The 57,671-nt window shown below is 68.2% G+C and carries 44 protein-coding genes and 2 tRNA genes (1 of these 46 running past the window's edge); 15 read left to right on the top strand and 31 right to left on the bottom strand.

Annotation, left to right across the window (positions count from 1 at the left end):
* The 4 genes from HWX07_RS17740 to glnA all read right to left on the bottom strand — a co-directional run.
* A protein-coding gene (locus tag HWX07_RS17740; RefSeq protein WP_175877155.1) for a prolyl oligopeptidase family serine peptidase crosses the window boundary here: on the bottom strand, nucleotides 1-1,252 show its 5' portion. It extends 857 nt beyond the left edge of the window; the window shows 1,252 of its 2,109 coding nt (coding positions 1-1,252); the start codon lies at nucleotides 1,250-1,252; its stop codon lies beyond the left edge, outside the window.
* An 88-nt stretch (nucleotides 1,253-1,340) separates the two neighbouring features.
* The gene (gene ntrC / locus HWX07_RS17735; protein ID WP_175877154.1) at nucleotides 1,341-2,852 is read right to left on the bottom strand and encodes a nitrogen regulation protein NR(I); all 1,512 of its coding nucleotides are present in this window, start codon (nucleotides 2,850-2,852) and stop codon (nucleotides 1,341-1,343) included.
* Nucleotides 2,853-2,889: 37 nt separating this feature from the next.
* A complete protein-coding gene (gene glnL, locus HWX07_RS17730; protein WP_006478366.1) occupies nucleotides 2,890-4,032 on the bottom strand; it encodes a nitrogen regulation protein NR(II) in 1,143 nt (380 codons plus the stop codon).
* A gap of 161 nt (nucleotides 4,033-4,193) precedes the next feature.
* Entirely contained in the window at nucleotides 4,194-5,609 is a 1,416-nt protein-coding gene (gene glnA, locus HWX07_RS17725) for a type I glutamate--ammonia ligase (RefSeq protein ID WP_011549441.1), read from the bottom strand.
* A 407-nt stretch (nucleotides 5,610-6,016) separates the two neighbouring features.
* On the opposite strand from glnA, the gene HWX07_RS17720 reads away from it, so the two are divergent.
* Nucleotides 6,017-6,481 carry a rhodanese-like domain-containing protein gene (locus HWX07_RS17720; RefSeq protein ID WP_006478364.1) on the top strand — a complete coding sequence of 155 codons (465 nt, stop codon included), beginning with the start codon at nucleotides 6,017-6,019 and terminating at the stop codon, nucleotides 6,479-6,481.
* Between the two features lie 118 nt (nucleotides 6,482-6,599).
* Here the strand turns inward: HWX07_RS17720 and HWX07_RS17715 are convergent, their stop codons facing one another.
* From HWX07_RS17715 to hrpA, 5 genes are all read right to left on the bottom strand, one after another.
* On the bottom strand, nucleotides 6,600-7,415 hold the full coding sequence (locus HWX07_RS17715) for a molybdopterin-binding protein (protein WP_175877153.1): 816 nt from the start codon (nucleotides 7,413-7,415) through the stop codon (nucleotides 6,600-6,602).
* A complete protein-coding gene (locus tag HWX07_RS17710; RefSeq protein WP_175877152.1) occupies nucleotides 7,412-8,239 on the bottom strand; it encodes an EI24 domain-containing protein in 828 nt (275 codons plus the stop codon). The genes HWX07_RS17715 and HWX07_RS17710 overlap by 4 nt, the downstream gene beginning before the upstream one ends.
* A 126-nt stretch (nucleotides 8,240-8,365) precedes the next feature.
* Nucleotides 8,366-9,340 (bottom strand): sterol desaturase family protein, encoded by a 975-nt coding sequence (locus tag HWX07_RS17705; protein ID WP_023477463.1) that lies wholly within the window; start codon nucleotides 9,338-9,340, stop codon nucleotides 8,366-8,368.
* 16 nt (nucleotides 9,341-9,356) lie between these two features.
* Nucleotides 9,357-10,346 carry a beta-propeller fold lactonase family protein gene (locus HWX07_RS17700; protein ID WP_006478360.1) on the bottom strand — a complete coding sequence of 330 codons (990 nt, stop codon included), beginning with the start codon at nucleotides 10,344-10,346 and terminating at the stop codon, nucleotides 9,357-9,359.
* Between the two features lie 192 nt (nucleotides 10,347-10,538).
* Nucleotides 10,539-14,747, bottom strand: coding sequence for an ATP-dependent RNA helicase HrpA (hrpA, locus tag HWX07_RS17695; RefSeq protein WP_175877151.1), 4,209 nt, complete (start codon nucleotides 14,745-14,747; stop codon nucleotides 10,539-10,541).
* Between the two features lie 23 nt (nucleotides 14,748-14,770).
* On the opposite strand from hrpA, the gene argA reads away from it, so the two are divergent.
* Both argA and HWX07_RS17685 read left to right on the top strand, forming a co-directional pair.
* Entirely contained in the window at nucleotides 14,771-16,150 is a 1,380-nt protein-coding gene (gene argA, locus HWX07_RS17690; protein ID WP_006497806.1) for an amino-acid N-acetyltransferase, read from the top strand.
* 53 nt (nucleotides 16,151-16,203) lie between these two features.
* On the top strand, nucleotides 16,204-16,479 hold the full coding sequence (locus HWX07_RS17685; RefSeq protein ID WP_006478357.1) for an oxidative damage protection protein: 276 nt from the start codon (nucleotides 16,204-16,206) through the stop codon (nucleotides 16,477-16,479).
* Between the two features lie 228 nt (nucleotides 16,480-16,707).
* On the opposite strand, the gene HWX07_RS17680 is transcribed toward HWX07_RS17685, so the two are convergent.
* The 3 genes from HWX07_RS17680 to HWX07_RS17670 form a co-directional block, all read right to left on the bottom strand.
* Nucleotides 16,708-18,120: an MFS transporter gene (locus tag HWX07_RS17680; RefSeq protein ID WP_175877150.1), complete on the bottom strand. Its 1,413-nt coding sequence runs from the start codon at nucleotides 18,118-18,120 to the stop codon at nucleotides 16,708-16,710.
* A gap of 169 nt (nucleotides 18,121-18,289) precedes the next feature.
* Complete coding sequence (locus tag HWX07_RS17675) at nucleotides 18,290-19,507, bottom strand: CoA transferase (protein WP_175877149.1); 1,218 nt, start codon at nucleotides 19,505-19,507, stop codon at nucleotides 18,290-18,292.
* Entirely contained in the window at nucleotides 19,504-21,255 is a 1,752-nt protein-coding gene (locus tag HWX07_RS17670; RefSeq protein ID WP_175877148.1) for an acyl-CoA dehydrogenase family protein, read from the bottom strand. Before HWX07_RS17670 ends, HWX07_RS17675 begins: the two co-directional genes overlap by 4 nt.
* A gap of 173 nt (nucleotides 21,256-21,428) precedes the next feature.
* Here HWX07_RS17670 and HWX07_RS17665 point away from each other — a divergent pair, with 173 nt between their 5' ends.
* Both HWX07_RS17665 and HWX07_RS17660 read left to right on the top strand, forming a co-directional pair.
* Entirely contained in the window at nucleotides 21,429-22,331 is a 903-nt protein-coding gene (locus HWX07_RS17665; RefSeq protein ID WP_175877147.1) for a LysR family transcriptional regulator, read from the top strand.
* 98 nt (nucleotides 22,332-22,429) lie between these two features.
* Nucleotides 22,430-22,504, top strand: a tRNA-Val gene (locus tag HWX07_RS17660).
* A gap of 117 nt (nucleotides 22,505-22,621) precedes the next feature.
* Here the strand turns inward: HWX07_RS17660 and HWX07_RS17655 are convergent.
* The 10 genes from HWX07_RS17655 to hutH all read right to left on the bottom strand — a co-directional run bounded on the left by HWX07_RS17655 (nucleotide 22,622) and on the right by hutH (nucleotide 35,177).
* A complete protein-coding gene (locus HWX07_RS17655; RefSeq protein ID WP_175877146.1) occupies nucleotides 22,622-24,016 on the bottom strand; it encodes an aspartate aminotransferase family protein in 1,395 nt (464 codons plus the stop codon).
* Nucleotides 24,017-24,044: 28 nt separating this feature from the next.
* On the bottom strand, nucleotides 24,045-25,382 hold the full coding sequence (locus tag HWX07_RS17650; protein ID WP_175877145.1) for a glutamine synthetase family protein: 1,338 nt from the start codon (nucleotides 25,380-25,382) through the stop codon (nucleotides 24,045-24,047).
* Nucleotides 25,367-26,206 (bottom strand): gamma-glutamyl-gamma-aminobutyrate hydrolase family protein, encoded by an 840-nt coding sequence (locus HWX07_RS17645; RefSeq protein WP_175877144.1) that lies wholly within the window; start codon nucleotides 26,204-26,206, stop codon nucleotides 25,367-25,369. The genes HWX07_RS17650 and HWX07_RS17645 overlap by 16 nt, the downstream gene beginning before the upstream one ends.
* A gap of 733 nt (nucleotides 26,207-26,939) precedes the next feature.
* Nucleotides 26,940-27,737 carry an N-formylglutamate deformylase gene (gene hutG, locus HWX07_RS17640; RefSeq protein ID WP_124482218.1) on the bottom strand — a complete coding sequence of 266 codons (798 nt, stop codon included), beginning with the start codon at nucleotides 27,735-27,737 and terminating at the stop codon, nucleotides 26,940-26,942.
* A 60-nt stretch (nucleotides 27,738-27,797) separates the two neighbouring features.
* Nucleotides 27,798-29,174 (bottom strand): formimidoylglutamate deiminase, encoded by a 1,377-nt coding sequence (locus HWX07_RS17635; RefSeq protein WP_175877143.1) that lies wholly within the window; start codon nucleotides 29,172-29,174, stop codon nucleotides 27,798-27,800.
* A 197-nt stretch (nucleotides 29,175-29,371) separates the two neighbouring features.
* Nucleotides 29,372-30,595 carry an imidazolonepropionase gene (gene hutI, locus HWX07_RS17630; RefSeq protein ID WP_175877142.1) on the bottom strand — a complete coding sequence of 408 codons (1,224 nt, stop codon included), beginning with the start codon at nucleotides 30,593-30,595 and terminating at the stop codon, nucleotides 29,372-29,374.
* Nucleotides 30,596-30,599: 4 nt separating this feature from the next.
* Nucleotides 30,600-31,223: a HutD family protein gene (locus tag HWX07_RS17625; RefSeq protein ID WP_175877141.1), complete on the bottom strand. Its 624-nt coding sequence runs from the start codon at nucleotides 31,221-31,223 to the stop codon at nucleotides 30,600-30,602.
* Nucleotides 31,224-31,225: 2 nt separating this feature from the next.
* A complete protein-coding gene (gene hutU / locus HWX07_RS17620) occupies nucleotides 31,226-32,914 on the bottom strand; it encodes a urocanate hydratase (RefSeq protein ID WP_011549425.1) in 1,689 nt (562 codons plus the stop codon).
* 39 nt (nucleotides 32,915-32,953) lie between these two features.
* Nucleotides 32,954-33,649: a histidine utilization repressor gene (gene hutC / locus HWX07_RS17615; protein WP_006478342.1), complete on the bottom strand. Its 696-nt coding sequence runs from the start codon at nucleotides 33,647-33,649 to the stop codon at nucleotides 32,954-32,956.
* Between the two features lie 4 nt (nucleotides 33,650-33,653).
* Nucleotides 33,654-35,177: a histidine ammonia-lyase gene (hutH, locus tag HWX07_RS17610; protein WP_175877140.1), complete on the bottom strand. Its 1,524-nt coding sequence runs from the start codon at nucleotides 35,175-35,177 to the stop codon at nucleotides 33,654-33,656.
* A 213-nt stretch (nucleotides 35,178-35,390) separates the two neighbouring features.
* Here hutH and HWX07_RS17605 point away from each other — a divergent pair, with 213 nt between their 5' ends.
* The gene (locus tag HWX07_RS17605; RefSeq protein ID WP_175877139.1) at nucleotides 35,391-36,311 is read left to right on the top strand and encodes a glutamate/aspartate ABC transporter substrate-binding protein; all 921 of its coding nucleotides are present in this window, start codon (nucleotides 35,391-35,393) and stop codon (nucleotides 36,309-36,311) included.
* 21 nt (nucleotides 36,312-36,332) lie between these two features.
* Here the strand turns inward: HWX07_RS17605 and HWX07_RS17600 are convergent, their stop codons facing one another.
* Both HWX07_RS17600 and HWX07_RS17595 read right to left on the bottom strand, forming a co-directional pair.
* Entirely contained in the window at nucleotides 36,333-37,088 is a 756-nt protein-coding gene (locus HWX07_RS17600; protein ID WP_175877138.1) for a 4'-phosphopantetheinyl transferase superfamily protein, read from the bottom strand.
* Between the two features lie 124 nt (nucleotides 37,089-37,212).
* The gene (locus HWX07_RS17595; protein ID WP_175877137.1) at nucleotides 37,213-38,250 is read right to left on the bottom strand and encodes an alpha/beta fold hydrolase; all 1,038 of its coding nucleotides are present in this window, start codon (nucleotides 38,248-38,250) and stop codon (nucleotides 37,213-37,215) included.
* Nucleotides 38,251-38,530: 280 nt separating this feature from the next.
* On the opposite strand from HWX07_RS17595, the gene HWX07_RS17590 reads away from it, so the two are divergent.
* From HWX07_RS17590 to HWX07_RS37185, 3 genes are all read left to right on the top strand, one after another.
* Entirely contained in the window at nucleotides 38,531-39,472 is a 942-nt protein-coding gene (locus HWX07_RS17590) for a LysR substrate-binding domain-containing protein (protein WP_175877136.1), read from the top strand.
* Between the two features lie 163 nt (nucleotides 39,473-39,635).
* Nucleotides 39,636-40,868: an MFS transporter gene (locus HWX07_RS17585; RefSeq protein WP_175877135.1), complete on the top strand. Its 1,233-nt coding sequence runs from the start codon at nucleotides 39,636-39,638 to the stop codon at nucleotides 40,866-40,868.
* Nucleotides 40,859-40,981, top strand: a complete 123-nt coding sequence (locus HWX07_RS37185) for a hypothetical protein (RefSeq protein WP_027807194.1) — start codon at nucleotides 40,859-40,861, stop codon at nucleotides 40,979-40,981. The genes HWX07_RS17585 and HWX07_RS37185 overlap by 10 nt, the downstream gene beginning before the upstream one ends.
* A 22-nt stretch (nucleotides 40,982-41,003) precedes the next feature.
* Here the strand turns inward: HWX07_RS37185 and HWX07_RS17580 are convergent, their stop codons facing one another.
* Complete coding sequence (locus HWX07_RS17580) at nucleotides 41,004-42,482, bottom strand: deoxyribodipyrimidine photo-lyase (protein ID WP_175877134.1); 1,479 nt, start codon at nucleotides 42,480-42,482, stop codon at nucleotides 41,004-41,006.
* 321 nt (nucleotides 42,483-42,803) lie between these two features.
* Nucleotides 42,804-43,784 carry an acetyltransferase gene (locus tag HWX07_RS17575; RefSeq protein WP_175877133.1) on the bottom strand — a complete coding sequence of 327 codons (981 nt, stop codon included), beginning with the start codon at nucleotides 43,782-43,784 and terminating at the stop codon, nucleotides 42,804-42,806.
* Between the two features lie 581 nt (nucleotides 43,785-44,365).
* Here HWX07_RS17575 and HWX07_RS17570 point away from each other — a divergent pair.
* Together HWX07_RS17570 and HWX07_RS17565 are read left to right on the top strand one after the other, a co-directional pair.
* Nucleotides 44,366-45,733, top strand: a complete 1,368-nt coding sequence (locus HWX07_RS17570) for an MFS transporter (RefSeq protein ID WP_175877132.1) — start codon at nucleotides 44,366-44,368, stop codon at nucleotides 45,731-45,733.
* Nucleotides 45,720-46,766, top strand: a complete 1,047-nt coding sequence (locus HWX07_RS17565; protein ID WP_175877131.1) for a beta-propeller fold lactonase family protein — start codon at nucleotides 45,720-45,722, stop codon at nucleotides 46,764-46,766. Before HWX07_RS17570 ends, HWX07_RS17565 begins: the two co-directional genes overlap by 14 nt.
* Nucleotides 46,767-46,843: 77 nt before the next feature.
* On the opposite strand, the gene HWX07_RS17560 is transcribed toward HWX07_RS17565, so the two are convergent.
* The gene (locus HWX07_RS17560; RefSeq protein ID WP_175877130.1) at nucleotides 46,844-47,881 is read right to left on the bottom strand and encodes an AraC family transcriptional regulator; all 1,038 of its coding nucleotides are present in this window, start codon (nucleotides 47,879-47,881) and stop codon (nucleotides 46,844-46,846) included.
* A 226-nt stretch (nucleotides 47,882-48,107) separates the two neighbouring features.
* Between HWX07_RS17560 and HWX07_RS17555 the strand changes: the two genes are divergently transcribed.
* The gene (locus tag HWX07_RS17555) at nucleotides 48,108-49,217 is read left to right on the top strand and encodes a fatty acid desaturase (RefSeq protein ID WP_175877129.1); all 1,110 of its coding nucleotides are present in this window, start codon (nucleotides 48,108-48,110) and stop codon (nucleotides 49,215-49,217) included.
* A gap of 29 nt (nucleotides 49,218-49,246) precedes the next feature.
* On the opposite strand, the gene HWX07_RS17550 is transcribed toward HWX07_RS17555, so the two are convergent.
* Nucleotides 49,247-49,867, bottom strand: coding sequence for an HAD family hydrolase (locus tag HWX07_RS17550; RefSeq protein WP_175877128.1), 621 nt, complete (start codon nucleotides 49,865-49,867; stop codon nucleotides 49,247-49,249).
* 294 nt (nucleotides 49,868-50,161) lie between these two features.
* On the opposite strand from HWX07_RS17550, the gene HWX07_RS17545 reads away from it, so the two are divergent.
* From HWX07_RS17545 to HWX07_RS17535, 3 genes are all read left to right on the top strand, one after another.
* Nucleotides 50,162-52,351: a TonB-dependent siderophore receptor gene (locus tag HWX07_RS17545; protein ID WP_175877127.1), complete on the top strand. Its 2,190-nt coding sequence runs from the start codon at nucleotides 50,162-50,164 to the stop codon at nucleotides 52,349-52,351.
* Between the two features lie 57 nt (nucleotides 52,352-52,408).
* Nucleotides 52,409-52,499: transfer RNA gene (locus HWX07_RS17540), tRNA-Ser, on the top strand.
* A 563-nt stretch (nucleotides 52,500-53,062) separates the two neighbouring features.
* A complete protein-coding gene (locus tag HWX07_RS17535; protein WP_244130008.1) occupies nucleotides 53,063-53,827 on the top strand; it encodes a hypothetical protein in 765 nt (254 codons plus the stop codon).
* Nucleotides 53,828-53,955: 128 nt separating this feature from the next.
* On the opposite strand, the gene HWX07_RS17530 is transcribed toward HWX07_RS17535, so the two are convergent.
* The 3 genes from HWX07_RS17530 to HWX07_RS17520 all read right to left on the bottom strand — a co-directional run.
* Nucleotides 53,956-55,971, bottom strand: coding sequence for a sodium:solute symporter family protein (locus HWX07_RS17530; protein WP_027813692.1), 2,016 nt, complete (start codon nucleotides 55,969-55,971; stop codon nucleotides 53,956-53,958).
* 3 nt (nucleotides 55,972-55,974) lie between these two features.
* Complete coding sequence (locus HWX07_RS17525) at nucleotides 55,975-56,319, bottom strand: DUF4212 domain-containing protein (RefSeq protein ID WP_023477496.1); 345 nt, start codon at nucleotides 56,317-56,319, stop codon at nucleotides 55,975-55,977.
* A gap of 85 nt (nucleotides 56,320-56,404) precedes the next feature.
* A partial coding sequence (locus HWX07_RS17520; protein ID WP_175877126.1) for an acetate--CoA ligase occupies nucleotides 56,405-57,671 on the bottom strand: 1,267 nt, incomplete at its 5' end.

Below are 57,671 nucleotides of genomic sequence, written 5' to 3'. Positions count from 1 at the left end.
GCACGCGGCGCGACGGCGCATCGTCCGCGCGATCGGCCAGATCGGCCAGCCAGCATTCGGGCGGGTCGAGATAGGTATCGACGTCGACGTACACCTCGTCGTTCAGCGTCGACTCGACGGGCTCGACGTCGATCTGCGCGTCGCCGGGCCAGTCGAATGGTCGCGCATCCCACGTCCATGACCCGTCGTCGGCCTGCTTCGGCTGCCACAGCATCGTGCGGTTGTGCACGTCGTCGAGCCAGCTCGCGATCAGCGTCGTGCGCGTGTGCGTCCACGTACAGGCGGACGTCGTCGGCCTCGGGGCGAACAGCGTCGTGAATTCGCGCGCGCCGGCGAGGAACGCCTCTTCGCGGATCGCGAGCAGCGAGCCGCCCGCGTGGCGCACGCCGTCGCAATCCCAGTCGAGGCGCGGCTCCAGCACGAGCCAGCCCTCCCAGAACCCGACCTCGACATGCGTCGGCACGTCGTAGCGCGCCCATTCGCCCGCGTCGTTTAACCAGTACGCGTGCGCGTCGAAGAAATCGACGCTGCGCCACGCGACATGGCGGCGGTCGATCGGGTCGTACCACGCGCCCGCGCTGATGTCGTCCGGTTCGCCGCTGAACACGACGGGCGCGTCGGCAAGCGCCGTGCCGCGCACCCAGCGCCGCGCTTCATACGGATAACCGGCGGCGGTCGCATGCGCTTCGCCGCGATCCCAGCTCACGTACACGGTATCGCGGTCGATCCAGCCGACCGTGTGATGGCCCGGCGCGTCGATCGTGAAACCGCCGTCGACGAACCGGCGCTCGACGAGATCGAATTCGCGCACGACGACCGCATCGGCGCCGCCCGGCGACAGCGACAGCAGCACGCGATCGCCGTCCGGATACAGGATCGCCTCCTGCTCGAACACCCACGACTCGCCCTCCTCCGCGCCGAGCGCGTCGATGTCGAGCAGCGTTTCCCAGGCCGGCTGGCCAGCCCGCCAGTCGGCCCAGCGCGTGCGGCGCCAGAGTCCCTTCGGATGGAGATCGTCCTGCCACAGGTCGTACGCCCAGTCGCGCCAGCGGGTCGGAATCACCGGGCGTTCACGCGGCAGATACGCTTTCGCGAGACGCGCGGTCAGCGCGCGATAGGCATCGTCGTCGCGCAGCGCGGCGCGGGTGCGCGCATTCTGCTCGTCGACCCACGTGCGGGCGCGCTTGCTGTCGAGTGCTTCGAGGAAACGGAACGGGTCGGCCCCGGCGGGCCAGCGGAAGGATTCGGACATTGATGATCGGCGGAATGGCAAACGGCGTGCAAACCGCGATTATGTCCGATCGCGGCATGCGCGGGCCCGCGCATGCCGCGAATCGTGCTCAGGGCTCCAGATGGAGTTCCTGGATCTTGCGCGTGATCGTGTTGCGGCCGATGCCGAGCCGCTCCGCGGCCTCGACCTTGCGACCGCGCGTGAAGTCGAGCGCCTCGCGGATCACGGCGGCCTCGAAGCGGCGTGCGAGTTCGTCCATCACGTCGGCCGAGTTCTCCCGCAACAGCCGCGCGACTTCGGTGCGCAGCCCGTGCTCCCACAGCGGGTAGCCGGCCGGCGCGCTGCCGTTCGCCGCGCTCGCGACGGGCGCGGCCGTCGGCGCTGCACCGATCGCGGCAGGCACCGCGGCCACGTGGCCGCCGCTGCCGTGCGCGTCCGCGCCTTCGCCCGTCGCCACGGGCGCACCGGCCGGCACGAGGTCGGGCGGCAGATCCTTGATCTCGACCGTCTGCGCGGGCGCCATCACGGTCAGCCAGTTGGCGAGATTCTCGAGCTGCCGCACGTTGCCAGGAAACGGCAGCGACGTGAGGTACGCGAGCGCGTCGTCCGACACGCGCTTCGGCTCGACGCCGAGATCGCGCGCGCTCTTCTGCAGGAAGTGGCGCGTGAGCAGCGCGATGTCCTCGCTGCGTTCGCGCAGCGGCGGCAGACGCAGCCGGATCACGTTGAGCCGGTGATAAAGATCCTCGCGGAACAGCCCCTGCCGCACGCGCGACTCGAGATTCTGGTGCGTCGCGGCGATCACGCGCACGTTCGCGCGCAGCGGGTTGTGCCCGCCGACGCGGTAGAACTGCCCGTCCGACAGCACGCGCAACAGGCGCGTCTGCAGATCGAACGGCATGTCACCGATTTCGTCGAGGAACAGCGTGCCGTTCTCGGCTTGCTCGAAGCGGCCCTGCCGCGTCGTCTGCGCGCCGGTGAACGCGCCGCGCTCGTGGCCGAACAGTTCGGATTCGAGCAGATCCTTCGGAATCGCCGCCGTGTTCAGCGCGATGAACGGCCCGTTCGCGCGCGGACTGTGACGGTGCAGCGCCCGTGCGACGAGCTCCTTGCCGGTGCCCGACTCGCCGGTGATTAGCACGGTCGCGGCCGAATGCGACAGCCGGCCGATCGCGCGGAACATGTCCTGCATCGCGGGCGCCTGGCCGAGCATCTCGGGCGCCTCGGCCACGCGCTCGTCCTGCGGCGCGCCGCCGCGCAGGCTTTCTTCCACCGCGCGGCGGATCAGCTCGACCGCCTTGTCGACGTCGAACGGCTTCGCGAGGTATTCGAACGCACCGCCCTGAAACGCCGCGACGGCGCTGTCGAGATCGGAGAACGCCGTCATGATGATGACGGGCAGGCCCGGCAGCCGCTCGTGCATCGCCTGCAGCAACTCGAGGCCCGAGCCGCCCGGCATCCGGATGTCGGACACGAGCACCTGCGGCGTCTCGTGGTCGAGCGCGGCCAGCGCATCGCGCACGTTCGCGAAGCTCTTCGTCGCGAAGCTGTCCCGGGCGAGTGCCTTTTCAAGCACCCAGCGGATCGATTGGTCGTCGTCTACTATCCAGATCGGCTTCATAGGTCGGTCAGGTATGGGTGAATCGCACTGTCGCCGCTCAATGGTCGAGCGGCAGCAGAATCTGAAATTCGGTACGTCCGGGCCGGCTTTCGACCTCGATCATTCCGTCGTGCTGCTGCACGAACGTCTGTGCGAGCGTGAGGCCGAGGCCGCTGCCGTCGTCGCGTCCGGACACGAGCGGGTAGAAGATCCGGTCGCGGATCTCTTCCGGAATGCCGGGCCCGTTATCGACCACGTGCAAGTCCAGTGCCAGCTTGTACAGACGCTTCGCGATCGTGATCTTGCGCGCGATGCGCGTGCGCAGCTCGATCTTCGCGTCGCCCTGCGCGATCCGTTCGCGCAGCGCCTGCGCGGCGTTGCGCACGATGTTGAGCAGCGCCTGGATCAACTGCTCCTTGTCGCCGCGCAGGTCCGGCACGCTCACGTCGTAATCGCGCTCGATCGTGAGCCCGCGCGGGAATTCCGCGAGCATCACCGCGCGCACGCGTTCGCACACTTCATGAATGTTCACGTCGCCGACGATGTGCGGATGCCGGTGCGGCTCCAGCAGCCGGTCGACGAGCGTCTGCAGGCGATCGGACTCCTTGATGATCACCTGCGTGTATTCGCGCAACTCGCCGCGCTCGCGCTCGCCCAGTTCGAATTCGAGCAGCTGGGCTGCGCCGCGAATGCCGCCGAGCGGATTCTTGATCTCGTGCGCGAGGTTGCGGATCAGTTGCTTGTTGACCGCGGTCAGGTCGTGGATGCGCTCTTCCCGATCGGTGCGCGACTGCCGTTCGTTCTCGAACAGCTCGACGAGCACGAAATCGGGCGCGCTCTCGAGGAAGCCGACGATCGCATGCACGTGCAGCGGTTCGCGGCCGGGCCGGTCGAGCACGGTATCGAGGTGCGTCGCGTGAAAGCGTTCCTGGCCGATCGCGGTGATCGTCGACGCGAGCTCGTTCGCGTTCGGGAAAATCTCGCCCCACGGCCGCTGTGCGAGTTGCCGCCGCGAGATGTCGAGCATCGCCTCCGCGGACGGGTTCGCGAACGCGACCCGCAGCGTCTTGCGGTCGAGCACGATCACGACCGTCGGCAGCGCTTCGAGCCCCGCCAGCAGACCCGAACGCGCGAGCCGCTCGTCGTCCGTCAGTCGTTCGGGCTGCCCCGTTTTCGCCTTGATCAGATTCTTCAGAACCATCTGCGTGCTTGTCGCGCCTCACCGGGCCAGAAAATGAAAATCGTCGGAACAAAAAAGGGACGGCCGGACGCCGTCCCCTTTCAGACTCCGCCGTTCCCGCCGCCAGCCGCGCGACGGGAACGAACCGGCATGACGGCGCTGAATCGAAGCGCCATCGCCGATTAGAGCGAGTAGTACATCTCGAACTCGATCGGGTGCGTCGTCATGCGGAACTTCGCCAGCTCCTGCTCCTTCAGCGCGAGGTACGCGTCGAGCATGCTGTCCGTGAACACGCCGCCACGGGTCAGGAACTCGCGATCCTTGTCGAGCGCTTCCAGTGCCTGGTCGAGGCCCGCGCAGACGGTCGGGATCTTTGCATCCTCTTCCGGCGGCAGGTCGTACAGGTTCTTGTCGGCTGCCTCGCCCGGATGGATCTTGTTCTGGATCCCGTCGAGGCCGGCCATCATCAGCGCCGAGAACAGCAGGTACGGGTTCGCCATCGGATCCGGGAAGCGCGTTTCGATACGGCGGCCCTTCGGGTTCGACACGTGCGGAATGCGGATCGATGCCGAACGGTTGCGTGCCGAGTAGGCGAGCTTGACCGGTGCTTCGAAGTGCGGGACCAGACGCTTGTACGAGTTCGTCGTCGGGTTCGTGATCGCGTTCAGCGCACGGGCGTGCTTGATGATGCCGCCGATGTAGAACAGCGCCAGTTCCGACAGGCCGGCGTAGCCGTTGCCCGCGAACAGGTTCTGGCCGTCCTTCCAGATCGACTGGTGAACGTGCATGCCCGAACCGTTGTCGCCGACGACCGGCTTCGGCATGAACGTCGCCGTCTTGCCGTACGAGTGCGCGACGTTATGGATGATGTACTTCGACCATTGCGTCCAGTCGGCGCGCTGAACCAGCGTCGAGAACTTCGTGCCGATTTCGTTCTGGCCCTGGCCCGCCACTTCGTGGTGGTGCACTTCGACCGGGATGCCGAGCTGTTCGAGCAGCAGGCACATTTCCGAACGCATGTCCTGGAACGTGTCGACCGGCGCGACCGGGAAGTAGCCGCCCTTCGTGCCCGGACGGTGGCCGGTGTTGCCGCCTTCGAATTCCTTGCCGGCCGACCACGGTGCTTCTTCCGAGTTGATCTTCACGAAGCAGCCCGACATGTCCGTGTTCCACTGGACCGAGTCGAAAATGAAGAATTCCGGTTCCGGACCGAAGTACGCCGTGTCGCCGATGCCCGTGCTCTTCAGGTAGGCTTCCGCGCGCTTCGCGAGCGAACGCGGGTCGCGCTCGTAGCCCTTGCCGTCGGCCGGCTCGACCACGTCGCAGGTCAGCACGAGGGTCGACTCTTCGTAGAACGGGTCGACGAAGGCTGCGGTCGGGTCCGGCATGAGCAGCATGTCCGACGCCTCGATGCCCTTCCAGCCCGCGATCGACGAACCGTCGAATGCATGACCGCTTTCGAACTTGTCTTCGTCAAACGCCGAAACCGGCACCGACACGTGCTGTTCCTTGCCGCGCGTATCCGTGAAGCGGAAATCGACAAACTTGACGTCCTCGTCCTTCACGAGCTGCATGACGTCGGCGACGGTTTTACTCATAACCTCTTCTCCTGATTGAACAATTCCGGCGGACTGGGAAACCGCCTCGTTTATCGAGCTGACCGGGGTCTTGCTTTGGCGCAGCGCGCCCCGATTCGACCGAATTCTATATAGCAGCTTCCGTGCCACCTTCACGCAGGATCGGCGCGAATCGCGTCAGAGCTCGCCACGACAGGGCTGCGCTGCGCGATTCCGGGGCTTCACGCGCCATCGGTCCCGCCCCGATAGCACCGACGTGGTGCAATCATCGAACCCTGTCGCTTCCAGCGAATCAACTTGGTGCATTCGCGCCATTCTGCACTCTTTTGGTGAGCGCGTGTACGACCCGTGCACCGCGTCGCCTGCGGACGTCCGTGCCGCGACGTCGCGCTAGAATGATCGTTTGACCGATACGGAGACCCCCTGCCATGAGTACGCTGGACCAGCTTTACGCGAAGGCCGACGAACGCCGCGCACAAGGCGCGCTCAACTATGCCGGCGCGCTGCTGCCGGTCGAAGCATTCGAACTGCTGCAGCTCGACCCGTCGGCGCGCCTCGTCGACGTGCGCACACGCGCCGAGCTCGACTGGATCGGCCGCCCCCTCGTCGGCGACGGCCAGTACCTGCACCTCGAATGGACGCGTTACCCGGGCGGCGTGCCGAACGCCGAATTCGTCAACGAACTGAAGGCGGCCCTCCCGGCCGATACGCCCATCCTGTTCCTGTGCCGCAGCGCCGCGCGCTCGAAGCTCGCCGCGGTCGCGTCCGCGCAGGCCGGCTTCACGAAGGCGTTCGACCTGCTCGAAGGCTTCGAAGGCGCGAAGGACGCCGAAGGCCACCGCAAGACGGTCGACGGCTGGTGCTTCCGCAAACTGCCGTGGATCGGCGCCTGAGCGCGCGCCGCTCACGCCGGCTGCGACGACCTCATCGTCGAGCCGGGCGATGACATGCCGATGACGGGCCGCGTTGCGCGGCCCGTTGCTTTTGACAAGGCGCGGCGTTGCAGGCCGCTCAGGCGCGCGGCGTATCGGGCTCGACGACGTCGCCGCCGAGCAGGTGCACGCCTTCGCGCAGCTTCACGAACGCGGCCGCGACCGCTTCCGGCTCGCCCTTCACGCCGAGATCGATGTGACGGCGCGCATAGATGCCGCCGCGCTCCGCGTCGCCGACGCTCGGCAGGCTGAACACGCGCACGCCGGGGAAATCGCGCTCGATCTTCTCCATCAACGGCGTGAGCGTCGATTCCGGCAGTTCGAACACGTACAGCGAGCGCTCGGCATGCGGCGTCGCGTGATGCAGGTGCGCGTACTTCGTATCGAGCACCCATTCGATCATCGGCCACGCCATTACCGGGAAGCCCGGCACGAAGTGGAGATCGCCGACCGAGAAGCCGGGAATCCGGTTGTAGCCGTTCGGGATGATCGTCGCGCCGGCCGGGAACACGCCCATGTTGAAGCGATGCTGGTTTTCCGGCGACTCGAAGTCGACCGGCGTGGCCGGATCGGCATGCGTTTCGCGAATGCGTTCCGAAATCAGCGCCTTCGCTTCCGGATGCAGCTCGAGCGGCACGCCGAGCGCGGCGGCCGCGCACTGGCGCGTATGATCGTCCGGCGTCGCGCCGATCCCGCCCGTCGAGAACACGATGTCGCCCGATGCGATCGCGCGCGCGAGCGTCGCGGTGATGCGGGCCGGATCGTCGCCGACGTATTCGGCCCAGTCGAGCGCGAGGCCGCGCGCGCCGAGCAGCTCGATGACCTTCGCCAGATGCTTGTCCTGCCGGCGGCCCGAAAGGATTTCGTCGCCGATGATGATGATGCCGATGCTCATGCCTGCCCCATGTCGATTGCGGTGGCGCGCGCACTCGCGCGCAGGTCTTCCAGCGCGCGCAGGCAGTAGTGCCCGAACCACAGCGCCGAGAAGACGAGGATGAAAGCGTAAACCCAGATCATGGCGGCCGCGACGAACGGGAACAGCACCATCATCCAGACCGACGAGACCCACACGAAGGTCGGCACGGTGCCGAGCAGCCCGGTCGCGACGCCGATGCCGATCAGCGGCCAGCGGTGCCGGCGCACCAGCGCGCGGCGCTCGTCGCGGCTCGCATGCAGCGCGAGCGCGTCGTAGGTCATCACGCGGTACGTGAGCCAGCCCCAGATCACCGGCGGCAGCAGCGCGAAGAACGGCGGGATCAGCCACAGCGGGATCGTGACGACGAGCAGCACGACGCCGACGATCGCCGCGCCGAGCGAATTGACCACGCTGCCGAAGAAGGTGCCGCCCCGTTTCGCCTCGAGCGCCGCGAACTGGCGATTCGACAGGTGCTTGATCACGACCGGCATCGAGATCGTCGCGATCAGCAGCAGCACGGTCAGCACGATCAGCGGGATCGCGAGCGACACAACCACGAACGGCGCGACGACCGCATGCAGCTGCGACATGCCGATCGCATCGAACGCGCGATACAGCATGGTCGTCAGCACGAAGCCGTCGAGCGCGCCGCGCGCGAGATCCAGCAGCGTCTGCCACGAGAACCACAGCACGGCGCCCCACAGCAGCGCCGACACGACGAACGGCATCAGGGTGAGCCACAGCATGCGCGGGTGCAGCGCGCTGACGAGCGCCCGGACGAAGGAACGCAGCAAGTCGTTCATGCGAGCCTATGGAATCTGGATTGACGGAGAAAAACGGGGAAAGGATAAACCACGCGGCCCGCATGCGCCAAAGCGCATGCGGGCCGCGTGGAAAGGTCGTTCAACGGGAGAACGGCCGGATCGGGATCAGGCCGACGCCGCGCCGCGCTTGGCGGGGAACAGGCGCCGGAAGATCCGCACGAACGCCAGGCCGTGCTGCGACCAGAAGCCGTCGCCATAGGACACGCCCTCGACCTGCTCGCGGATGCCGGTCGGCTCGACCGTGCGGCTCCACGACGCGGTGCCGAACATCATGTCCCACCACGGGAACAGCACGCCGAAGTTGCAGCCGTACTTGGTGCCTTCGTGGCCATAGCCGACCGCATGGTGGCGGCGGTGGAAGATCGGGCTGACGAGCAGGCGCTCGCCGAGCCAGCCGAACGACAGCCGCGCATTCGTATGCTGGATGCTCTGCACGAAGTTCGTGACCGCGGTGAGCACGACGAACTGCGACGGCGTCACGCCGATCACGAGCGCGATCGCCGCGAAGAAGCACGACTGGAGCACGTCGTCGAGCAGATGGTTGCGGTCGTCGCACCACAGCGACATCTGGCGCTGGCTGTGATGGACCGCGTGCAGCTCCCACCAGACGCCGAACTTGTGTTGCCAGCGGTGATACCAGTAGCCGGCGAAATCGAGCACGACGAGGTAGATCGCGAACGCGACGATCGGCTGCGAGGTCACGCCCGGCCACAGATAGTCGAGGTTGACGTTCGCGACGCCGTGCAGGCGCAGCCACGCCTGGAAGTTGTCGAACACCGGCTGCAGCGCGAAGAAGAAGAACAGCGTGTAGATGCCGAGCTTCGAGATCGCCGTGTAGATCACGTCGACCCGCACCGCGCGGCGGTTCTTCCAGCGCTCGACCGGCAGCAGCGCCTCGAGCGGGCGCAGCAGCGCGAACATGAGCACCATCTGCAGCGCGCCGATGATCACCCAGTACAGCGCGTCGTAGGTGTCCTCGTCATAGTCCATCAGGTTGAACTTGAAGAGGAGCGGCTGCACGACGTCGACGTACAGCCAGGTCTGGATGTCCGACACGAACGCATCGATCAGGTGCAGCATCGTTCGCCTCCGCCCGTCACGCGCCGTTCGCCGCTCTCCACGGCGCGCGGTCGTAGAAGTAGATGCCGTGCGGCGAGCGGCCGACGGCGATCGTCTGCACCAGCTTGCGCGAGGCCAGGTCGATGATCCCGACCTTCTTCGCGAAACGGAACGTCACCCACAGCGTCTTCTTGTCGGCGGACAGCTCCATGTCGTCGGGGCCCGGCAGCAGGCCCGTGATGTCGCCGACGTTGGTGAGCGTGTTCTCGTCGATGATGCTGATCGTGTTCGCGACGCGGTTCGTCACGGCGACGTGCGTGCCGTCGGCGAGCGAGCGGAAGTTGTGCGCGCCCTTGCCCGTGTAGATCTGCTTGACGACCTTCTGGTTGCGCCAGTCGACGACCGCGACGTAATCCGCGCCGGTCATCCCGACGAGCAGGAATTTGTCGTCCGGCGTGAGCCACAGGCCGGCCGGCACCTTGCCGACCTTCATCTTCCATTTGACCGTCTGCGTGGGCAGGTCGATCGCCGCGATCTCGCCGGACACCTGCAGCGACACGAGCAGCGTCTTGCTGTCCTTCGTGAACGCGAGATGGCTCGGCATCACCGCGAGCGGCACGCGTTTCACGAGCTTCAGGTCGCGGCCGTCGTAGCCGTAGATGTCGACGCGGTCGAGCCGCAGGCCGGCCGCCGCGAACCACTTGCGGTCGGGCGAGAAACCGAGCTGGTAAGGATCGTCGATCCCTTCGACGGTGCGTTGCAGCTTGCCCGTCTTCGGATCGAGGAACATCAGGCTGTTCGAGACCGAATTTGCGACGATCAGCGACGCATTGTCGGGCGTCGCCATCAAATGGTGCGGTTCCTTGCCGGTCGGCATCGTGGAAACGACTTCGCGGGTCTGCTGGTCGATCAGGGAAAGCGTCGCTTCGGCCGAATTGAGGACGATCACGTTATTCGCGTGGGCGGCGGGCGCCAGGACGGCGGCGGCCAGCGCGAGCGTGCGGCCGAGGGAAAGGAAAGTGCGCATGAAGACTCACGTCGTGGAACAGCAGTCATTGTAGAACGTTCGGCGGGCCCCGCCGGTTGACCCATGCCGGCATTGCGCCGCTTTCGCGTCACCTCGCCGCAGGCCGCGACGGCCGGACGAGCCGCCGCGGCAGGCGCCTCGGGCAAAGGCCCTGGGCGGCCGCCCGCCCAGGGCCGGCCAACCGATGCAGCGCTAGCGCTGCATCGACTCCCAGACCTTGTGCAGACGCTTGACAGAGACCGGCATCGGCGTGCGCAGTTCCTGCGCGAACAGCGAAATCCGCAGTTCCTCGAGCAGCCAGCGGAATTCCGCGAGCCGCGCATCGGCGACGCCGCCGCGCTGCGACACCGCGCGCTGGTACTGCTGGGCAAGCGGCAGCAGGTCGGCCGACTGCTTCGCGTCGCGCGCCGGATCGGCCTTCAGCTTGTCGATGCGCAGCGCGATGCCCTTCAGGTAGCGCGGGAAGTGCGCAAGCTGCGCGTAAGGCGTGTCGATCACGAAGCGCTTGCCGACCAGCGCGGCCAGTTGCTGCTGCAGATCCGCATGGGCCTGCGCGAACGGCTTCGCCTGCGCGAGCTTCTTCACGAGGCCCGCGTATTCGGCCAGGATCTGCCCGACGAGCCGCGCGATTTCCTGCGCGAGCAGGTTCAGGCGGCTGCGGCCCTCGTCGCGGCGCGCGTGGAAACTCGCGTCGTCGTCGGGCAGCGGGTCCTGCAGGCACGCGCGGTCGAGCGCCGTGTCGATCAGCTGGTCGCGCAGCTCGTCCTGCGTGCCGAGCGACATGTACTGCATCGCCATCTCGCGCAGGCCCGGCAGGTTCTTTTCCAGGAACTTGATCGGCTCCTTCAGCTGCAGCGCGAACAGCCGCCGCAAGCCGGCCCGGTGGATGCGCGCGGCCTCCTCCGGCGAATCGAACACCTCGACGTCGCAATGCGTGCCGCGGTCGACAAGCGCCGGATAGCCGTACAGCGTCTGGCCGCGCCGGCGGATTTCCAGCAGCTCGGGCAGCTTGCCGAAATTCCACGTCGTCAGGTTCTCGTACAGCGCGGTTGCGCCGGTTTCCGCCGCGGTGGCCGTCTGCGGCGCCGCGCCCTTGCCCGGCTTGCCGCCCTTCGCCGCCGAACCCGACGCGGCAGCGGGCGCCGGCGTGTCGCCTGCGTCGCCCGCGCCGGCATCGGCGCCGCCGGTGGCGATCGTCGACGCCGCCGCGATCTTCTGGAACTGTTGCTGCGCCTGCGCGCCCAGTTCCTGGCGAAGCTGCGCGAGATTGCGCCCCATCGCAAGCTGGCGGCCGTGCTCGTCGATCACCTTGAAGTTCATGAACAGGTGCGCGGGCAGCGTCTCGAGCTTGAAGTCGGCCGTTTTCATCGCGACCTGGGTTTCGCCGCGCACGTCGGCGATCAGCGCCTCGACGAGCCCGCCGGCACCGAAGCGCTCGCGGCCCATCCGCTCGACGAAGCCGGCCGCGTACTCGGGCAGCGGCACGCAGTGCCGGCGCAGCTTCTGCGGCAGCGACTTCAGGAGCAGTTGCACCTTCTCCTTCAGCATCCCCGGCACGAGCCACTCGCAGCGGCGCGCGTCGACCTGGTTCAGCGCGTAGAGCGGCACCGCGAGCGTCACGCCGTCGCGCGGCGTGCCCGGCTCGAAGTGATACGTGAGCGCCATCTCGACGCCGGCCATCGTCGCGCGCTTCGGGAACAGGTCGGTCGTCACGCCGGCCGCCTCGTGGCGCATCAGGTCGTCGCGCGACAGGTACAGCAGCCGCTGCTTGTCGTCCGCCTGGCCGCCCTTCTTCACCTCGTCGCGATACCAGCGCTCGAACGCGGCGCCCGTGTGGATGCCTTCCGGAATCGCCTGGTCGTAGTACGCGTAGATCAGCTCGTCGTCGACCAGCACGTCCTGCCGGCGCGACTTGTGCTCGAGCTGCTCGATGTCGGCGAGCAGCTTGCGGTTGTGCGCGAAGAACGGCAGCTTCGTGTCGAATTCGCCTTCGACCAGCGCGCCGCGGATGAACAGCTCGCGGGCGCGCGCCGGGTCCTGCTTGCCGAACGCGACGCGCCGCCGGTGGTAGATCGGCAGCCCGTACAGCGTCGCGCGCTCGAATGCGCTGACCTGCGCGGGACGCTTCTCCCAGTGCGGCTCCGACAGTGATTTCTTCAGCAGGTGCGCGCCGATCTTCTCCACCCACTCGGGCTCGATCTTCGCGAGGCAGCGCGCGTACAGCCGGCTCGTCTCGACCAGCTCGGCCGCCATCACCCAGCGGCCGGCCTTCTTCGCGAGCGCGGAGCCCGGCCACAGGTAGAACTTGATCCCGCGCGCGCCGAGGTAATGCGGATCGTCGTCGGCCTTCATCCCGAGGTTGCCGAGCAGGCCCGTCAACAGGGCCAGATGAATCTGCTCGTAGGTGGCCTCGACTTCGTTGAGCCGCCAGCCGTGCTCGCGCACGACCGTCAGCAACTGCGAATGAACATCGCGCCATTCGCGCAGCCGCAGGTGCGACAGGAAGTTCTGCCGGCACGCGTCGATCAGCTGGCGATTCGACTTCTTGTGCGCGACGGCCTCTTCGAACCACGCCCAGATCTTCAGCCACTGCAGGAATTCGGAGCGCTCGTCGGCGAACCGGCGATGCGCCTGGTCGGCCTGCTCCTGCGCTTCGATCGGGCGGTCGCGCGGGTCCTGCACGGACAGCGCGCTCGCGATGATCAGCACCTCGCGCAGCGACTGCTGGTCGCGCGCGGCTAGAATCATCCGGCCGACGCGCGGGTCGAGCGGCAACCGTGCGAGTTCGCGGCCGAGCGGCGTCAGCGCGTTGTCGTCGTCGACCGCGCCGAGTTCGTTGAGCAACTGGTAGCCGTCCGCGATCGCGCGGCCGGGCGGCGGCTCGAGGAACGGGAACGATTCGATCGCCGTCAAGTGCAGCGACTTCATCCGCAGAATCACCGACGCGAGCGACGAGCGCAGGATTTCCGGGTCGGTGAAGCGTGCGCGCGCCTGATAGTCGCTTTCCTCGTACAAGCGGATGCACACGCCGTCGGCCACGCGGCCGCAGCGGCCCGCGCGCTGATTCGCGGCGGCCTGCGAGATCGACTCGACCTGCAGCTGCTCGACCTTGTTCCGGTACGAATAGCGCTTCACGCGCGCGAGGCCGGTGTCGACCACGTAGCGGATGCCCGGCACCGTCAGCGAGGTTTCGGCCACGTTGGTCGCGAGCACGATGCGGCGCGCGTTCGACGCCTTGAACACCTTGTCCTGGTCGGCCGCCGACAGCCGCGCGAACAGCGGCAGGATCTCGGTGTGCGGCGGATGGTGCTTGCGCAGCGCCTCGGCCGCCTCGCGGATCTCGCGCTCGCCGGGCAGGAACACCAGCACGTCGCCGGGGCCCTCGCGGCACAGCTCGTCGACCGCGTCGACGATCGCGTCCATCAGGTCGCGCTCGGCTTCGCGCGCGGTCTTCACGCGATCGCGGCCGCCCGTGCCTTCGGCGTTCTTGACCGCCGGGCGATCCTCGGCCACCGGGCGGTAGCGCATCTCGACCGGATACAGCCGCCCGCTCACCTCGATCACGGGTGCCGGACGTTCGTCGGTGCCGAAATGGCGCGCGAAGCGGTCGGCGTCGATCGTCGCGGACGTGACGATCAGTTTCAGGTCCGGCCGCCGCGGCAGGATTTCCTTCAGGTAGCCGAGCAGGAAGTCGATGTTCAGGCTGCGCTCGTGCGCCTCGTCGATGATCAGCGTGTCGTACGCCTTCAGCAGCGGATCGGTCTGTGTCTCGGCGAGCAGGATGCCGTCCGTCATCAGCTTGACGGACGCGCCCGGCGCGAGGTTGTCGGTGAAGCGCACCTTGTAGCCGACCACCTCGCCGAACGGCGTGCCGAGTTCCTCGGCGATGCGGCGGCCGGTCGACGATGCGGCCAGGCGCCGCGGCTGCGTATGGCCGATCAGGCCCGTGCCGCCGGCGCCGAGGCCGCGGCCGAGATCGAGACAGATCTTCGGCAACTGCGTGGTCTTGCCCGAGCCGGTTTCGCCGCAGACGATGACAACCTGATGACCGGCGATCGCGCGCGCGATTTCGTCGCGCTTGCCCGACACGGGCAGGCTTTCGGGGTACGTGATCGGCGGGACGGGATTCGGTGCCACCGCGGCACGCGGCGCACGTTCGCGGCGCGGGGCGCGCTCGCCCGTTGCCGGCGGCGCGCCCTTCGCGGCCGGCTGGCGCGCGTCGCCGCGCCGTTCGTCATTGCGCGGCCCGCGCGGCGCGGGTGCCGGCTTGCCCGCCGGCGTGCCCTGCTGCTGGCGCGGCGGCTGGCCCTGCTGCTCGCGCGCATCGGCCGCACCATCCGGGTGCTTCGCCGACGGCGTATTGGCCCGCGTCGGCGCGGGACTTTTAGAAACATTCGACATGGGGGCGCATTATAATCCCGCCCATGAATTCCCAAACCGACCTCCCTCCCGCCCAGACCGGCGCCGCGACGCCGCCGGCCGCCGACGATTCGGCCGCCAGCCACGCGCAGTTCGTCGACTGGATGCGCTCCGTCGCGCCCTATATCCACAAGTTCCGCAACAGCACGTTCGTCGTGGGGTTCGGCGGCGAGGTGGTGCAGCAGGGTCTGCTGAATGCGCTCGTCTCCGACATCGCGCTGTTGCAGGCGATGGGCATCCAGATCGTGCTGGTGCACGGCTCGCGCCCGCAGGTCGAGGAGCAGCTGAGCCTGCACGGTGTCGAATCCGAGTTTTCGCACGGGCTGCGCATCACCGATGCGCGCGCGCTCGAATCGGCGAAGGAAGCGGCCGGCGAAGTGCGTCTGGACATCGAGGCCGCGATCAGCCAGGGTCTGCCGAACTCGCCGATGGCGCACGCGCACATCAGCGTCGTGTCCGGCAACTTCGTGACCGCGCGGCCGGTGGGGATTCTCGACGGGGTCGATTTCGCGCACACGGGCATCGTGCGCAAGATCGACGCCGAATCGATCCGTCATTCGCTCGCGAGCCGCAAGCTCGTGCTGCTGTCGCCGCTCGGTTTCTCGCCGACCGGCGAGGCCTTCAACCTGTCGATGGAAGACGTGGCGTCGGCGGCCGCGATCGCGCTGCGCGCCGACAAGATCATCTTCCTGACCGACGGGCCCGGCATCGTCGACGACGAAGGCGAGCTGGTGCGCGAAATGTCGCTCGACGCGGCGGCCGAGCTGCTCGATTCCGGCAACATCCAGGGCGACGACGCGTTCTTCCTGAAGCACTCGATCCGCGCATGCCGCGGCGGCGTGACGCGTGCCCACCTGATCCCGCAGTCGCTCGACGGCAGCATGCTGCTCGAACTGTTCCTGCACGACGGCGTCGGCACGATGATCTCGTACGAGAACCTCGAAAGCCTGCGCGAGGCGACGCCGGACGACGTCGGCGGCATCCTGTCGCTGATCGAGCCGCTCGAGTCCGACGGCACGCTCGTGCGGCGCGGCCGCCACCAGATCGAACGCGACATCGACCACTTCTCGGTGATCGAGCACGATGGCGTGCTGTTCGGCTGCGCGGCGCTGTACCCGTACCAGCAGGAGAAGATCGGCGAGATGGCGTGCCTGACGGTCGCGCCGGAAGCGCAGGGCTCGGGCGACGGCGAACGCCTGCTCAAGCGCATCGAGCAGCGCGCCCGCGCGCGTGGCCTCACGCACATCTTCGTGCTCACGACGCGCACCGAGCACTGGTTCCTCAAGCGCGGCTTCGTCAAGGTCAGCGTCGACGACCTGCCGGAAGACCGTCGCAAACTCTATAACTGGCAGCGCAAGTCGCTCGTGCTGATGAAGCAGCTCTGAGCGCAGGCACGACTGCCCTTCCCCCCAGACACCGATTACAGGAGAAGTACACGATGGCTCGAATGATTCAATGCGCGAAGCTCGGCAAGGAAGCCGAAGGCCTCGATTTCCCGCCGCTGCCGGGCGAACTCGGCAAGCGCATTTACGAGAGCGTCTCGAAGGAAGCGTGGCAAGGCTGGCTCAAGCAGCAAACGATGCTGATCAACGAAAACCGCCTGAACATGGCCGACCCGCGTGCGCGCCAGTACCTGATGAAGCAGACGGAGAAGTACTTCTTCGGCGACGGCGCCGACCAGGCGTCCGGCTACGTGCCGCCGACGGAAGGCTGAAGCGACGCTCGACTCGCGACGGCCGGCAGCGCCGATCTCGTCGTGACTTGAAGCAAACGCCCGAACGGCACCGTGGATCGCACGGTGCCGTTTGCTTTTGGGACGCGTGATCCGGTGCGAGCCGACGCCGCGCGACGCACGCTCGGTGCGGCGCGCGAGGCCGACGGAGCGCCGAATCACCGAATCGCCGCATCGCCAGCGTGCCGAATCACGCCGAGCCTCCCCGGCTCACCCCGCCGGTTTCAACGTGCCGCGATCGTCCGGCTGCGCCGGCTCGCCGACCGGACGATCGGCGCTCGCGCCTTCGGTGCCCCACTCGGCCGCATCGCCACGCTCGGCGCTCGACAGCTCGTCGGCGCGATATCCGGTGCGATTGAGTAGCGCCAGCATGCACGCCAGCGACACGAGCGCGTACAGCCCCGACGCGATCGCGACGCCGACGATGCTGCCGGTCGCATTGAGGATCGCCTGCGCGAGCACCGGCGTGCCGCCGCCGACGACCAGCGCGCTCAACTGATACGCGAGCGACAGGCCCGTATAGCGGATGTTGGCCGGAAACACGCGTGCGAGCACGCCGCCGACCGCGCCGTAGAACATCGCCGACGGAATCGTCGAAATGCACATGCCCGCGACGGCAACCCAGTACGAACGCGTCGCGAGCGCATGGAACATCACGGGCATCAGCACGATTTCCGGGATCAGGATCCAGCACATCGCGCGCCGCATGTCGACCTTCGACACGAACCACGCGCCGACCGGCTGCATCAGGAATTGCACGACGAGCGAGATCGACAGGATGCCGAGGAACGTGCCCTGCGCGTAGCCGAGCTCCTTGGTCGCCCACGACAGCGCGAACGTGCTGCGGAAATACGTGACGTTGATCACCGGCAGCGTGCCGGCCGCGAGCAGCACGACGACCCAGTGGTCGCGCACGACGTCGCGCAGCGGCAGCTTCACCGTGCGCTTGCGCGCGAGCACGCGCTGCATGTCGACCGACTCCTCGAGCCTCAGCCGGATCACCATGCCGATGATCACGAGCACGGCCGACAGCAGGAACGGAATGCGCCAGCCCCACATCAGGAACGACGGGGTCGGCAACGTGCTCAGCGCGAAGAATGCCGCCGTGGCCAGCAGGTTGCCGGTGGGCGAGCCTTGCTGCGCGAACGCCGCATACAGGATGCTGCGATGCTTCGGTGCATTCTCGCTCGCGATCAGCACCGCGCCGCCCCACTCGCCGCCGACCGCGATGCCCTGCAGCACGCGCAGCACGACGAGGCCCGCGGGCGCCCAGACGCCGATCGACGCGTAACCGGGCAGCAGGCCGATGCCGGTCGTCGCGAGCCCCATCATCACCAGCGTGATGACGAGCGCGGTCTTGCGGCCGACGCGATCGCCGAGATGGCCGAACACGATCCCGCCGAGCGGCCGAGCGGCGAAGCCGGCCCAGAACGTGACGAACGCGAGCAGCGTCGCGACGCCGGGGTCCATCGTGCTCGAAAAGAACACCTTGCCGAACACGAGCGCCGCGGCCGTGCCGTAGATGTAGAAGTCGTACCACTCGATCGTGGTGCCGACGAACGCCGCGAGGGCGGCGCGGCCGGGCCGCGGCTGCGCGGTGGGTGGGGATTGCGGACGGCTCATCGATGTCTCCATGTTTGTGATCGGCGGCGCGACTGTCGCGCGCGTTGCCGGATGGCCGGCCTTGCGCCGCCGGCTGGCGGGGTTGCGCTACGTTGCGTTGACTGGCGTCGGTGTTGATGTTGCAATCGGTCGGTTCTGGACGACGCTCGTCTGCGGATGCCCTCGCCCGTCACGTCTCGTCCGGCGCGACCTTCAGCACGCCGGCGTCGAGCAGTCGTTGCTGAAGCGCGCGATCGACGCCGAGCCGATCGAGCACCGCGCGCGTGTCGCGGCCGAGCGCGGGCGGCGCCGAACGGTAGGTGGCCGGCGTGCGCGACAGCTTCACCGGCGACGCGGTGCCGCGATACGCGCCGATCTCGACGAACAGGTTGCGATGCAGCGCATGCGGATCATGCGCGACGTCGGCCACCGTGCGCACCGGCCCGCACGGCACGCCGGCCGCCATCAGGTCGCGCGCGAGCGGCTCGCATGCGTGCGCGACGAGCCGCGCTTCCAGCTCGGCCTTCAGCTCGGGCCGGTGCGCGCAGCGGCTGCGGTTGTCGACGAAGCGCGGATCGGCGGCGAGCGTCGGCGCGCCGAGATGCGCGACCAATCGCGCGAACTGCCGGTCGTTGCCCACCGCGAGGAAAATCGGCACGGTCGCCGTGCGGTAGCTGTCGTACGGCGCGATGTTCGGATGCGCGTTGCCGCTGCGTTCCGGCACGCGGCCCGACCCGAAGAAATTCGGCAGGTGCGGATGCAGCAGCGACACGCCACAGTCGTACAGCGCGACGTCGATCGACTGCCCGCGCCCGCTCTTCTCGCGCTCCGCGAGCGCCAGCAGGATGCCGGCGAGCGCGTTGAGCCCCGTGACCATGTCGACGATCGGCAAGCCGATGCGGGTCGCGTCGCCGTCGCGTTCGCCGTTGACGCTCATCAGCCCGGCCATCGCCTGGATCACCGCGTCATAGCCCGGCAGCCCGCCGAGCGGACCGTCGTCGCCGAAGCCCGTCACCGCGCAGTGGATCAGGCGCGGGAAGCGCGGCTGCAGGTCGCGTGCGTAGTCCATCCCCCAGCGCGCGAGCGTGCCCGGCTTGAAATTCTCGACGAGCACGTCCGCTTCTTCGAGCAGGCGCCACAGGATCGCGCGCCCTTCGTCGTGCGACAGGTCGAGCGCCAACCCTTCCTTGTTGCGGTTCACGCCCATGAAGTACCACGCCGTGTCGCCGAGGAACGGCGGCCCCCAGCCGCGCGTCTCGTCGCCGGCGGGCGGCTCGATCTTGACCACCGTCGCACCGTGGTCGGCGAGCGCCTGCGTGCAGTACGGGCCACCGAGCACCCGGCTCAGGTCGACGACCTTCAGGCCGTCCAGTGCGCCGCGCGTCGTGTTCGCCGTCGTCGTGCTCATCGCTCGACCTCCGGCAGCAGGTCGAGTGCCATGTCGAGCGCGACCGGCAGGCCGCGCAGCAGCGCGTCGGACGCGGTCGATTCGTCGTCGCGCGGGGCCGGCGCGAGCGGATCGATCGGCAACAGCTTGTAGCGCAGGATCAGGTGCGCGAGCGCGAGACGCCGGAAATCCGGCGCGAGCCGCGCGCCCTCGCAAGCCATCAGCACGGCCGCGCTCGCGTAGTACAGCGCGGACGCGGCCTGCCGCACGCGCGCGTCGTCGCCTTCCCCGGCCACCCTCGCAAGCGCATCGCACGCCCGCGCAAGAATGCGCCGCAACGCCGTGCGGCTCGCCTCGGGCAGCGGTGCCGCGCCCAGGCGATCGCCAAGGAACGTGCGCAGCGCGTCGAGCGCATGCTCGCGCTGCGCGGCGCGCGCGACGTCGAGTGCGACGATGTTGCTCGTGCCTTCCCAGATCGAACCGAGGTGTGCGTCGCGCACGAGCCGCGCATCGCTCCATTCCTCGATATAGCCGGTGCCGCCGCGCACTTCCATCGCGTCGCCCGTCACGCGGCGCGCGTCGCGGCAGGCGCGGAACTTGATCAGCGGCGTCAGGATCCGCACGCAGCGCGCGGCCTGCTCGTCGCCCGCGTCGGCCTGCGGCAGCAGCAGCGCGATCTGCATGAACATCGCGCGCGCGGCCTCGGCCGGCAGCAGCATCTTCATCAACTGGCGCTGCATCAGCGGCATCTCGATCAGCTTGCGGCCGAACGCCTCGCGATGCGCGGCGACGTGCAGCGCTTCGTTCAGCGCGCGCCGCATCAGCCCCGCCGCGCGCACGCCGTTCGACAGCCGCGACATGTTGATCATGTCGGCCATCTGGTGAAAGCCGCGGCCGATCTCGCCGATCAGGTACGCCTGCGCGCCTTCGAGCGCGATCTCGCCGCTGGCCATCGAACGACTGCCGAGCTTGTCCTTCAGGCGCACGATCCGGTAGCGGTTGCGCGTGCCGTCCGGCAGCGTCTTCGGCAGCAGGAACAGCGCGAGGCCCTTGATGCCGTCCGGCGCGCCGTCGGGCCGTGCGAGCACCATCGCGAGATCGGCGTCCGCGTTCGAGCAGAACCACTTGTCGCCGGTCAGGCGCCAGACGGGCTCGCCGTGCGCGTCGGTTTCGCAGGTCGCGCGCGTCGCGATATGGCCGACGTCGGAGCCGGCCGCCTGCTCGGTCATGAACATCGCGCCCTGGTACAGCGTGTCGAAGTCGCGCGATGCGAGCCTCGGCAGGTAGCGCGCGACCAGCGCGGGATCGCCGAAGCGGCGCAGCGTGCGCGTCAGCGAATCGGTCATGCTGACCGGGCAGCACAGCCCGAATTCCGCCTGCACGAACAGGAACGTCAGCGCGTACTTGACGAGCGGCGGCACGGTTTCGGCGCCGTGGCTCAGTGATGCCAGCCCGAGCTCTGCATACGCGACACGTTCGAGCGCGACGTACGCCGGGTCCTTGTCGATCCGCTGCACGGCCTCGCCGCGCCGGTTGCGGTGCTCGAGCACGGGCGGATGCTTGTCCGCGCGCGACGCCCATTCGTCGAGTTCGCCCGACACACGCGCGCCGAGCGCGCGCAGCCGCGGCTCGAGTTCGGCATAGTGTGTCTCGCCGAGATGCAGCTTCAGCAACGCACCGAGATCCGGATCGACGGTGAAGAAATTGATGCCCCGGGTATCGGGGATATTGGATGCGCCGGTGTCCGGCGTGCGAGCGGTGTCGTTCATGCGTGCGTCTCCTGGGTTGCCGGTGCAGCGGCCGGACTGCGCGCCGCAGCGCCCGGCCGGTCTGGTATCGAGCCTCCCGCAGAGCGTAGGCGCGCGATCGATAAGCGTCCAATACAGGATTTGTCCGGTACGATAGACATCGCTTATCGATGCCGACGCCGGGAGGAGACACCGTGGAACTGAGGCAGTTGCGCTACTTCGTGGCGGTCGCCGAGGAGCTGCATTTCGGGCGCGCGGCGAAGCGCCTGTTCATCTCGCAGCCGGCGCTGAGTTTCGACATCCGCAAGTTCGAGGACGCGCTCGGCGTGCAGCTGTTCTCGCGCACCAACAAGACGGTCGCGCTGACCAACGCGGGCGAGGTACTGCTCGGCGAAGCGCGCCGGCTGCTGCTGCAGGCGAACGAAGCCGAGCGCCTGACGGTGCGCTCCGCGTCGGGGCTCGCCGGCCGGCTGCGGATCGGCTTCGTCCATTCGATGCTGTATCGCGGGCTGCCCGACGCCGTGCGGCGCTTCGAGGCCGACTATCCGGGCGTCGAGGTCGTGCTGAGCGAGATGAACACGCACGCGCAGGTGCAGGCGATCCAGCGCGGCCAGATCGATCTCGGCTATGCGCACTGGGGCCGCTTCCCGCCCGAGGTCGAATCGGTGCCCGTCTATGCGGAGCCGTTCGTGTGCTGCCTGCCGGCCGCGCATCCGCTCGCGCGGCGCAGGCAGGTCGCGCTCGCCACGCTGGCCGCGGAACCGTTCATCCTGTTTCCGCGCGACGCCGCGCCGCACTATCACGACCTGATCATCGCGCAGTGCGTGAACGCGGGATTCAGTCCGCTGATCCGCCACGAGGCTCGGCTGTGGCAGACGATCCTGTCGATGATCGAGTTCGGAATGGGCATCGCGCTGGTGCCGCGCGTGCTGCAGCAGGCGAAAAGCGACCGGCTCGCGTTCCTGCCGCTGAAGGATGCGTCGCTCGAATCGCGCACGCTCGCGCTGAAACGCAGCGGCACCGCCGAACCGGTAGCGCTGCGCTTTGCCGGCTACGTGCGTGCGTCGATCAACGCGCTGCCTGCGCTGGCGGGCTGAGCGCGCGGCTCGCGATCCGGTGCTTGCGGCTATTTGAAAAAATTTGCAGAAAGGGCTTTACGAGCCCCAAAATCTCTGACATAATTTGATTCTTCTTTGGGCGGTTAGCTCAGCGGTAGAGCACTGCCTTCACACGGCAGGGGTCACTGGTTCGATCCCAGTACCGCCCACCAAAGAATTCAAGGGCCTGCGTCTCACGACGCAGGCCCTTTTCGTTTTGGCGTCGCGCGTGCCCTGCGCGACGCGGGCGCCACGTCATTCGACGCTCGCGTCCGCACGCAGCTACCGGCTTACCGCGCGCGCGCCACCCGCTCCGCCGTCGCGTCGAACGCGCGCTTCGCCTTGTCGACGATCTCGTCGACCTCCGCCTCGCGAATCACGAGCGGCGGCGACAGCAGCATCCGGTCGCCGGTCGCGCGCATGATCAGGTTGCCGTTGAAGCAGAAGTCGCGGCAGAGCGTGCCGATATCGACGTCCGCGCCGAAGCGCTCGCGCCGCCCCCGGTCGCGCGCCAATTGAACACCGGCGACCAGCCCCGCCCCCGCAATCTCCCCGACGATCGGATGGTCGCCCAGCACGTCACGCAGCCGACGCTGGAAATACGGCCCGATGTCGGTCTTCACGCGCGCGACGATGCCTTCGTCGCGCAGCAGCTTCAGGTTGGCGACCGCGACGGCCGCCGCCACCGGATGGCCCGAGTACGTGAGGCCGTGATTGAATTCGCCGTTGTCGATGATCGGGCGCGCGACGCGCTCGTGAATGCCCACGGCGCCCATCGGCACGTAGCCCGACGTGAGGCCCTTGGCCATCGTGATCAGGTCCGGCTCGAAGCCGAAGTGCTGGTGCGCGAACCATTCGCCGGTACGGCCGAAGCCGCCGATCACTTCGTCGGCGACCAGCAGGATGTCGTACTTGCGGCAGATCCGCTGGATCTCCGGCCAGTACGTCGACGGCGGGAAGATCACGCCGCCCGCGCCCTGGAACGGTTCGCCGATGAACGCCGCGACGTTCTCCGCGCCGAGTTCGAGGATCTTCGCTTCGAGCTGCTGCGCACGCGCGAGGCCGAACGCTTCGGGCGTCTCGCCTGCTTGCGCTTCGCCGAAGAAATACGGCTGGTCGATGTGCACGATGTGCTCGACCTTCGACGGCATCTGCTCGTGCATGTAGCCCATCCCGCCGAGCGTGCCGCCCGCGATCGTCGAGCCGTGATAGCCGTTCTTGCGCGAGATCACGTACTTCTTCTGCGGCTGGCCCTGCACGCGCCAGTATTGATGCACGAGTCGCAGCACGGTGTCGTTGCCTTCCGAGCCGCTGTTGCAATAGAAGAAGTGGTTGAAGCCGGCGGGCGTGACTTCCGCGAGCATCGCGGAAAGCTCGATCACCGGCGGGTGCGTGGTCTTGAAGAACGTGTTGTAGAACGGCAGTTCCTGGATCTGGCGATACGCGGCGTCGGCGAGCTCCTTGCGGCCGTAGCCGACGTTCACGCACCAGAGGCCGGCCATCCCGTCGATCACCTTGTTGCCGTCCGAGTCCCACAGATAGACGCCGTCGGCCTTCACGATCACGCGGCTGCCGGCGCGATTGAGCGCGCCCATGTCGGAGAACGGGTGAATGTGGTGCGCGGCGTCGAGCGCGCGAAAATCGGCGGTCGAGCGCGGCGGAAAAGCTTCGTTTCGATCGGTCATGTTTTCTCCGTCAAACAGCGCCGCACGCTTACACGTGCAGCAGCAGGTGCCTGCGTTCCCACGAGCTGATCACGCGGAAGAACGCTTCGTATTCGGTTTCCTTCAACGCCAGGTACGCCTTCACGAACTTGTCGCCGAGGATGCCGGCAAGCGGCTCGCACGCGGCCATCAGCGAGATGCCTTCCTCCAGGTTGCGCGGCAGCTGGTACGGCAGGTCGTAGCCGTCCGATGCGATTGGCTCGGTCGGCGCGAGCTGTTGCGTCATGCCGAGATAGCCGGCGGCGAGCGTCGCCGCGAACGCGAGGTACGGGTTGCAGTCGACGCCCGGAATCCGGTTCTCGATGCGTCGCGCGACGGGGCTCGACTGCGGAATGCGAAAGCCCACCGTGCGGTTGTCGTAGCCCCACTGCACGTTGATCGGCGCGGCCATGAAACGTGACAGGCGGCGGTACGAATTGATGTACGGCGCGAAGATCGGCATCAGCGCCGGCGTGTACTTCTGCAGCCCGGCCAGATAGCTGCGGAACAGCGGCGACACTGCGCCGTTTTCGTCGGCGAACAGATTGCGCCCGGTGCGCATGTCCGCGAGGCTCTGATGAATGTGCATCGCGGAACCCGGCTCGTTTTCCATCGGCTTGGCCATGAAGGTGGCATACATGTTGTGACGCAGCGCGGCCTCGCGCACCGTGCGCTTGAACAGGAACACCTGGTCGGCCAGCGGCAGCGCGTCGCCATGCACGAAGTTGATCTCCATCTGCGCGGCGCCGACTTCGTGAATCAGCGTCTCGATATCGAGCCCCTGCATTTCGCAGTATTCGTAGATGTCCTCGAACAGCGGATCGAACTCGTTGACGGCCTCGATCGAATACGACTGGCGGCCCGTTTCCGCCCGCCCCGTACGGCCGACAGGCGGCCGCAGCGGCAGGTCGGGATCGGCGTTCATGTCGACCAGATAAAACTCGAGCTCGGGCGCGACCACGGGCTTCCAGCCATTCGCCTCGTACAGGTCGAGCACGCGGCGCAGCACGTAGCGCGGCGAGATCTCGACCGGCGAGCCGTCGAAATGCACGCAATCGTGGATCACCTGCGCGGTCGGATCGACCGCCCACGGGATCAGGCAGATCGTCGACGGATCGGGCACGCACACCATGTCGGGATCGGTCACGCCGGTCAGCGTGCCGTCCTCCGGATAGTCGCCGGTGACGGTCTGCACCATCACGGCCTGCGGCAGGCGCATCGACTCGCCGGATTCGAACTTGTTGCGCGGAATGATCTTGCCGCGCGCGATGCCGGCCATGTCGGGAATGATCGCCTCGACTTCGGTGATGCGGTGCTGTCGCAGGAATTCGCTCAGTTCGGGTTGCATGATCGGCCTCGTTGGTCGATGTCGATGTCGGATGCGGCCGGCGACGGCGTCGCGCCGCCGGCCGCATGAATGCGGTGCGTCATGTGCGCGCGGCACGCCGCGCCGAATGCCGCGAAGATGTCGCGCGACAGCGGCTGCTCCGCGTAGCGCCATTCGGGATGCCACTGCACGCCCAGCGCGAACGCGCGCGCACCGCGTACGCTGACGGCCTCGACGAGCCCGTCGGGCGCACTGGCTTCGATCGCGAGCCCGTCGCCCAGCCGCGCGATGCCCTGGTCGTGCAGCGAATTGACCGTCGCCTCGTGCGCGCCGCGCGCGATCCGCTGCAGCAGGCCGCCCGGCGCGAGCTGCACGACGTGCGCGGGACCGTACTGCCGCTCGAGCGGATCGGCCGGCCGTTCGCGGTGGTCGTCGAAACCGGTCGTCGCATGCAGCCGCTGATGCAGCGTGCCGCCGTACGCGACGTTCAGCTCCTGCATGCCGCGGCAGATCGCGAGCACGGGCACGCCCGCGTCGATCGCCGCGCGGATCAGCGGCAACGCGGTCGCATCGCGCGCCGGATCGTGCAGCGTGTCGGGCGCGCTGGCGGCGCCGCCGTAATGATGCGGTTCGACGTTCGAATAGCTGCCGGTCAACAGCAGCCCGTCGATTGCCGCGACGATCGCGTCGGCCGGCTGCCGCGCGCCGAGCGCGGGCAGCACGAACGCCAGCGCGCCGGCGCCGTCGACGACGGCGGCGAGGTATTTCTCACCCGCCGTGTGGTTCGGATGGGCACCGCGCAGAATGCGGTCGGCGGTGACGGCTACGATCGGTCGTGCGCGCATCGGCGTCTCTCCGGTGATGGCGCGCGACACGCTCGCGCGCGCAACGATGCTGGTTGGCGGGTACGCCGCACACGCGCGCAATCGCGCAGCGCCAACGCAGGCGCAGGCGCGATCCTGCCGCGCGAATGCCGCGGCAACCGGCGGTACGGCCCGGGACGGAAGCGGAAAGGGGCGCTAGGGCAACAACGATGCGCTGCCGTCGCACTGCACCGCGCTGCACAGGTGCGCGGTCACGAGATTGAAGCGGCGCGGGCCGCGATGGGAAATGGCGAAGAAGCGAGGCTCGCGTAACGGGGCGGCGCGCGTGCCGCGATCAGCATGCCGGTTCGGCCCGGCCTGAGGCGGCGCGCCCGCCGACGGACTTCGCGTCCGGCGTATCGAAGGGCTGGCGGCTTTCACGATCGTACTCGACTGACTGATGGAGGCAGGACACGTGTCGCAATGCCGCGTGGCGACACGTCAGCAAGATGTCTCGCAGCGAATTCCGGCGCAGTCCGGCCATCGTCGATGGCCCCGCCGCCGGCGCGCGCGTGACGACTTCCTGACATTCAGCTTATATCACCTAAAAATTGCGTCAAATTTTCAGGGGCCGATGACGACATCGGTCAGACGAAAAAAACGGCATCGATCACGCGGATCGATGCCGTTTTGTGCATTGCATCGGCTTGCCTGCCGCGTGCCGCCGGGGCGGGACGCATTGCCCCGCCGCGGTGCCGCATGGAGGCGGCCCGTCTTAACGATGCGCGAGCGCGGTTTCGACGAGCGTCTGCAGCAGCGGCACGATCCGCGCTGCACGCGCTTCGTCGTACGCATACGGACGCGTCTCTTCCATGTAGGTGATCTGCGACAGTTCGAGCTGGACGGCCTCGACACCGGTCTCGGGCACGCCATAGTGACGCGTGATGTAGCCGCCCTTGAAGCGCCCGTTCGCGACGGCCGTGTAGCCGCCGTGCGCGAGCACGCGCGCGGCCAGCGCTTCCGCGAGACCAGGCGCCGCACTCGCGCCGCTCGACGTGCCGAAGTTGAAATCCGGCAGGCGGCCGTCGAAGAAACGCGGCACGTGCGAGCGGATCGAATGCGCTTCCCACACGAGCACGCGGCCGTGTTCGCCCTTCAGGCGCGCGATCTCGCGTTGCAGCGCGTCGTGATACGGCAGCCAGTAGCGATCGCGACGACGCATGATCTCGTCGTTGCCGGGCAGCGCGTTGGCCGGATACAGCGGCGCCTTGTCGAACGTATCGACCGGCACGAGCCCCGTCGTGTCCTGCCCCGGATACAGGTTCTCGTTGTCGGGCGGACGGTTCAGGTCGACGACGTAACGCGCGTGCGACGGCACGAGGATCGATGCGCCGAGATCGGCCGCGAAGCCGTACAGCCGCTCGAGATGCCAGTCGCAATCGTCGACGAAGCGCGCGTCGGGCGTCATCGTCGCGGCGATGTCGTCGGGGATGTGCGTGCCTGCGTGCGGAATCGAGATCAGCAGCGGCAGCGTGCCCTGCTTCAGCGTGAATACAGCCGGTTGTTCAGTCATGTCGCCTCACCGTAAGAGTCGGCCGGCGCACGCATGCCGCGTGCGCCGGTTGCCGCGCGTTCAGCGCAGCAGTTGCGCCAGCGCGGCGCGGTAGTCGGCATACGCGGCGGCTTCGTCGCGATGGCGGCGGCCGCTCACGACGCGCTCGCCGCCCGTGTAGACGTCGAGCACCGGCGTCTCGCCGTGCTCGGCGAACACGATGCCCGACAACCATGCGGCGCTGTCGTGTTCGGCGATCGCCGGATGATCGGGATCGAGCACGAGCCAGTCGGCGCGGCAGCCTGCGCGCAGCGCACCGATGCGCCGCCCGCTCGCCTGCGCGCCGCCCGCGAGCGACGCATCGAACAGGCGATCGGCAACATGCGCCTGCGTGTCGCTCGCCAGCACGTTGCGCGCGCGGTGCACGAGCCGCTGCCCGTATTCGAGCAGGCGCAGCTCCGAGCGCCAGTCGACCGACGCGTGGCTGTCCGAGCCGACGCCGATCACGCCGCCCTGCGCGAGGTAATCGACGGCCGGAAAGACGCCGTCGCCGAGGTTCGCTTCGGTCGTCAGGCACAGGCCCGCGACCGCGCGGCGCTTCGCGAGCGCCGCCGTCTCGGCCGCGTCGACATGCGTCGCATGCACGAGGCACCAGCGCGCATCGACGTCGAAGCGATCGAGCAGCCATTGCACGGGGCGTGCGCCATAGGCACGAACACAGTCGTCGACTTCGGCCGTCTGCTCGGCGATGTGGATGTGCACCGGCGCATCGCCGGGCAACCCTTCGAGCAGCACACGCAGCCCGTTCTCGGACACCGCGCGCAGCGAGTGCGGCGCGACGCCATAGCGCAGCCCGCCATGCTCGGGCGCCGCGCGACGCATCGCGTCGAGCAGTTCGAGCACGCCGTCGGGCGTGTTGATGAAGCGGCGCTGGTCGTCGCGCGGCGGCTTGTCGCCGAAGCCGGCGAACTGGTACGACACGGGCAGCATCGTGATGCCGATGCCGGCCGCGCGCGCGGCGTCGATCACGCGCGTGCCGAGCTCCGCGATCTGCGGATAGCGCGAGCCGTCCTGCGCGTGATGCACGTAGTGGAATTCGCACACCGACGTGTAGCCGCACTTGAGCATCTCGACATACAGCCAGCGCGCGATCGCCGCGAGCGCGTCGGGCGTGATCTTCAGCGCGAAGCGGTACATCAGGTCGCGCCAGCTCCAGAAGCTGTCGGCGGGATTCGCGCGGTATTCGGTGAGCCCCGCCATCGCGCGCTGGAACGCGTGCGAATGCAGGTTCGGCATGCCGGGCAGCACCGGCCCGGCCGCGCGCGCGGCACCTGCCGGCGCATCGGTGTCGGGTGTCACGTCGGTCAGCGTGCCGGCGCCGTCCCAGCGCAGCAGCACGTTGCGGCGCCAGCCCTCGGGCAGATAGGCATGGTCCGCGAACAACAGGGTGTCGGTCATTGCGTGTCCTCGTCGACCGGATCGAGCGCGTCAGCGTTTCGTCCGGCCCGGTGCCGCGGCCGGCAAGGGCGAGCGCATCGCGCCCGCCCCTGCCTCGCGGCGATCGACCGGCGGGCGCGCTTTCGCGCCGGGCCGGCCCCATGCAAAGCATCGGCCGGACCGGGTCCGTCACGACCCGGCCCGGTCCGTCGTCAAACTTATCCGTTCATCCGGCGAAACACGGTCGTGCCGCCGCGTACGACCTGCTCGCACAGCGGCCGGCCGATCCAGTACGCCAGCTCGGCCAGCGAGCCGACCGACCACACGGCGAAGTCGGCCTGGCGACCGACCTCGAGCGCGCCGTGGCGATCCGCGCGGCCCAGCGCCGCGGCCGCATGGCGCGTGACGCCCTGCAGCACCTCGGGCACCGTCATGCGGAACAGCGTGCAGCCCATGTTCAGCGTCAGCAGCAGCGATTCGAGCGGCGACGTGCCGGGGTTGTGATCGGTCGCGAGCGCAATCGGCACGCCATGCTTGCGCAGCAGCTCGATCGGCGGCAGTTGCGTTTCGCGGATGAAGTAGTACGCACCGGGCAGCAGCACGGCGACCGTACCGGCCGCCTTCATTGCCTCGATGCCCGCTTCGTCGAGAAATTCCAGATGGTCGGCGGACAGCGCGCGGTAACGCGCGGCGAGCGCCGTCCCGCCCGCATTCGACAGTTGCTCCGCATGCAGCTTCACCGGCAGCCCGCGGCGCGTCGCGGCCTCGAACACGCGCTCGGTCTGCGCGAGCGAGAAGCCGATGCGTTCGCAGAACACGTCGACCGCGTCGACGAGCCCTTCGTCGGCCAGCGTCGGCAGCATGCGGTCGCACACTTCGTCGATGTATTCGTCCGCGCGGCCCGCGTATTCCGGCGGCAGCGCATGCGCGCCGAGGAAGGTCGTATAGACGGTGACCGGGAAGCGCTCGCCGAGCTGGCGCGCGACGCGCAGCATCTTGCGCTCGCTCGCGAGGTCGAGCCCGTAGCCTGACTTGATCTCGATCGCGGTCACGCCTTCGGCGAGCAGCGGCTGCAGGCGCGCGGCGGCCTGCACGAACAGCGTCGTCTCGTCGGCCGCGCGCGTCGCACGCACCGTCGACACGATCCCGCCGCCCTGCCGCGCGATTTCCTCGTAGCTGACGCCCGCGAGCCGTTGCGCGAATTCGTCGGCGCGCGTGCCGCCGTACACGAGGTGCGTATGGCAATCGACGAGGCCCGGCGTCACCCACGCGCCGTGCAGGTCCTCGCGCCGCCAGTGCGCGTAACCGTGCGGCAGCGCGGACAACGCGCCGAGCCACGCGATCGTGCCGGTTTCGTCGACGGCGATCGCCGCGTCGTCGATCGTCTCGTCGGGATGGCCGTGCGGGCACAGCCTCAGGTGATGCCAGACAGTCGGTTTCATGCGTTCAGTCTCGTTCGCCGACGGCGAGCGAGACGGCCAGCAGTGCGCCGCCTCCGCTCACGACGACGTCAAACGCACGCCGCGGCCCGTCGAGCCGCAACGTGTCCATGTCTTCCAGCGCGTAGTGCATGCCGTCGAGGTCGACGCCCACCGCACCGGCCGCGCAAAACAGCAGCACGGTATCGGCCGGCGCGACGCGGTGCACGCCCGCGCGCCACACGTCGAGGGCGCCACGCGCGGCCGAACGGCGCGTCATCAGGTTGAAGTCGCGCGTCGCGCCGTCGTGCAGCGCCGCGTCGATCGCCGTCTCGCCCGCGAAATCCGCGCGGGCGAGCGGCGCATCGAGCACGTGCCGCGTGCCGCCCTCCTCGGCGAGCGTCATGCCCGCCCCGGACAGCAGCACGAGCGTGCGGTCGATGCCGTCGAAACGCGAGAACGGCCCGGCCGTGCCCACGTCGGCGACGCTCACGCGCCACGCGAACGCATCGAGCGCCGCGCCGGGCGGGAACGCGCCGATTTCACGCGTCACGCCGCCGCCGTTCTTCCACGGCGACGCGACGAGATCCGCCGCGCGGATCAGCACGGCGGCCAGCGTCGCATTCCCCGGCGCGTGGTCAAGCGCCGTCATGCTCAGCGGCCGAGCATCGGCAGCTTCAGGCCGGCTTCGCGGGCCGTCTGCTGCGCGAGTTCGTAGCCGGCATCCGCATGGCGCATCACGCCCGTGGCCGGATCGTTCAGCAGCACGCGACCAAGACGCTCGTGCGCGTCAGCCGTGCCGTCGGCGACGATCACGACGCCCGAGTGCTGCGAGAAGCCCATGCCGACGCCGCCGCCATGGTGCAGCGACACCCACGATGCGCCGCCCGCGGTGTTCAGCAGCGCGTTGAGCAGCGGCCAGTCGCTCACGGCGTCCGAGCCGTCCTTCATCGATTCCGTCTCGCGGTTCGGGCTCGCGACCGAACCGGTGTCGAGGTGATCGCGACCGATCACGATCGGCGCCTTCAGCTCGCCATTCTTCACCATCTCGTTGAACGCCTGGCCGAGGCGATAGCGATCCTTCACGCCGACCCAGCAGATCCGCGCCGGCAGGCCCTGGAACGCGATGCGCTCACGCGCCATGTCGAGCCAGTTGTGCAGGTGCGGATCGTCGGGGATCAGCTCCTTCACCTTCTGGTCGGTCTTGTAGATGTCTTCCGGATCGCCGGACAGCGCGACCCAGCGGAACGGGCCCTTGCCTTCGCAGAACAGCGGACGGATGTACGCCGGCACGAAGCCCGGGAAGTCGAACGCGTTCTCGACGCCCATTTCCAATGCCATCTGGCGGATGTTGTTGCCGTAGTCGAGCGTCGCCGCGCCGCGCTCCTGCAGCGCCAGCATCGCGCGCACCTGGACAGCCATCGACTGCTTCGCGACCTTCACGATGCTCTGCGGGTCGACCTTCTGCGCCTCGCGCCATTGCGCGACGGTCCATCCTTGCGGCAGGTAGCCGTTGATCGGGTCGTGCGCGCTCGTCTGGTCGGTCACGCAGTCCGGCGTGATGCCGCGCGTGACGAGTTCCGCGAACACGTCGGCCGCGTTGCCGAGCAGGCCGATCGACACCGGCTTGCCGGTGCGCTTCGCTTCGTCGATCATGCCGAGCGCTTCGTCGAGCGTCGTCGCCTTCTTGTCGACGTAGCGCGTCTTCAGGCGGAAGTCGATGCGCGTCTCGTCGCATTCGACCGCGATCATCGAGAAGCCGGCCATCGTCGCGGCGAGCGGCTGCGCGCCGCCCATCCCGCCCAGGCCGCCCGTCAGGATCCAGCGGCCCGACGGATCGCCGTTGAAGTGCTGGTTCGCGACCGAGAAGAAGGTTTCATAGGTGCCCTGCACGATGCCCTGGCTGCCGATGTAGATCCAGCTGCCGGCCGTCATCTGGCCGTACATCATCAGGCCCTTGCGGTCGAGTTCGTGGAAGTGATCCCAGTTCGCCCAGTGCGGCACTAGGTTCGAGTTCGCGAGCAGCACGCGCGGCGCATCCTTGTGCGTGCGGAACACGCCGACCGGCTTGCCCGACTGGATCAGCAGCGTTTCGTTTTCCTCGAGATCCTTCAGCGACGCGAGGATCTGGTCGTAGCATTCCCAGTTGCGCGCCGCACGGCCGATGCCGCCGTACACGACGAGCGCGTGCGGATGCTCGGCGACTTCCGGGTCGAGGTTGTTCTGAATCATCCGGTAGGCCGCTTCGGCCAGCCAGGTCTTGCAGGTTTTTTCGCTGCCGCGCGGCGCGCGGATCGTGCGCGTCGGATCGAGACGGGGATCGATGTGTTTCGGATGGTTCATGACGACTGCTCCCGAGGGAAATGGAAGATCAATAAGAAATCAGAAATGCCCGGTGAAGCGATAACGGCTGCCGGGATGCCACAGATTCGCCACCGAGGCGACGACGCCCTGCGACCAGGTGCGCCGATGTAAAACCAGACACGGCTCGACGCCGTCCATCCGCAGCTGCTCGCGCCGCTCCGGCGCCGGGGCCGCCGCTTCGATCCGGTACTCGACGCGCTGCAGCGGCGCCGCGCGCATCAGGTACTGGTTCGGCGTCGTGTTCGTGAAATCCTGCTCGGCGTAATCCGGCGCGACCGCCGGATTCACCCACCGTTCTTCGAGCTGCACCGGCTCGTCGTTCTCGAAGTGCAGCACCTGCGAATGAAACAGTTTCGTGCGCACGGCCACCTGCATCTCGTCGGCGAGGGCCTCGTCGGCGCGGATCGTGTCGAGCCCGAGCACGCTCGCGCGGTACGCATGCCCGCGCGCGCCGACTTCCTCGGAGATGCTGCGGATCGCCACCAGCGTCGACTCGTACTTCGGCCGCGCGACGTAGGTGCCCGCGCCCTTCATGCGCGTGAGCACCTGCTCGGCCGTCAGTTCGCGCAGCGCGCGGTTGACGGTCATGCGCGCCACCTTGAACTCGCGCGCCAGCTCGTTCTCGGACGGTACCTGGTCGCCCTCCTCCCACTCGCCGGCATGGATGCGGGCCAGGATGAAATCCTTGATCTCCTGGTAGACCGGCGCGCTCATCGGCTTACTGTTCCGACGCGAACGAGAACGGCGCGACCTTCGCGAACGCGCGCTCGCCGACCAGCTTCGCGATCACCGCGATGTCCGGTGCGAAGTAGTGGTCGAGTTCGTAGTGCGCGACCTTGCCGCGGATCGTCTCCATCACCGGCGCGAGCTTCGGGCTCGTGTGGTACGGCGCGCGCAGGTCGACGCCCTGTGCGGCGGCCAGCAGTTCGATCGCGAGGATGTGCTTCGTGTTATCCGCGATGTCGGCGAGCTTGCGCGCGGCGAACGTGGCCATCGACACGTGGTCTTCCTGGTTGGCCGAGGTCGGCAGCGAGTCGACCGATGCCGGGTGTGCGAGCGTCTTGTTTTCCGATGCGAGGGCGGCTGCCGTCACGTGCGCGATCATGAAGCCGGAGTTCACGCCGCCGTCCCGCACGAGGAACGGGGGCAGGCCCGACAGCGTCGCGTCGATCAGCAGCGCGATGCGGCGCTCGGCCAGCGCGCCGATTTCCGCCGCGGCGAGAGCAAGGTTGTCGGCCGCGAACGCGACGGGTTCGGCATGGAAATTGCCGCCCGACAGCACTTCGCCGGTGTCCGGGAAGATCAGCGGGTTGTCCGACACGGCGTTCGCTTCGACCAGCAGCACGTCGGCCGCATGGCGCATCTGGTCCAGGCACGCGCCCATCACCTGCGGCTGGCAGCGCAGGCTGTACGGGTCCTGCACCTTGTCGCAGTCGCGGTGCGACTGGTTGATCGGCGAGCCTTCGAGCAGTTCGCGGTACGACGCGGCCGCGTCGATCTGGCCTTGATGGCCGCGCAGTTCGTGGATGCGCGCGTCGAACGGCTTCACCGAACCGGCTGCCGCATCGACCGACAGCGCGCCGGCGACGAGCGCGGTGCGGTACAGGTCCTCGATCGCGAACATGTTGTCGAGCGCGAGCGCCGTCGATGCCTGCGTGCCGTTCAGCAGCGCGAGGCCTTCCTTCGCCTGCAGCGTCAGCGGCGCGAGGCCCGCGACGCGCAGACCGTCGAGCGCGCTCGCGCGTTCGCCGCGGATGAACACTTCGCCGACACCGAGCAGCACGGCCGACATGTGCGCGAGCGGCGCGAGGTCGCCCGACGCGCCGACCGACCCCTTCACCGGGATCAACGGCAGTACGTCGGCGTTGAACAGCGTGATCAGCGCATCCATCACTTCACGGCGGATGCCCGAGTGGCCGCGGCCGAGGCTCGACAGCTTCAGCGCCATCAGCAGGCGCACCGACGAACGCGCCATCGGCTCGCCCACGCCGACCGCGTGCGACAGCACGAGGTTCTTCTGCAGCAGTTCGAGCTGGTCGTGCGGGATGTGGGTGCTGGCCAGACGGCCGAAGCCCGTGTTGATGCCGTAGGCCGGCTCACCCTTCGCGGCGATGTCCGCGACGGCCTTCGCGCCCGCGTCGATCTTCGCGAAGCTGGCCGGGTCGAGCTTCAGTTGCACGGGTTCGCGGGCGATCCGGCGCAGTTGCGGGAGAGTCAGGTGGCCGGGGGTCAACGTAATCATGTGAGCAATCCTGTCTAGACAAGTTCGGAATGGATTGAAGTGTAGCCACCTGAACTTGTCTAGACAACCCGTTTTTCAATATTCCGGCCTCAGGAGTTTCCCTGATGTCCGGCACGGCCCGGCGGGCCGGTCGGCGCGATTCGCCCCTTAACATGTGTTGCAATTATTTTGTCTTTGGCAACATACGAATCATCACTCGCCACGGAGACCGTCATGCCCTTCCCGTCCCGACTCGCCGCCCGCCTCGGGCGCCCCATGCTCGTCGCCGCATGCGCGCTCGCGTGCGGCGCGTCCGTCGCCGCCGAGCCGCTGGCCGGCACGCTCGAGAAGGTGCGGCAGAGCAACCTGATTTCGATCGGTCATCGCGAAACGTCGGTGCCGTTCTCCTATGTCGACGCGGGCGGCAAGGTCATCGGCTTCTCGCAGGACCTGTGCGACCGCGTGATCGCCGCGGTGAAGGCGCGCACCGGCAAGCCCGACCTGCAGGTGCGCTTCATTCCGGTCACGTCGCAGAACCGCATTCCGCTCGTGCAGAACGGCACCGTCGATCTCGAATGCGGCGTGACGACCAACCTCGCCGCGCGCCATGCGCAGGTCGCGTTCTCGACCACCTTCTTCGTCGCGACGACGCGCCTGCTTACGCGCACCACGTCGGGCATCCGCGACTTCCCCGATCTGGCCGGCAAGACGGTCGTGACGAACCAGGGCACGACGTCCGAACGCCTGCTGCGCAAGATGAACGAGGAAAAGAAGATGAACATGCAGATCATCAGCGCGAAGGACTACGGCGAAGGACGCCTCACGCTCGAATCGGGCCGCGCGGCCGCGTACATGATGGACGACGTGCTGCTCGCGGGCGTGCGCCAGCTCGCCGCGAAACCGGCCGACTGGCAGCTCGTCGGCACGCCGCAATCGTCGGAAGCCTACGGGTTCATGCTGCGCAAGGACGATCCGCAGTTCAAGGCGCTCGTCGACGGCGTGCTCGCGCAACTGATGAAAAGCGGCGAGATCAACGCGCTGTACGACAAATGGTTCATGAAGCCGGTGCCGCCGAAGGGGCTGTCGTTCGACTTCCCGATGAGCGACGTGATCAAGGCGCGCTACGCGGCGCCGAACGACGCGCCGCTCGAATAAGCGCCGCGCGTCAACCGCGGCTTACGCGTGCGTCCATGCGACGCACGCCGCGTAGCCGGGCGCCGCGTCGAGCCACGCCGCGTCGAACGCCGCGACGCCGGCGGCGGGCGCGGCGGGCTCGACGATCGTCGTCGCGGGCGTCGCCGCGTCGCGCGGCGGCACGACCGCGAACGCGCGCAACCCGCCGACGATGCCGGTGCCGAGCGCCTTGAGCAGCGCCTCCTTCGCGGACCATACCCGCATGAATTCGCGCTCGCGCGCGCCGGGCGGCAGGCCGTCGATATACGCGACCTCGGTGGGCGCACACACTTCGCGTGTCAGCGCGCGCCAGTCGGCCGCGCGGTTGCAACCCTCGATATCGACGCCGACGCGGCTCGCCGGCGCCCACGCGATCAATGCATGATCGCCCGCGTGGGATACGTTGAAGTCGAGCGACGCACGATGCGCAGGGTCCAGCGACGGCCGCCCCGCCGCGTCGACGACGATCTCGACCGCGCGCGGGGCGACGCCGAGCGCCGCGCCGAGCACGTCGCGCAGCGCGGCGCGCGTCGCGGCGCTGCGTACCGCATCCTCGTGCCGCAGGAAGCGCGCGGCGCGCGCGCGCTCGTCGTCGTTCAGCGCCGCGTACGCGGGCGACACGAGCGGCACGCGCCAGTCGAAATCGACGCGCGCGATCCGTACGCCCGCCCGCGCCGCGGCGGGCGGCACGTCGAGTGCGTGCACGCGCCATGCGCGCGGCGTTTCAACGGGAAAAGCGGAATCGGACGGGATGGACATCGGCGCGCGGCAGCCTGTGTTCTGGAACGAAACGTCCGATGTTAATCGATCGCGCCAGCCTGCGGCCGTTGCGGCGCGATCGGGGGTCGAACGGGCACTGCGTGATGCGTTCGTATAGGCCCGATCACCCGTTCGCGGCGATGCCCGGCACGCCGCTTCCCGTCACCCGCCCGCGCGACGCCGGATGCAGCGCGTGCACGACGCCCGGCGCATCGGCCGGCAGCACGCCGTGTTGCAGCCAGTACAGCGCGACGGGCCACAGCGTGTCGGTGAAGCGGCTGTGGAAAAACGCGAAATGACCGATCGCGTCGACGCCGATGTCGGCCGGCGCGATCCGCAGATGCGTGACGTTGCTGCCCGTGTAGTAGCCGACCAGCCGCTCGATCGCGTCGACCGTGCCGAACGCGTCGTCGTCGATGCCGATCGCGAGCATCGGCGCCGACAGCCCCGCGAAGCGCGCCGGCAACGCGGCGCGGCTTCCGCCGCTGTCGTCCAGCACGCGACCGATGTAGCCCTCCTCGAAACGCGGCTGCGACCGCGCCCACGACAGCGCGATACCGCGCGGCGTGTCCTCCATCCAGCCGAGCCGCTTCGCCGGCACGTAGCCGAACACGGCCGCGAGCGCCGGCATCGCGACATGCCACTTCCACCACATGCGGCGCCGCTCGGCCGACAGATAGTCGCGCCAGTATGCGTACTGCGCGCCGACGGTCACCGCATGCCGCACGTGCACGTTCGATGCCGCGAGGCCGAGCACGCAGCCGCCGATGCTATGCGCGACCACATCGAGCGGCTGACCCGGGAACGCGTCGCGCGCGTACTGCAGCGCGGCCTCGCAATCGAGCCGCCCCCAGTCGAGCCAGTTCGCGCTCAGCTTCGCAAGCCGCGCCGGACGCGACCCGCCGATGCCGCGATAGTCGTAGACGAGCACGTCGCGCCCCTGCGCGAACAGCCACGCCGCGAAACGAAAGTAATAGTCGCAGCGCACCGACGTCGCGCAATTGACGACCGTCACGGGCCGCACGGCGCCGCCGCGATGGCGCCAGACATGGCCGCGCAGTTCGTAGCCGTCGGCGGCGCGCAGCGTCACGGGTTCGGGCGGCAATGCGCCCGCCGCGCGACTGTCCTGCGCCGCGCCGCTTTCCTCGTTCGAAATCGTCATCGTGTCTCCTGTCGACCCCAGTTAGCGCTTTAGCGCTTACTGGGGTCCCATGCATAGCTGTCGACCCCAGTTAGCGCTTGAGCGCTTACTGGGTCCCATGCATCGCGGCCGGTCCGGGTTAGCGCTTCAGCACTTATTCGGCCCCATGCGTCACGGCCGGCCCCAGTTGGCGCCTGAGCGCCTACTCGGCCCATTCTCCGCGATCAACCAGCCTCCATTGAACTTGACGCGTGCCGCGTTCTCAACCAATCTTGCTGCTCCGTTCGCATGAGTCACGCGCATGTCAACGCCACTCGTCCGTCTCCCGTCGCTCGACCTCGTCCGCGGTTTCGTCGCCGTCGGCCGCCGCATGAGCATCACGCTCGCCGCGCAGGATCTGTGCGTCACGCAGTCGGCGGTCAGCCGCCAGGTCCATGCGCTCGAAGCGCATCTCGGCGTGACGTTGCTGCAGCGCGGCTACCGGAAGATTTCATTCACGCCGGAAGGCGAACGGCTGTTCCGCGTCGCCGATGCGGCGCTGCTCGGCCTGCAGGACACCGTCGCGTCGCTCGCCGCGGCGCGCGAGCGCCAGCCCGTGACGATCACCGCCAGCATCGGCGTGACCGCGCTGTGGCTGCTGCCGCGGCTCGGGCGGCTGCAGGCGCGGCTGCCCGGGATCGACCTGCGCGTCGCCGCGAACGACAAGGTACTCGATTTGCGCGCCGAAGGCATCGACCTCGGCATCCGCTACTGCCCGCGCGAACGCGCGCCGGCCGGCGCGCTGCGCCTGTTCGACGAGATCGTCGTGCCGGTCGCGCACCCCGCTCTCGCCGCGCGGCCGGTCACGAGCACGGCCGTGATCGCCGATCACGTGCTGCTCGAATTCGACGGGCCGCCGCAACCGCAACTGCAGTGGCACGCGCACCTGCACGCGGCCGGGCTCGGCGACGCGCGCCCGAAAGGCGTGCTGCGCTTCAACCAGTACGACCAGGTGATCCAGGCCGCGATCGCGGGCCAGGGCATCGCGCTCGGCCGGCTCGCGCTCGTCGCGCCAATGCTCGCCGACGGCCGGCTCGCGGTGCTGGGGCCGCACACGCAGACGCTGTCGGAAACATACGGCTACTGGCTGTTCCAGCACGATCCGGCGCCGCGCCGCGAAGTCGCCGACGTGCGCGACTGGATGCTCGCCGAAGCAGCCGAATGCGATGCGGCGATGCTCGCGCACGATACGACGTCGGCCTGAGGCGGCGGTGCGGACGCGCGCGACCACCCGCAACCGCCATCGCCTCTTCGCATTCCCGCGACGCATGCCAACCTGACCGAATGATCGCTTGAGCGACGGCCGCCCCGCTCGTCTAATCGGATCGAGCGCGGCCGTTTCGTCGCGCCGTCATCCGGAGACACGCATGACCCCGATCGAGCAGGAAGTCCGGCGCCGCTGGCTGCCCGTGCTGGCAGGCGGCCTGATCATGGGCGCCGCGCTCGGCATCCGCCACGTGCAGGGCCTGTTCCTCGCGCCCGTGTCGCTCGACCACGGCTGGTCGCGCGAGGCGTTCGGGCTCGCTCTGGCGCTGCAGAACCTGATCTGGGGCGTCGCGCAGCCGTTCACGGGGATGATCGCCGACCGCTTCGGCTCGGTGCGCGTGATCGTCGCCGGCATGCTGCTGTACGCGGTCGGGCTCGTCACGATGGCGCATGCGGCCACGACCGGCCTGTTCACGGTCGGCGCCGGGCTCGTGATCGGCGTCGCGCTGTCGGGCTCCGCGTTCGCGTCGATCTACGGCGCGCTGAGCCGCCTGTTTCCGCCCGACCGCCGCGGCTGGGCGCTCGGGGTCGCCGGCGCGATCGGCGGGCTCGGCCAGTTCTGCATGGTGCCCGTCGCTCAGGAACTGATCGGCGGCATCGGCTGGCGGCACGCGTTCATCGCGCTGGCGCTCGTCGCCGCGCTGCTCGCGCCGCTCGCCGTGCTGCTGCGGGACCGGCCCACGCAAGCGGCGGGCGCCGCTGCCGGCGCCGGCCAGTCGATCGGCGAAGCCGTGCGCGAGGCGTTCGCGCATCGCGGCTTCTGGCTGCTGAACGCGGGCTTCTTCGCGTGCGGCTTCCAGCTCGCGTTCGTCGCGACGCACCTGCCCGCGTACTTGCTCGACCACGGGTTGCCGGCGCGCCACGCGAGCATCGCGCTCGCGCTGATCGCGCTGACCAACGTGGCCGGCACTTACGCGTGCGGCCATCTCGGCGGGCTGCTGCGGCGCAAGTACGTGCTGTCGGTGCTGTACCTCGTGCGCGCGCTCGCGATGGCCGCGTTCGTCGCCGCGCCGCTGTCGCCCGCGAGCGTCTACGTGTTCGCGGCCGTGATGGGGTTCACGTGGCTCGGCACGGTGCCGCTGACGAACGGCGTGATCTCGCAGGTGTTCGGCGTGCGCTACATCGCGACGCTGTTCGGCTTCGTGTTCTTCGGGCACCAGCTCGGCAGCTTCTTCGGCGTGTGGCTCGGCGCAATCGTGTACGACGCAACGCACTCGTACATGCCGCTGTGGCTCGGCTCGATCGCGCTCGGCGTGCTCGCGGCGCTGCTGCACCTGCCGATCGACGACGCGCGCGTCGCGCGCCCGGCATCGGGCAATGCGGCATGGGCGTGATCCGCGCGGCACTGGCCGCCGGCACGCTCGCGTTCGTCGCGTGGTGCGGCGCGGCCTACTTCGATTCGGGCGTCGCGTACGCGCTGCTCGAGCACGTCGCGTTCTGCAACTGACGTGGCAAACCGAAGGGTACGGTCAGCGGCGCTTCGGCAACGCGGCCAGCGCATCGAGCGCACGGGCGCGCGCGGCCGCATGCTCGACGAGCGGCGCCGGATAGTCGACGCCGAGCCGGACGCCAGCCGCCTCGAGCGCCAGCGGCGACGCTTCCCACGGCGCATGGATCGACGCGTCGTCGAGGCCGGCGAGCTCGGGCACCCAGCGCCGCACGTACGCGCCGTCCGGGTCGAACTTCTGCCCCTGCGCGACCGGATTGAAGATGCGGAAATACGGCGCGGCGTCGGCGCCGCAGCCGGCCACCCACTGCCAGCTCGCCGCGTTGTTGGCGGGATCGGCATCGACCAGCGTGTCGCGGAACCATGCTTCGCCCGCGCGCCAGTCGATCAGCAGGTGTTTGATCAGGAACGACGCGACGACCATCCGCACGCGGTTGTGCATCCAGCCGGTCGTCCACAGTTCGCGCAGGCCCGCATCGACGAGCGGATAGCCGGTCCGGCCGCGCTGCCACGCACGTAACGCGGCGGGATCGTCGCGCCACGGCATCGCATCGAATTGCGCGCGGAAGTTGTCGGTCGCGAGCGCCGGGAAGTGATACAGCAGCGTGTAACTGAATTCGCGCCAGCCGAGCTCACTCAGGAACTTGTCGGCATCGGCCGCGTACGCCGCGCCGCCTGCGTTCGCGGCGCCCTGCACCGCATGCCACACCTGTCGCGGCGACACGTTGCCGAAACGCAGGAACGGCGACAGCCGGCTCGTCGCGGGACGGTCGGGACGGTCGCGCGCATCCGCATAGCCGGCGAGCGAGGTCGTCAGAAACGTGTCGAGTCGCGCGAGCGCGCCGGCTTCGTCGGGCGCCGGCCACGCGTCGCGCAGGCCGCCGGCCCAGTCCGGCGCATGCGGACGCAACGCGAGTGCGTCGAGCGCCAGCGCGCGGTCGCGCACGGCTTTCGGCCACGGATGAAACGCGATCCGCTCGGGTGCCGGCAGCGGCGCGGCGACCGTGCGATCGCGGCGCGCCGCGCGCCAGTACGCGGTGAACACCTGGTACGGGCCACCACTGCCCGTCAGCACCTCCCACGGCTCATTCAGCAGGCTGCCGTTGCTGCTCTCGACCGTCACGCCGCGCGCCTTGAGCGACGCCTTCAGCGCCGCGTCCGCGTCGCGCTGCGGCTGAGCATAGCGGCGGTTCCAGTACACGGCTGCTGCCCCCGTGTCACCGACGACGCGCTCGATCTCGCGCTGCGCGTCGCCGCGCAACAGCAGCAGGCGCCCGCCATGACGCGCGAGCGCGGCGTCGAGCCCGGCCAGCGCCCCGTGCAGCCACCAGCGCGCCGCCCCGCCGAGCGCGGGCCCGGCGCCGGCGCCCGTGTCGTCGACGAACACGCAGACGAGCGGCCGGCCGGATTCGACCGCGCGCGTCAGCGCGGGCTGATCGGTCACGCGCAGATCGTCGCGGAACCAGACGATCGCAGGGGCAGCGGACGGCTTGGCAGACACGGGCAGGCACCTCGATGGCGAAAGCAAAAGGAGACGCGTATTGTCGCGGCTGCGCTGCGCGATGTCGACGCCGGCCGTCATGGCCGGCACGCCACGAGCGACACCGCGCTCGTGCACACGATCCGCGTCAATCCGATGGAAGTCGCGCTACCGGCCGGCAGTACGCCCGGAAGGTTTCTCAGTCGGGGATACGTCGATCGGTTCCATGCACACCGCACACGGCTGACGCAACGCCGACCCCATCGAGTCACGCCGCGGCCGCTCGACGGCCCGACCATGCCCGCCGATGCGCCCGACTGATCCGGTCAACGATGCATCGCGTCAATCGAGCCGGAACGCGGCCTCGAAGCGCTCGGCAAACGCATCGAACGCGTCTTCCGGCAGATGGTTGATGCCGCCTGCGCGCTTGCGCCCGCCGCCGGTCGCGAAGCCGCGGCAGAACTCGTCCGCGCCGATCGGCCGGCCGTCGGGCACGCGCACGCTGACGACCAGCCCGCCGCCCGCGCGCGGCGACAGCACCGCGAGCGCCGCATGCGGCGCATTGCGCATCCGTTCGTTCGCGAGCATGCCGGTCGCGCGCCGCGCCCACGGATGATCGGGCATCCGGACCAGCGTCGCGCCCGGCACCTCGCGCAGCGGCGCGAGCGCGCACGCGCGCGCCATGTCGTCGCGGTAACCGTCGCGCAACGCGGCGAACACGGCCGTGTCGCGCACGAAATCGAGCGGATCGATGCACGGCAGCATGGCGTCCGCGAGCGTCGCCGGATCGAAGTGCAGATCGTCGACGCACTCGCCGTAGGCGTTGTAGTTCAGATAGCGGCCGAGTTCGGCGAGCATGCAGCGCTCGGCTTCGTCGACGCCATGCTCGCGTGCCAGCGCATCGCCGAGCGCCGGCAGTTCGTCGCCATGGGCGGCGACGATCGCCCAGCGCACGTACCGGCCGCCGAGATAGCGGTTCACGATCGCGCTCGTACAGACGTCGGCCGCCACGTCGATATGCGCGTCGAAGCGCGGATGGTCGGGCAGCTCGCCCGCAAAGTGATGGTCGAAGTAACGGACCGTCGCACCCTCGCGCAGCAGCCGCGCGCACGCGTCGCGGTTCTGGTCGTGCGACACGTCGAGCACGGTGACGATGTCGCCCGCGCCCGCGTCGATGCGTTCGAGCAGCTTGATGTCGCGCTTCACGCCGGTCACGAGCGTGCCGTGCACGCGTTCGGCGAGCCGCAGTTGCTGAAGCGCGCACAGGCCGTCCGCGTCGCCATTGAACGCGAAGACGTGCCGCGCGTACCGGTTGTCCTGCATGATTCGTTGCTCCATCGTCAACACATGAAATCGCCGCCGTTCGCGTCGAGTGGCGTGCACGGCGAGTTCGCGTGCCCGGTATTTTGCCGCAACCGCGAGCGCGTTCTTCAATAGAGCGTAGCCGCCCTCCCCTGCAAACGGCTTGCGGGGTGCCTGCATATCGTTCGTCACAATCGCGCTGCCGCCGCTTCATGGGCGGCAAGCCTTCCCGCATCCGCGTCAGCGTGCGAAGCCGGCGGGTATCGAGCGCTGCTCCGTCGAGATTGGTTTTCTCCACCGGCTCCGGAAATGGACCATGCGCGAATGAATGCGCCGCCTCGACCGCGGGTTTCACGCCGAACCCGCCCCTACGATCGGTGGCGGACGCAGCGTCACTCCATGTCATACGTCATCAGATGTGAAGACGCGCGCCTCCTCTCCCGAGATTTATCCAGGAACTCGGGATATTTTCGGGTAAACCCGTGACGTCATCCTCAGCCCACCGGCGTACCATGTCATACGACGACGTACTACATTGAATCGACATCCAGACGCCGACGCGGTCCGCCGCCCCGTCCGCCACCGCCCGACCGGAGACACCCTTGAACCCGCCCTCGTCCGCCCTCCCCGGCCGCGACCCGCTCGCGTCCGCCGTCTCGAAAGTGAAGTGGCACGTGCTGCCGCTCGTGCTGATCATGTTCGTCGCGAACTACATCGACCGCGTGAACGTCGGCTTCGTCGACCGCCATCTCGAAGCATCGATCGGCATCGGCGCGGCCGCGTACGGGCTCGGCGCCGGGCTGTTCTTCGTCGGCTATGCGCTGTTCGAAGTGCCGTCGAACCTGCTGATGCAGCGCTACGGCGCCCGCGTCTGGCTCGCGCGGATCATGGCGACGTGGGGCATCGTCGCGGCCGCGATGGCGTTCGTGTGGAACGACACGTCGTTCTACGCGCTGCGCTTCCTGCTCGGCGCGGCCGAGGCCGGCTTCTTCCCCGGCGTCGTGCTGTACCTTTCGCAATGGCTGCCGCCGCAGGAACGCGGCAAGGCGATGGCGATCTTCCTCGGCGGCTCCGCGTTCGCGTCGGTGCTGTCCGGGCCCGTCACCGGCGCGCTGCTGTCGATCCGCGGCTTCGGCCTTGAAGGCTGGCAATGGATGTTCCTGATCGAAGGGCTGTTCTCGGTCGCGCTGTGCGGCGCGAGCTGGCTGCTGCTGAAATCGCATATCCGCGATGCCACGTGGCTCACCGCCGAAGAACGCACGGCGCTGCAGAACGCGCTCGACGACGAGCGCGCGACGCGCGACGTCCGCTCGAACGTGCCGGTGCGCGCCACCACGCTGCTGCGCGATCCGCAGATCATGCTGTTCTGCTTCCTGTACTTCTCGATCCAGCTGACGATCTACGCGGCCACGTTCTGGCTGCCCACCATCATCCGCAAGATGGGCGGGCTCACCGATTTCCAGGTCGGCCTGTACAACACGATTCCGTGGATGATCGCGATCGGCGCGATGTACGGCTTCGCGGTGCTGTCGTCGAAGTGGAAGCATCCGCAGCGCTGGCTGGCGTGCGCGCTCGTGCTGGCCGCGTGCGGGCTGTTCGCGTCGACCTCCCATGATCCGGTCTGGTCGTTCGCGTCGATCTGCTTCGCCGCGCTCGGCTTCAAGGCCGCGTCGTCGCTGTTCTGGCCGATTCCGCAGGGCTACCTCGACACGCGCGTGGCCGCGGCCGTGATCGCGCTGATCAACTCGGTCGGCAACCTCGGCGGTTTCGTCGCGCCGACGGCCTTCGGCTATCTGAAGCAACATACGGGTTCGATCACGGGCGGGCTGTATGCGCTCGCGATCGCCTCGCTCGTCGCCGCGGTCGCCGCGCTGTTCGCGCGCACGCACCGGCGCAGCGATCCGCCGCGCGGCCAGCCGGCCGACGAAACCTTCTCGCACGCCTCGATGCTCCGCCATGCCGAACACTGACCGCCTGACCGTCGTCGTCTCGAATGCCGTCGACGGCGACCTCGCCACGTTCTCCCTCGCAGGCGACGGCACGCTCGCGCCGCTCGCCCGCTATCCCGCCGCCGACGTCGCGATGCCGATCGCCGTGCAGGCCGACCGCACGCGGCTCTACGTCGCGACCCGCGGCGAGCAGCCGACGATCGTCGCGTTCCGCATCGCCGCCACGGGCGCGCTCGCGCGCATCGGCACGACCGCGATCGACGCGAGCCATGCGTACCTGTCGCTCGACCGCAGCGGCCGCTGGCTGCTCGGCGCGTCGTATGGCGGGAATTCGCTGAGCCTCTACGACGCCGCGCGCGTGCGCGACGGCGACGGTACGCCGCTGCAAGTCGCGGGCGGCATCGCGAACGCGCACGCGGTGATCGTGTCGCCGGACAACCGTTTCGCGTACGTCAGCTCGCTCGGCTCGGACCGCGTGTTCGGCTTCGCGCTCGTCGAGGACGCCGCCGGCCTGCGCGCGGTCGAACACGGCGACACGCGCGTGCCGGCCGGCTTCGGCCCGCGTCACCTGCGGTTCGCGGATGACGGCCGCACGCTCGTCGTCGTCAGCGAATTCCAGGGAGCGCTCGCGACCTTCGCCCGCGACACCGACACCGGCCGGCTCGGCGATGCACACGTAAGCGCGCGCCACCCGGCCGTCGCCGAACTCGCGCAAGGCCATGCGCGCCCGCCCGCCCCGGCCGAACCGTCCGTGTGGGCCGCCGATCTGCACCTGACGCCTGACGAGCGCTTCGCGTACGTCAGCGAGCGCACGTCGAGCCGGTTGCTCGGCTACCGCCGCAATGAAGACGGCACGTTCGAGCCCGCGCACGCTACGCCCACCGAAGCGCAGCCGCGCGGCTTCGCGATCGATCCGTCGGGGCGCTGGCTCGTCGCCTGCGGCGAGCAGTCGGAACACGTGGCCGTGTATGCGATCGCGCCGGACGACGGCACGCTGTCGCTGCATATGCGCGTGCCGGGCGGCCGCGGTGCGAACTGGATCGCGATCGTCTGAAGGAGTGCAGGTTTGAAGAAGCATCCGCACCTGCGCGAGGACCGGCACGCCGGTGCCGACGCGGCGTTCAGCAACGTTCAGCGCCGCGCGCTCGGCGCCACGCCCGTCCAGCGCTTGAACGCCCGCGTGAAATTCGCGCGGTCGGTATAGCCGACGCGCGCAGCGATCTCGTCAACCGGCAACCGCGTGCCTTCGAGCAGCCGCAGCGCGTCGCGCAGCCGGATCTCGTCGAGCAGCGCCGAATAGGTCGCGCCGTATTCGGCAAGCTTGCGCTTGAGCGTGCGCGCCGATACATGCAGTTCGCGCGCGACGTCGTCGACCGACGGATAGCCGCCTTCGCCGCAGATCAGCAGGTTGCGCACGCGCTCCACGACGCTCTCCGCATAGCCGAGCCGCGCGAGTTCCGCCTCGCACTGCTGGACGATCATCTGCGCGGTCTGCGCGTTCGCGGTGCCGATCGGCTCGTCGAGCAGCGCGGCGTCGCAGCGGATGCGGTTCGCGCTCGCGTCGAAATGGCAGCGCGGCAGCCGCGCGCGATAACGCTCGAACCACGGCGGCTCCGGCCATTCGAAATGGAGTTCGGCGCGCGACTGCAGCGTGCGTCCCGGCGTCGGATACAGCAGCGAATTGAACAGGATCGCGGTTTCGACCAGAAAGTTTTCCACCGCGAACTGGCGCAGCCGGCCAAGCGGAAACGCTTCGAGCACGTCGATGTCGACGATGCCGTCGAGCTGCGCGAGCCGCACCGAGAAAAACGGCACGCGCGTCGGCAGGTAGCGGATGCCGAGCGCGATCGCCTCGCCGAGCGTCGCGCAGCTCATCAGCCCGAAGCCGATCAGCCCCGCTTTCGTCAGGCTGCTGCGCAGGCCGATCTCGATCGCGATCGACGGATCGTCGGTCGCATCGAGCAGGTTGAACACGATCGCCGCCTGCTGCAGCGGCGTGATGCGCGCATCGGGCTGCGCGAGCCGGTCGCGCTCGACACCCGAGCCGGCGAGAATGCGGCCGCCGTCGATGCCGCGCTCCTCGGCCAGCATCAGCATGAATAGCGCATACGCGGACGACACCGTCGCCTTGTTCAACTGGCGCGCGGCATCCGGAACGGACAAGGCCATGCGGCGAACTCCGGAACGGTTTCGGCGGATTGTAGCGTCGCTGGCCCGCAATGACACCGCTGCGGCACTCTAGCGAGTCGACATCCGCCCGGGCGGCCGCCCGCCGGCCAACCTGGCCCGAAATGACACCACCCTTGGCACCGACGGCCCTCGCATGCGTTCGGGCACGCGCCTATGCTTGTCACATCGGCATTGCGCCCCACTCTTTTCGCACGGATTCCGGTCGATGAGCCAACCCGCACGAACCGCCTTTCGCCACGACGCCGACCGGGTCGCGTACGTCCGCCGCGAAGTGAACGCCGCGAGCGATGCGATCCGCGCACGCTTTCCGCTGCTCGACCGCCAGAACCTCGTCGGCGCGACCGTGATGGCCGTGTCGGTGAGCGCGATGCTCGCGATCGCGTGGCTGTATGCGCGTGGCGCGATCGCGTGGTACGTCGCGCTGCCGCTCGCCGCGTTCGTCACGTCGCTGATCCACGAGCTCGAGCACGACCTGATCCACCTGATGTACTTCAAGAAGACGCCGTGGGCGTATCACCTGATGATGGCGCTGTGCTGGCTCACGCGGCCCGGCACGATCAACCCGTGGACGCGCCGGCGCATGCACCTGCATCACCACAAGGTGTCGGGCGGCGAATCCGATCTCGAGGAATTCGGCATCACCAACGGCGAGCGCTGGGGCGTGAAGCGCCTGCTGATGATCGCGGACGGCATGCTCGCCGTCGTGCTGCGGCCGGCCGCGATGCGCCGCAAGGTGAAGCAGTACGTGGCCGCGCAGCCGGTGCAGGCCCCGTCCGAACGCCTGCAGTTGCGCATCGAGCAGGTGTCGTCGTACATGCCGATCGGTCACCTGTACTACACGCTGTGGCACGCGTTCATCGTCTATCACGTCGGCCTGTTCGCGCTGCATGCGCTCGATGTCGCGGTGACGGTGCCAGCAGTCGTCGAGCGCGTGATGAGCGTCGTCGATTTCCTGGCGGTGGTGTGGCTTGGGCCGAACTTCTTGCGCAGCTTCTGCATCAACTTCGTCAGCTCGAACATGCACTATTTCGGCGACATCGACTCGCGCAACGTGATCCAGCAGACGCAGGTGCTGAACCCGTGGTGGATGCTGCCGTTCCAGCTGTTCTGCTTCAATTTCGGCAGCACGCACGCGATCCATCACTTCGTGGTGCGCGATCCGTTCTATATCCGCCAACTGACCGTGCGCCGTGCGCATGCGGCGCTGCGCGAAGTCGGCGTGCGCTTCAACGACGTCGGCACCTTCGCCCGCGCGAATCGCTGGGGCGGCTATCGCCCGTCTCGCCGCACGCACGACGCGCAGACCGACGCGTAACGCCGGCGACGCGCCGCGTCAGCGCCTCATCAAGCGTCGATCGGCGGCATCGGCCCCTGCCCGCGAATCCACGACCAGTTCGCGAGTTCGGCCATTTCCTTGTCGCCGCGGCTGTCGCCATACGCGAACAACTGCTTCGGCGGCCGGTTGCCCCACCATCCGCGCAGCCGGACGACCTTCTGCGGCCCCCAGCAGTTCTCGCCGTCGAGCCGCCCGGCGAAGATGCCGCGCTCGAACGCGAGCCGCGTCGCGAGTACCGCGTCGAAGCCGGCCGTCTTCGCCCACTTCTCCAGATACAGCGACGGCGACGCGCTGACCAGCACGACTTCATGCCCGCGCGCGCGATGCTCGCGAATGCGCTCGAGCATCTCCGGACGCACGAGGCTCGGCAGATAACCGTCGACGAACGTGCGCGCGTGCGCATCGAGCGCGTCTTCGCGGATCGGCCCGAACGCGAACGACGCGAACTTCGCCTTCGCGTCGCCGCGCGAGAGCAGCCCCGCCTTCATCGCGACGATCCACGGCAGCGCGCGCAGCCCCGCCCACGCGAAACGCGGCGTGCCGACCGCCTGGCGGACGAAATGGCGAAAGCTGTCGATGGTCGTGATGGTGCCGTCGAAATCGAAGGCGGCGACGATGCGGTCGGTCATGGAGAATCGGCGGGAGAGCGATGAGATGCCCGGGAAGATAGCAGACTCGCGGGGGCCCGCGCGAAACCGTGGAGTCCGTCCCGACGCCCATTCGGCGGTCGTACCCCGTCGCCCATGGACGCCCAGTTATCTCAAATAGTGGGCCAACCCTCTCGTAAACGACAATGATTCTCGTTTACGTTAGACTCCGCCGCTTGATAAAAACACGTCCGCGACAGTACGGACGCGTCACGCCGCCCGGATTCCGACTTGCCTCCCTGGGATGGATCACCGACCACACCCGATTTGCGTCCCATGTCGACACTTTCGTTACCCGTCCGGCGTCTCACGCCGATTGCCTTCGGCATTGCGCTCGCCTGCACCTTCCCTGCCGCCGCACGGGCCCAGCAGGCGACTTCCGCCGCCGTCAACGCCAATGCCGCGCCCGATGCCGCCATGCTGCCGTCGATCAACGTGACCGGCGCGGCCGAGCCGCTGCCCGGCGACCTCGCACCGACCTACGCCGGCGGCCAGGTCGCGCGCGGCGCGGATTTCGGCGTGCTCGGCCGGCAAAAGGCGAGCGACGTGCCGTTCAGCATGACCACCTATACGTCGAAACTGATCGAGGACCAGCAGGCGCGCACGCTCGCCGACGTACTCGACAACGACCCGGCCGTGCGCAGCGCCTCCGGCTACGGCAACTTCTCGCAGGTATTCGTCATCCGCGGTTTCGAGCTTGCCGGCGACGACGTGTCGCTCAACGGCCTGTACGGCGTCACGCCGCGGCAACTCGTCCAGACCGATGCGGTCGAGCGCGTCGACGTGTTCAAGGGCGCGAATGCCTTCCTGAACGGGGCGTCGCCGAACGGCTCGGCGGTCGGCGGCGGCGTGAACCTGCAACTGAAGCGCGCGGACGACAAGCCGCTCACGCGCGTCACCGTCGACGGCGCCACGTCCGGTTCGCTCGGCACGCATGTCGACATCGGCCGCCGCTTCGGCAGCGAAGGCCAGTTCGGCGTGCGCGTGAACCAGTCGATCAGCGGCGGCGACACGGCCGTCGACGACGAGCGCCGCCACAGCAACGTGACGGCGGTTTCGCTCGACTGGCGCGGCGACAAGCTGCGACTGTCCGGCGACTTCCTGTATCAGCGGCAGCGGATCGACAACGGCCGCCCGGTCGTGCTCGTCAGCGGCGATCAGTTGCCCGCCGTGCCGTCGGCGACACACAACTATGCGCAGCCGTGGAGCTTCAGCGAACTGGAGGACACGGTCGGCATCGTGCGCGCCGAGTACGACTTCCTGCCGGCATGGACGGCCTACGTATCGGCCGGCGCACGCCATACGAACGAGCATGGCGACTATTACACGCCGACCTACTCGTCGTCCGGCACGACCGGCTCGCGCCTGAGCGTGCCGCACAAGGAAGATGCGCAGTCGGCCGAGGCCGGCGTACGCGGCCGCTTCACGACCGGCCCCGTGTCGCACTTCGTGACGGCCGGCGCGTCGTTCATCCGCATCGACAGCCAGTCCGCGTACACGATGTCGAACGCGTTCCCGACGACGCTCTACGATCCCGCGCCGATCCCGTCTCCGCCAACGGCCTACACGGGCGGCGACATGAACGATCCGGGCACGGTCACGAAGACCTGGCTGCGCAGCCTCGCGGTGTCCGATACGCTCGGCTTCCTCGACGACCGCGTGCTGTTCACGATCGGCGCGCGCCGCCAGTCGATTTCGGTCGACAACTTCAGCTACACGGGCGCGGTCACGGGCGTCTACAGCGACGCGATCACGACGCCCGTGTTCGGTCTCGTCGTGAAGCCGTGGCGCAACGTGTCGATCTTCGCGAACCGCAGCGAAGCGCTCGCCCAGGGCGAGATCGCGCCGAACACCGCGCGCAACGCAGGCCAGGCGCTGTCGCCGTACCGGTCGAAACAATATGAAGCCGGCATCCGCTACGACACCGACAAGTACGGTGCGTCGCTTGCGCTGTTCCAGATCGAGAAGCCGATGGCGTACACCGATCCGGCGACGAACCTGTTCGGCGCCGACGGCATGCAGCGGCACCGCGGCATCGAGACGGCCGTGTACGGCGAGCCGTGGAAAGGCGTGCGGCTGATCGCCGGCGCGACGTACCTCAACGCGACGCTGCGGAACACGGCGAGCGGCGCGAACGACGGCCACCGGCCGATCGGCGTGCCGTCGTTCCTGCTCAACGCGGGTGCCGAATACGACGTGCCGATGCTGCGCGGGCTCACGCTGACCGCGCGCTGGCTCCACACGGGGCCGCAGTACCTGGACGTCGCGAACACGATGTCGATCCGGGCATGGGACCGCTTCGACCTCGGCGCGCGCTACGCGACAAACGTGTTCGGCAAGAAGACGACGTTGCGCGCGACCGTGCGCAACGTCGCGAACAAGTCGTACTGGTCATCGACGATCGGCGGATACCTGACGCAGGGCGACCCGCGCTCGGTGTGGCTGTCGATGACGACGAATTTCTGACCGACGCGCAAGGTAGTGGCGGGCCGCCGCCAGAGTTTGCTATACTCTCGGTCTTCCGGAGAGATGGATGAGTGGTTTAAGTCGCACGCCTGGAAAGCGTGTATAGGTTAATCGCCTATCGGGGGTTCGAATCCCCCTCTCTCCGCCAGGATTCACCCAAAAGCCCCGCAGAATCTATATTCTGTGGGGCTTTTTGTTTTCCGGCTCGCAAACCGATATCAAAGTGCCGCTTGGGGGCAGAATAGGGGAAGATACGGGAATGCCTTGCCGTTCTTCGGTGAAGTCGAGCATCGTCGGTCGAGACGGCGATGAACCAGCGAAAGCAAACGTACGAATCGGTCCATGCGCGCTGGAGGAAGATTTCGCCCCGCATATCCTGTGAAGCGCCACCGTCACAGTAGGCAGGAATCATGGTCGGCAGCGTGTCGAATTCCTGTAAAAAATTCTGCCTAACACGGAAGCATCGGGGCCCACGTGAACGTCGCCTCGAATCGAATGAGCCACCACGTTAAGGTCGGTATGTACCTCCTGTCGCTGTGGTTGCTCTTCGTGCCCGTTATTTAATAGCGGGTGTCGACGCAACGATCTGTCTTGATTGCGCGCTCCTCCCTCGTCCGAGCTCTAGCGACGTTGGCACTGAAAAGAAGATGACTTATCCTCCGATAGTCTGCCTTCTAGAATCTCGATCTCAATACGAAAAGGTGAAAGCACGTGTCACTACGGAAAGGTGTGCATGTCGCGCTATGGCTTGCGAGCGCTTGCAGTTTCATGGGCTTTTCAGGTGCCTTCGTTGCGGTCGCATCCGCTGTCGAGCCGGGCGAGTATTTCTATGTCGAAGGCGGTCACTCACATGGCGCGCTCGTCGTGAAGGGCGGCCGATTCACGCTGGATACGATTGGAGGCAACTGCCACACCTGTTCGCTCACGGGCACGCTCAAAGGCAATACGGGCGTGGCCACTGATGGCGGCGAAACATGTCGCATTTCCATCACTGGCGGCCACGGCGCGGTGAAGGTCGATTCCGGCAATACCGATGCGTGCCGTTCGTATTGCGGTGTACGCGCGATGTTTGACGGCGCCTATCGACAGCCCACCGCAGCGTGTACGGACCGCTCACGTGCGGCACGACTCACGCAGGCCCGCGCTCTTTATGTGAAGAAGAACTACGCGGCGGCCGAGATGGTATTTACATCATTGATCGACGAATGCACGCGCGACATGGACTGGATCGAGATCGATCGCGTGCGCAGCGATCTCGCGCTGACGCAATACCATCTCGGCAAAAGTGCAAGATGCCTTGCTACGCTCTCGCAGACGACGGCGATGCGCAATCATGACGACAGCGACAAGGAGAGTGACGCCTCGTTCGGCCTGCCACCTTGCGACGCGACCAACTACCAGTCGACGGGGAAAGCGATCCTGCACAATGCCGCGCTATGCAAAGCGCCTGTTGCGGCACGCGGGGTCACGAATTGAACGTGAGCCGAGCGGCGGGCTTGATGAGTCGGCAAAGTTGGGCGTGCGTTACACGGCGACATCCGGCCGAACGCACTGGCGGCAGGTGCGGTCCATCGGGCCTATCCGCGTTTCGTCGCCCCTCCCCCTCACGGATGCCGAATATAATCCACCAACGCCCGCGTATACTCATCCGGCCGCTTATCACACAGACTCACCACGATCGCCACCGCGAACCCGGCCGGCACGCCGAACACGCCTGAGCTGATCGGCTCGATCCCGAACCACGTGCGCCCGGCGAACCCGGTCAACTGCGTGAAGAACGGATAAGTCGACACGATGTAATACACACACACCGCCAGCCCCGTCACCATCCCGGCAATCGCGCCACGCGTCGTCGTGCGCTTCCAGAACACCCCCAGCACCAGCACCGGAAAAAAGCTCGACGCCGCCAGCGAAAACGCGGCGCCGACGAGGAACAGGATCTTCCCGGTATTGAGCGACGCGACATACGACGCGAACAGCGCCACCCCCAGCAGCAGCACCTTCGAGATCGTCACGCGCCGCTGGCTCGACGCATCGGGCGCGACCATGCAGTAATAGACGTCGTGCGACAGCGCATTCGCGATCGTCAGCAGCAGTCCGTCCGCGGTCGACAGCGCCGCGGCCAGCGCACCGGCCGCGATCAGCCCCGACACCACGTACGGCAGCCCCGCGATCTCCGGCGCGGCCAGCACGACCATGTCCGGCTGCATCTGGATTTCCGACCAGTGCACGATGCCGTCGCGAATCACCTCGACGACACTGATCAGGTCCGGTTCGAAGTGATGCCATTGCGTGACCCACGCCGGCAATTCGGCGAACGGCCGCCCGACGAGATTCGCGAGGATCTCGTACTTGATCAGCACCGCGAGCACCGGCACGCTCAGATAGAACAGCGCGATGAAGAACAGCGTCCAGCCGACCGAGCGCCGTGCCGACGCGACCGACGTGGTCGTGTTGTAGCGCGTCAGGATGTGCGGCAGGCTCGCGGTGCCGAGCGACAGGCACAGCAGCAGCGCGAGGAAATTCCGCTCGCGCGGCTTGCGTTCGTCTTCGCTCGCGGCCGGAAACGGCTCGTGCATCGGCACGGGCGGCTCGGCCCGCGCAAGCAGGTCGTCGCGCGCCTGCGTCCACGCCACGCGCGCCGCTGCCGGATCGCGCGGGAAATCGGCCAGTTCGCGCTCGCGCTGGCTGATCTCGCGCAGCGGCCCGTTGTGACGCCGCAGGTCGGCAAGCTGGTCGACGAGATGCCGGCGCGCATCCGCATAGGACGCCGGCAACCGGTCGAGCCGCGTCTGGATAGCCGCGGCCTGCCGGCGATACGCATCGCGCACCTGCTGCTCGTCGTGCGCGTCGCGCACCTGCGCCTCGCGCGCCGCGACGCGCTCCATCAGCTTGCCGTAATTGAACTGCGGCACGGGGCCTAGGCCGTTCTTCATCGCGATCAGCGACACCGGAATCAGGATCGCGCTGATCAGGATGATGTACTGCGCGACCTGCGTCCACGTAACCGCGCGCATCCCGCCGAGAAACGAGCACACGAGAATGCCCGCGAGCCCGCAGAAGATGCCGATCGCGAAATCGACGCCGATGAAGCGCGTCGCGATCAGGCCGATCCCCTGGATCTGCGCGACCAGGTACACGAACGAACACAGGATCGCCGCACCGGCCGCAAGCGCACGCACGGCCGTGCTCGAGAAGCGCGTGCCGAGAAAGTCGGGAATCGTGTAACGCGCGAGCTTGCGCACATACGGCGCAAGCAGGAACGCGACGAGGCAGAACCCGCCCGTCCAGCCCATCACGTACGCGAGCGCGTCGTAACCGGTCGCGTAGAGCGAGCCGGCCAGGCCGATGAACGACGCGGCCGACAGCCAGTCGGCCGCCGTCGCCATCCCGTTGAACGCGGACGGCACGCGCCGCCCGGCCACGTAGTACTCGACGAGATCGGACGTGCGCGACAACAAGCCGATCACCGCGTACACGGCGATCGGCACGAACAGGAACACGTAGCCGATCCAGACGCCCGAGCCCGTCGCGCGCTCGATCCGCCACATCAGCAGCACGAAGCCGAGAAAGCCGAGCGTGTAGAGCGCGTATGCGCGTATCAGTCGATGCGTCAGCATGAATCAGCGCCCGCCGTTCGCATGGCCGGCGCGCGCCGCATGCTCGTCGTATGCGCGGCGCAGCGTGCGGTCCGCCCGTTGCATCAACCCGATGTAGACGACGATCAGCACGAGGTACACGAGTATCGCGCCCTGCGCGCCGACATAGAACGGCAGGCTGAAGCCGGCGAAGCGAACGCCGGCGAGCGCCGGCCCGAAGAACGGCACGATGAACGACACCGCGAAGCCGATCACCATCAGCACCGCGATCAGCGCGACGTTGAAGCGCCAGTAGCGTGCGTGCGCACGCGCGAGCGGTTCGGGAACGGGAGGTGGCGCGGCAGGCGCCGAACGGGTCGGAACGGTCATGCCGTTATGTAGCAAAAAGCCCCTGCGCGGGCAATCGGGATTGCCGCGCAGGGGCTCGCGCGCGAGATGCGCAACCGGCAGGCGCTCAGCGCACTTCGGTGAGCTGCTCGAGGATGGCCGGATTCTCGAGCGTGGACGTATCCTGCGTGATCGCCTCGCCCTTCGCGAGCGAGCGCAGCAGGCGCCGCATGATCTTGCCCGAGCGGGTCTTCGGCAGGTTGTCGCCGAAGCGGATGTCCTTCGGCTTCGCGATCGGTCCGATCTGCTTGCCCACCCAGTCGCGCAGCGTCTTCGCGAGCGCCGCCGCTTCGTCGCCTTCCGGACGCGAGCGCTTCAGCACCACGAAAGCGACCACCGCTTCACCGGTCGTGTCGTCCGGACGGCCGACCACCGCCGCCTCGGCCACCAGCTCATGCGACACCAGCGCCGACTCGATCTCCATCGTGCCCAGCCGGTGGCCCGACACGTTCAGCACGTCGTCGATCCGGCCCATGATCGTGAAGTAGCCGGTCTCCTTGTCGCGCACGGTGCCGTCGCCGGCCAGATACAGCGTGCCGCCGAGTTCTTCCGGGTAATAGCTCTTCTTGAAACGCTCCGGGTCACCCCAGATCGTGCGGATCATCGCGGGCCACGGGCGCTTGACGACCAGAATGCCGCCTTGCCCGTTCGGCACGTCCTGCCCCGTTTCGTCGACCACCGCGGCCGTGATGCCCGGCAGCGGCAGCGTGCACGAGCCCGGGACGGTCGGCGTCGCGCCCGGCAGCGGCGTGATCATGTGGCCGCCGGTTTCGGTCTGCCACCACGTGTCGACGATCGGGCAGCGCTCGTGGCCGACGTGCTTGTGGTACCACATCCACGCTTCCGGGTTGATCGGCTCGCCGACCGTGCCGATGATGCGCAGGCTCGACAGGTCATAGCTCTTCGGATGGACCTTGTCGTCGGCTTCGGCGGCCTTGATCAGCGAACGGATCGCGGTCGGTGCGGTGTAGAACACGGTGACCTTGTGATCGCCGATCATCTTCCAGAAACGGCCGGCGTCCGGATACGTCGGCACGCCTTCGAACACGACCTGCGTGCCGCCGCACGCGAGGGGGCCGTAGGTGATGTACGTGTGGCCCGTGACCCAGCCGATGTCGGCCGTGCACCAGAACACGTCGTCGGGTTTCCAGTCGAAGGTCCACTTCATCGTCTGCGCGGCCCACAGCAGGTAGCCGCCGGTGCTGTGCTGCACGCCCTTCGGCTTGCCGGTCGAGCCCGACGTATACAGGATGAACAGCGGATGCTCGGCGCCGACCCAGGTCGGCTCGCAGGTGTCGGACTCGCCGTCCGTGAGCTCGTGCATCCACAGGTCG

This window comes from Burkholderia sp. BCC0097 (assembly GCF_902832985.1).
Classification (GTDB): domain Bacteria; phylum Pseudomonadota; class Gammaproteobacteria; order Burkholderiales; family Burkholderiaceae; genus Burkholderia; species Burkholderia orbicola.
This window is presented reverse-complemented; position numbering and strand designations above follow the sequence as displayed.

What these genes read in the sequence shown, in the direction of transcription:
- ntrC (WP_175877154.1), bottom strand. Translation starts at nt 2,852, where the DNA reads ATGAAGCCGATCTGGATAGTAGACGACGACCAATCGATCCGCTGGGTG.
- glnL (WP_006478366.1), bottom strand. Translation starts at nt 4,032, where the DNA reads ATGGTTCTGAAGAATCTGATCAAGGCGAAAACGGGGCAGCCCGAACGA.
- glnA (WP_011549441.1), bottom strand. Translation starts at nt 5,609, where the DNA reads ATGAGTAAAACCGTCGCCGACGTCATGCAGCTCGTGAAGGACGAGGAC.
- HWX07_RS17720 (WP_006478364.1), top strand. Translation starts at nt 6,017, where the DNA reads ATGAGTACGCTGGACCAGCTTTACGCGAAGGCCGACGAACGCCGCGCA.
- HWX07_RS17715 (WP_175877153.1), bottom strand. Translation starts at nt 7,415, where the DNA reads ATGAGCATCGGCATCATCATCATCGGCGACGAAATCCTTTCGGGCCGC.
- HWX07_RS17710 (WP_175877152.1), bottom strand. Translation starts at nt 8,239, where the DNA reads ATGAACGACTTGCTGCGTTCCTTCGTCCGGGCGCTCGTCAGCGCGCTG.
- HWX07_RS17705 (WP_023477463.1), bottom strand. Translation starts at nt 9,340, where the DNA reads ATGCTGCACCTGATCGATGCGTTCGTGTCGGACATCCAGACCTGGCTG.
- HWX07_RS17700 (WP_006478360.1), bottom strand. Translation starts at nt 10,346, where the DNA reads ATGCGCACTTTCCTTTCCCTCGGCCGCACGCTCGCGCTGGCCGCCGCC.
- hrpA (WP_175877151.1), bottom strand. Translation starts at nt 14,747, where the DNA reads ATGTCGAATGTTTCTAAAAGTCCCGCGCCGACGCGGGCCAATACGCCG.
- argA (WP_006497806.1), top strand. Translation starts at nt 14,771, where the DNA reads ATGAATTCCCAAACCGACCTCCCTCCCGCCCAGACCGGCGCCGCGACG.
- HWX07_RS17685 (WP_006478357.1), top strand. Translation starts at nt 16,204, where the DNA reads ATGGCTCGAATGATTCAATGCGCGAAGCTCGGCAAGGAAGCCGAAGGC.
- HWX07_RS17680 (WP_175877150.1), bottom strand. Translation starts at nt 18,120, where the DNA reads ATGAGCCGTCCGCAATCCCCACCCACCGCGCAGCCGCGGCCCGGCCGC.
- HWX07_RS17675 (WP_175877149.1), bottom strand. Translation starts at nt 19,507, where the DNA reads ATGAGCACGACGACGGCGAACACGACGCGCGGCGCACTGGACGGCCTG.
- HWX07_RS17670 (WP_175877148.1), bottom strand. Translation starts at nt 21,255, where the DNA reads ATGAACGACACCGCTCGCACGCCGGACACCGGCGCATCCAATATCCCC.
- HWX07_RS17655 (WP_175877146.1), bottom strand. Translation starts at nt 24,016, where the DNA reads ATGACCGATCGAAACGAAGCTTTTCCGCCGCGCTCGACCGCCGATTTT.
- HWX07_RS17650 (WP_175877145.1), bottom strand. Translation starts at nt 25,382, where the DNA reads ATGCAACCCGAACTGAGCGAATTCCTGCGACAGCACCGCATCACCGAA.
- HWX07_RS17645 (WP_175877144.1), bottom strand. Translation starts at nt 26,206, where the DNA reads ATGCGCGCACGACCGATCGTAGCCGTCACCGCCGACCGCATTCTGCGC.
- hutG (WP_124482218.1), bottom strand. Translation starts at nt 27,737, where the DNA reads ATGACTGAACAACCGGCTGTATTCACGCTGAAGCAGGGCACGCTGCCG.
- HWX07_RS17635 (WP_175877143.1), bottom strand. Translation starts at nt 29,174, where the DNA reads ATGACCGACACCCTGTTGTTCGCGGACCATGCCTATCTGCCCGAGGGC.
- hutI (WP_175877142.1), bottom strand. Translation starts at nt 30,595, where the DNA reads ATGAAACCGACTGTCTGGCATCACCTGAGGCTGTGCCCGCACGGCCAT.
- HWX07_RS17625 (WP_175877141.1), bottom strand. Translation starts at nt 31,223, where the DNA reads ATGACGGCGCTTGACCACGCGCCGGGGAATGCGACGCTGGCCGCCGTG.
- hutU (WP_011549425.1), bottom strand. Translation starts at nt 32,914, where the DNA reads ATGAACCATCCGAAACACATCGATCCCCGTCTCGATCCGACGCGCACG.
- hutC (WP_006478342.1), bottom strand. Translation starts at nt 33,649, where the DNA reads ATGAGCGCGCCGGTCTACCAGGAGATCAAGGATTTCATCCTGGCCCGC.
- hutH (WP_175877140.1), bottom strand. Translation starts at nt 35,177, where the DNA reads ATGATTACGTTGACCCCCGGCCACCTGACTCTCCCGCAACTGCGCCGG.
- HWX07_RS17605 (WP_175877139.1), top strand. Translation starts at nt 35,391, where the DNA reads ATGCCCTTCCCGTCCCGACTCGCCGCCCGCCTCGGGCGCCCCATGCTC.
- HWX07_RS17600 (WP_175877138.1), bottom strand. Translation starts at nt 37,088, where the DNA reads ATGTCCATCCCGTCCGATTCCGCTTTTCCCGTTGAAACGCCGCGCGCA.
- HWX07_RS17595 (WP_175877137.1), bottom strand. Translation starts at nt 38,250, where the DNA reads ATGACGATTTCGAACGAGGAAAGCGGCGCGGCGCAGGACAGTCGCGCG.
- HWX07_RS17590 (WP_175877136.1), top strand. Translation starts at nt 38,531, where the DNA reads ATGTCAACGCCACTCGTCCGTCTCCCGTCGCTCGACCTCGTCCGCGGT.
- HWX07_RS17585 (WP_175877135.1), top strand. Translation starts at nt 39,636, where the DNA reads ATGACCCCGATCGAGCAGGAAGTCCGGCGCCGCTGGCTGCCCGTGCTG.
- HWX07_RS37185 (WP_027807194.1), top strand. Translation starts at nt 40,859, where the DNA reads ATGGGCGTGATCCGCGCGGCACTGGCCGCCGGCACGCTCGCGTTCGTC.
- HWX07_RS17575 (WP_175877133.1), bottom strand. Translation starts at nt 43,784, where the DNA reads ATGCAGGACAACCGGTACGCGCGGCACGTCTTCGCGTTCAATGGCGAC.
- HWX07_RS17565 (WP_175877131.1), top strand. Translation starts at nt 45,720, where the DNA reads ATGCCGAACACTGACCGCCTGACCGTCGTCGTCTCGAATGCCGTCGAC.
- HWX07_RS17560 (WP_175877130.1), bottom strand. Translation starts at nt 47,881, where the DNA reads ATGGCCTTGTCCGTTCCGGATGCCGCGCGCCAGTTGAACAAGGCGACG.
- HWX07_RS17555 (WP_175877129.1), top strand. Translation starts at nt 48,108, where the DNA reads ATGAGCCAACCCGCACGAACCGCCTTTCGCCACGACGCCGACCGGGTC.
- HWX07_RS17550 (WP_175877128.1), bottom strand. Translation starts at nt 49,867, where the DNA reads ATGACCGACCGCATCGTCGCCGCCTTCGATTTCGACGGCACCATCACG.
- HWX07_RS17545 (WP_175877127.1), top strand. Translation starts at nt 50,162, where the DNA reads ATGTCGACACTTTCGTTACCCGTCCGGCGTCTCACGCCGATTGCCTTC.
- HWX07_RS17530 (WP_027813692.1), bottom strand. Translation starts at nt 55,971, where the DNA reads ATGCTGACGCATCGACTGATACGCGCATACGCGCTCTACACGCTCGGC.
- HWX07_RS17525 (WP_023477496.1), bottom strand. Translation starts at nt 56,319, where the DNA reads ATGACCGTTCCGACCCGTTCGGCGCCTGCCGCGCCACCTCCCGTTCCC.